General features: G+C 67.8%; 32 protein-coding genes and 2 pseudogenes. 17 read left to right on the forward strand and 17 right to left on the reverse strand.

Going from position 1 to position 42434, the window contains the following annotated elements:
- Positions 1-273: 273 nt before the first annotated feature.
- The 7 genes from ACZ470_RS38130 (at position 274) to ACZ470_RS38160 (ending at position 11328) form a co-directional block, all read left to right on the forward strand.
- Positions 274-645: a nuclear transport factor 2 family protein gene (locus tag ACZ470_RS38130; protein WP_468434592.1), complete on the forward strand. Its 372-nt coding sequence runs from the start codon at positions 274-276 to the stop codon at positions 643-645.
- Positions 646-1258: 613 nt separating this feature from the next.
- The gene (locus tag ACZ470_RS38135; RefSeq protein WP_468434562.1) at positions 1259-2038 is read left to right on the forward strand and encodes an alpha/beta fold hydrolase; all 780 of its coding nucleotides are present in this window, start codon (positions 1259-1261) and stop codon (positions 2036-2038) included.
- Positions 2035-3666 (forward strand): FAD-dependent monooxygenase, encoded by a 1632-nt coding sequence (locus ACZ470_RS38140; RefSeq protein ID WP_468434563.1) that lies wholly within the window; start codon positions 2035-2037, stop codon positions 3664-3666. Before ACZ470_RS38135 ends, ACZ470_RS38140 begins: the two co-directional genes overlap by 4 nt.
- A 22-nt stretch (positions 3667-3688) precedes the next feature.
- Positions 3689-5791 carry a hydantoinase/oxoprolinase family protein gene (locus tag ACZ470_RS38145; RefSeq protein WP_468434564.1) on the forward strand — a complete coding sequence of 701 codons (2103 nt, stop codon included), beginning with the start codon at positions 3689-3691 and terminating at the stop codon, positions 5789-5791.
- An 11-nt stretch (positions 5792-5802) separates the two neighbouring features.
- A complete protein-coding gene (locus ACZ470_RS38150; protein ID WP_468434565.1) occupies positions 5803-8127 on the forward strand; it encodes a hydantoinase B/oxoprolinase family protein in 2325 nt (774 codons plus the stop codon).
- Positions 8128-8149: 22 nt separating this feature from the next.
- The gene (locus ACZ470_RS38155; protein WP_468434566.1) at positions 8150-9592 is read left to right on the forward strand and encodes an aldehyde dehydrogenase; all 1443 of its coding nucleotides are present in this window, start codon (positions 8150-8152) and stop codon (positions 9590-9592) included.
- Positions 9593-9972: 380 nt separating this feature from the next.
- Entirely contained in the window at positions 9973-11328 is a 1356-nt protein-coding gene (locus tag ACZ470_RS38160) for a cytochrome P450 (RefSeq protein ID WP_468434567.1), read from the forward strand.
- A gap of 76 nt (positions 11329-11404) precedes the next feature.
- Here the strand turns inward: ACZ470_RS38160 and ACZ470_RS38165 are convergent, their stop codons facing one another.
- Together ACZ470_RS38165 and ACZ470_RS38170 are read right to left on the reverse strand one after the other, a co-directional pair.
- A complete protein-coding gene (locus ACZ470_RS38165) occupies positions 11405-12583 on the reverse strand; it encodes a GDSL-type esterase/lipase family protein (protein WP_468434568.1) in 1179 nt (392 codons plus the stop codon).
- A gap of 85 nt (positions 12584-12668) precedes the next feature.
- Positions 12669-13225 (reverse strand): annotated as a pseudogene (locus ACZ470_RS38170) (TetR/AcrR family transcriptional regulator).
- Positions 13226-13296: 71 nt separating this feature from the next.
- Here ACZ470_RS38170 and ACZ470_RS38175 point away from each other — a divergent pair.
- Positions 13297-13788: an FBP domain-containing protein gene (locus ACZ470_RS38175; protein ID WP_468434569.1), complete on the forward strand. Its 492-nt coding sequence runs from the start codon at positions 13297-13299 to the stop codon at positions 13786-13788.
- A gap of 114 nt (positions 13789-13902) precedes the next feature.
- On the opposite strand, the gene ACZ470_RS38180 is transcribed toward ACZ470_RS38175, so the two are convergent.
- The 5 genes and pseudogenes from ACZ470_RS38180 to ACZ470_RS38200 all read right to left on the reverse strand — a co-directional run bounded on the left by ACZ470_RS38180 (position 13903) and on the right by ACZ470_RS38200 (position 22337).
- Positions 13903-15024, reverse strand: a complete 1122-nt coding sequence (locus tag ACZ470_RS38180) for a hypothetical protein (RefSeq protein WP_468434570.1) — start codon at positions 15022-15024, stop codon at positions 13903-13905.
- Positions 14936-15154 (reverse strand): annotated as a pseudogene (locus tag ACZ470_RS38185) (GntR family transcriptional regulator); the annotation flags it as partial. The pseudogene ACZ470_RS38185 and the gene ACZ470_RS38180, both read right to left, overlap by 89 nt.
- A gap of 304 nt (positions 15155-15458) precedes the next feature.
- Positions 15459-19145: a S8 family serine peptidase gene (locus ACZ470_RS38190; protein ID WP_468434571.1), complete on the reverse strand. Its 3687-nt coding sequence runs from the start codon at positions 19143-19145 to the stop codon at positions 15459-15461.
- Between the two features lie 805 nt (positions 19146-19950).
- Positions 19951-20751, reverse strand: a complete 801-nt coding sequence (locus ACZ470_RS38195; protein WP_468434572.1) for a GNAT family N-acetyltransferase — start codon at positions 20749-20751, stop codon at positions 19951-19953.
- 368 nt (positions 20752-21119) lie between these two features.
- Positions 21120-22337, reverse strand: coding sequence for a sialidase family protein (locus tag ACZ470_RS38200; protein WP_468434573.1), 1218 nt, complete (start codon positions 22335-22337; stop codon positions 21120-21122).
- 631 nt (positions 22338-22968) lie between these two features.
- On the opposite strand from ACZ470_RS38200, the gene ACZ470_RS38205 reads away from it, so the two are divergent.
- The 9 genes from ACZ470_RS38205 (at position 22969) to ACZ470_RS38245 (ending at position 32505) form a co-directional block, all read left to right on the forward strand.
- Positions 22969-23451, forward strand: a complete 483-nt coding sequence (locus tag ACZ470_RS38205) for a MarR family winged helix-turn-helix transcriptional regulator (protein ID WP_468434574.1) — start codon at positions 22969-22971, stop codon at positions 23449-23451.
- Positions 23452-23551: 100 nt separating this feature from the next.
- Positions 23552-25090 carry an MDR family MFS transporter gene (locus tag ACZ470_RS38210; protein ID WP_468434575.1) on the forward strand — a complete coding sequence of 513 codons (1539 nt, stop codon included), beginning with the start codon at positions 23552-23554 and terminating at the stop codon, positions 25088-25090.
- A gap of 435 nt (positions 25091-25525) precedes the next feature.
- Complete coding sequence (locus ACZ470_RS38215; RefSeq protein WP_468434576.1) at positions 25526-26899, forward strand: FAD-binding oxidoreductase; 1374 nt, start codon at positions 25526-25528, stop codon at positions 26897-26899.
- A 133-nt stretch (positions 26900-27032) separates the two neighbouring features.
- Complete coding sequence (locus ACZ470_RS38220; RefSeq protein WP_468434577.1) at positions 27033-27593, forward strand: chorismate mutase; 561 nt, start codon at positions 27033-27035, stop codon at positions 27591-27593.
- 524 nt (positions 27594-28117) lie between these two features.
- Positions 28118-29431, forward strand: a complete 1314-nt coding sequence (secY, locus tag ACZ470_RS38225) for a preprotein translocase subunit SecY (RefSeq protein ID WP_468434593.1) — start codon at positions 28118-28120, stop codon at positions 29429-29431.
- A gap of 557 nt (positions 29432-29988) precedes the next feature.
- A complete protein-coding gene (locus tag ACZ470_RS38230; protein WP_468434578.1) occupies positions 29989-30960 on the forward strand; it encodes a hypothetical protein in 972 nt (323 codons plus the stop codon).
- 434 nt (positions 30961-31394) lie between these two features.
- Positions 31395-31595: a hypothetical protein gene (locus ACZ470_RS38235; RefSeq protein ID WP_468434579.1), complete on the forward strand. Its 201-nt coding sequence runs from the start codon at positions 31395-31397 to the stop codon at positions 31593-31595.
- Between the two features lie 207 nt (positions 31596-31802).
- Complete coding sequence (locus ACZ470_RS38240; protein ID WP_468434580.1) at positions 31803-31928, forward strand: hypothetical protein; 126 nt, start codon at positions 31803-31805, stop codon at positions 31926-31928.
- A 31-nt stretch (positions 31929-31959) separates the two neighbouring features.
- A complete protein-coding gene (locus ACZ470_RS38245; protein WP_468434581.1) occupies positions 31960-32505 on the forward strand; it encodes an MFS transporter in 546 nt (181 codons plus the stop codon).
- Here ACZ470_RS38245 and ACZ470_RS38250 read toward each other — a convergent pair.
- The 10 genes from ACZ470_RS38250 to ACZ470_RS38295 form a co-directional block, all read right to left on the reverse strand.
- Entirely contained in the window at positions 32496-33356 is an 861-nt protein-coding gene (locus tag ACZ470_RS38250) for a VOC family protein (RefSeq protein ID WP_468434582.1), read from the reverse strand. The genes ACZ470_RS38245 and ACZ470_RS38250 overlap by 10 nt on opposite strands.
- Before the next feature lie 306 nt (positions 33357-33662).
- Positions 33663-34676, reverse strand: coding sequence for a 4-hydroxy-2-oxovalerate aldolase (dmpG, locus tag ACZ470_RS38255; RefSeq protein WP_468434583.1), 1014 nt, complete (start codon positions 34674-34676; stop codon positions 33663-33665).
- A complete protein-coding gene (locus ACZ470_RS38260) occupies positions 34673-35620 on the reverse strand; it encodes an acetaldehyde dehydrogenase (acetylating) (protein WP_468434584.1) in 948 nt (315 codons plus the stop codon). Before ACZ470_RS38260 ends, dmpG begins: the two co-directional genes overlap by 4 nt.
- A complete protein-coding gene (locus ACZ470_RS38265) occupies positions 35613-36452 on the reverse strand; it encodes a 2-keto-4-pentenoate hydratase (RefSeq protein WP_468434585.1) in 840 nt (279 codons plus the stop codon). The genes ACZ470_RS38260 and ACZ470_RS38265 overlap by 8 nt, the downstream gene beginning before the upstream one ends.
- A gap of 189 nt (positions 36453-36641) precedes the next feature.
- Positions 36642-37403, reverse strand: a complete 762-nt coding sequence (locus tag ACZ470_RS38270) for a 3-hydroxybutyrate dehydrogenase (RefSeq protein WP_468434586.1) — start codon at positions 37401-37403, stop codon at positions 36642-36644.
- Positions 37403-38272, reverse strand: a complete 870-nt coding sequence (locus ACZ470_RS38275) for a VOC family protein (RefSeq protein ID WP_468434587.1) — start codon at positions 38270-38272, stop codon at positions 37403-37405. Before ACZ470_RS38275 ends, ACZ470_RS38270 begins: the two co-directional genes overlap by 1 nt.
- A gap of 7 nt (positions 38273-38279) precedes the next feature.
- The gene (locus tag ACZ470_RS38280; RefSeq protein ID WP_468434588.1) at positions 38280-39098 is read right to left on the reverse strand and encodes an alpha/beta fold hydrolase; all 819 of its coding nucleotides are present in this window, start codon (positions 39096-39098) and stop codon (positions 38280-38282) included.
- 288 nt (positions 39099-39386) lie between these two features.
- Entirely contained in the window at positions 39387-40013 is a 627-nt protein-coding gene (locus ACZ470_RS38285) for a TetR/AcrR family transcriptional regulator (RefSeq protein ID WP_468434589.1), read from the reverse strand.
- 300 nt (positions 40014-40313) lie between these two features.
- Entirely contained in the window at positions 40314-41660 is a 1347-nt protein-coding gene (locus tag ACZ470_RS38290) for an MFS transporter (protein ID WP_468434590.1), read from the reverse strand.
- A 370-nt stretch (positions 41661-42030) separates the two neighbouring features.
- Complete coding sequence (locus ACZ470_RS38295) at positions 42031-42237, reverse strand: hypothetical protein (RefSeq protein ID WP_468434591.1); 207 nt, start codon at positions 42235-42237, stop codon at positions 42031-42033.
- Between the last annotated feature and the right edge of the window lie 197 nt (positions 42238-42434).

Consider the following 42434-nt stretch of genomic DNA (forward strand, 5'->3'; position numbering starts at 1 on the left):
ATCCGCGTGGCGGCGTACCCGCCCGACCAGAACCGCTCCCGGGCAGTGTCCAGTACCTGCCGCTCGTCGAACTTCCTGGGTCGTGCCATGCCGCCGACCTAACCGTTCTTGACTGATTCGTCCATAACGGCTAGCGTTCTGGACGAACGGGTCAAGAATTTCGCAGTGCCACGCACCAGGAGGAAAAGTGACCGCTACCAAGGACATTCTGAAGCGGCGCGAGGAGATGGCCGTCCACTACTTCCGCATGGTTGACGCCGGCGACCCTGACTCATCGACCTCTTCACGGACGATGCCCGCATGTTCTACCCGAAGCTCGGCATCGCCCAGGGGAAAGCGCAGATCGGAGCGTTCGCTCAGGGCCTCGGCCGGCACATCGCGTCACTGGAGCACGAGATCGACAGCTTCACCGTGCTGCCGTCCGGGGACTACGTGATCGTCGAGGGCCGGGAAAGGGGAACCACGACGTCAGGCATGGACTTCCCCGACGGCGTTTCGTCCTGCGGGATGTTCTGCAATGTGTTCCAGTTCGAGGGCGAGCTCATCAAGCGAGTCCACATCTACGTCGACCCGGACTTCGCGGGCACGCACGCCGAAGGCGTGACGTGGGGCAAGTCGGTACAGGCTGACATCGCCGCCCTGTGAACGAGCGAGGCCCCCGAGTTGTTGATCGAGACGTCCGACGTCCCCATCACGCCGCTCGGGGGCCTCGTCGGCTTCCGGTCACGCCGCACCGAAACGACTCTGCCGCTGTCATGTCCTGCCTGTAGCCAACGCGTTTCCAAAGCCGTAGAGTGAACGCTACATACACGCCGCACACACGGCACGCACAAGTTCCCTCACACGCGGCACATACCAGCGCCTTTGGAACACCTCACCGGCACGCCTCACAGCGCCGGCTCAGCTTCCCAGGGCCGGACCGACCGTCGCAATGAAGCGAGGTTTCCTTTGAACGTTGCATCCGTGGCGAGAAGCACCGCCGAAACGCCTTCCAGGCGACAGGGCGACGACACAATGCCGTGCCCTGACAACATCCTGCGGCGCCCGGCGTCGACCGCCTCTCCGAGGTGATCTCCGGCGCCCGCGCCTCCCCCAGGTCCGCGTCCACGGGGCGGACCCGACGACCCCGGCACAGACCCACCTTATCGAGCCATCGGTGATGTCCTTGACCTGGTCGCGTGGATCGGCAGCAACAAATCCCTCTGTCGGCTGCCGGAAACAGCGATCCGCACATACGATCCACTAAAGGAGACTGCAAGTGCCGGCCTCATCCGACGACGTCGCCGATACGGACGCACGTCCGGTTCTCCTTCTGCTCCATGGAGGCGGGCCGGGCGTCGACGCCGAGAGCAACTGGGCGAGCGTACGCCCCCGCCTCTCGACCGGGTTCCGCTGCCTGGCCCCGGATCTTCTCGGGTTCGGCACGCAGATCGCCGGGTCCGACGGGATCAAGGGTCCGCGCGCCTGGGCGCTGGCCCGCGCACGGCAAGTCCTGGATCTCCTCGATCGCGAAGGCCTGGAGCGCGTGCGCCTCGTGGGCAACTCGGCTGCCGGCGGGGCCGCGGCGCTCGCCCTTCTGGCCATGGCGCCTGACCGGGTCGAGCGCGCCGTCGTCATGGGTGGGGCGGGAACCGGACCACTGCCCCCGTCCGTTCCCTTCTACGACGATCCGACCAAGCAGTCCATGCGGGCCACCCTCGGCCGCCTGGTCGCCGACGAAAGCGCCCACGTCGAACTCCTCGACGAACTCGCCGACGTCCGGCTGCGGCAAGCCCTGCGGCCCGGGGCGGAGTCGGCATTCCGGGCGATGTTCGCCGACGTGGACGGCCCCCCGCCCATCGATCTCGCAAGAATCGCCACTCCCGTTCTCGCCCTGCACGGCGAGTGCGACCGAGTGTCGCCGGTGGAGGTCTCCGAGCGCCTCGTCGACTCCCTGCCGGACGCCCGTCTGAACGTGGTGGCGGGGGCCGGACACTGGATTCACGTCGACCGGCCGGACGAATTCTGCAGCCTGGTAGGAGAGTTCCTGAGCTCATGACGAAGTCGATCAGCAGCAGTGAGGACCACGTCGAGGTCCTGATCGTCGGCGCCGGCCCGGCCGGCCTGACCCTCGCCATCGACCTGGCCCGCCGCAACGTGGCGTGTCACGTCCTGGAGGCGACGGAGGAACGGGGCATCAATCCCCGGTGCAACACCACGTCCGCCCGTTCGATGGAGATCTTCCGTCGGCTCGGTGTCGCGGACGACGTCCGGCGGGCCGGGCTGCCCGAGGACTACCCCACCTCCATCCACTACCGGACGACGCTGAGTGGCGAGGAGATCTTCCGCATCGACCTGCCCGCGGCCGGCGACGTGCTGGCCGGGGCGGGCAAGGACGAGTGGCCCACCCCGGAACCGCAGCACCGGATCTCACAGCTGTTCCTCGAGCCGATCCTGGAGGAACACGCGAGCAAGCTGCCCGGCCTGACCCTTGAGCGTGGCGCCCGGCTGGTCGAGTTCCAGCAGCACGACAACCACGTCGAGGCGGTCGTGGAGACCGCCGGAACACGCCGGACCGTGCGCTGCTCGTACCTGGTCGGCTGCGACGGCGCGCACAGCACCGTCCGGCGTCAGCTGGGCATCCGCTACGAGGGAGTCGAGGCGATCCAGAAATTCGTGTCGACCTTCCTCCGCTCGCCCGAGCTCGGGAAACTGGCGGCACGGGACAGGGCTTGGACGTACTGGACCTACGGCCGCCGGATCTCCTCGCTGATCGCCATCGACGGTGACGAGCTGTGGCTCCACCACGTCGCCTTCACCCCGGACCACGACACCGAGACCGAGGACCCCGAGACGCTGCTGCGTGAGGCGGTGGGCGAATCCGTCGCGCACGAGGTGCTCGGGGTGGTGCGCTGGACCGGGCGCAGGCTGGTCGCCCAGCGATATCGCAGCGGGCGGGTGTTCCTGGCCGGGGACGCCGCCCACATCTGGATCCCCGTCGGGGGCTTCGGCATGAACGCCGGCATCCAGGACGCGGCGACGCTGGGCTGGATGCTGGCGGCGGTCCACCATGGATGGGCGTCACCGGAGGTGCTGGACGCGTACGAGCTGGAGCGCAAGCCGGTGGGCGACCAGTTCGCCGGCGCGGTGGGGTCGGCGGCGAACAAGGCGTTCGCGGAATTCTCGCCCGACATCCACCTGCCCGGCCCGGACGGCGAGCGGGCCCGCGCGGAGTTCGCCGAGCGGCTCGCCGCCTCGGAGCCGCAGCGGTACTCACCCGACGGCTTCAGCTTCGGATACCACTACGCGGACTCGCCTCTCGTGGTCGGTGGTGAGGATCAGGCCGCGATCACCATGGGCGGCTACCTGCAGAAGGCGCAGCCCGGTTTCCGGTTGCCGCACGTGTGGCTCGACGACGACCGGTCCGTTCTCGACGTGCTCGACCCCGGCTTCACCCTCCTGCGGACGGACCCGAGCGTCGGCGTGACGTCATGGACGGCGGCGGCCCGCGAGCTCGGGATCCCTCTGAGCGTGGTCGACGTGCCTGGACGGTGGCCCGACCGCTACCCGACCGAGCTGCTGCTCGTGCGTCCGGACCAGCACGTCGCCTGGATGGGCGGGGCGGGCGCTCGAGCCGACGAGCTCCTGCAGACAGTCACCGGGCGGGTCGCCGCCCACCAGCGGTAGAGATCACCAGGAAAGGGCAACAATGTCATACGCATTGGGCATCGACGTGGGCGGCACCTTCACCGACGCGGTCGCCTCCGACGGCGCCGGCCGAATCGTCTCGGCCAAGACGCCGACGACCCCGCCGCACCGCGAGGTCGGCGTCATGCGCGCGATCGAGGACCTCGCGGGCGAGCTGGGTATCGGCGTCGGTGAACTGCTGTCGCAGACCGACTACATCGCCCACGGCACGACCGCGTCGATCAACGCCCTTGTCCAGGGCCAGGTGGCCGATGTGGGGCTCATCGCCACCAAGGGCCACCGGGACGCCATCTACATCATGAACGCCGAGGGCCGCACGCTCGGCAGATCGGCCCACGAGATCCAGGACACGCTCCGGCAGCGCAAACCCGCGCCGCTGATCCCCAAGTACCGGGCGCTCGAAGTCACCGAGCGGCTCGACCACACGGGCAAGGTGCTGGTCCCTCTCGACGAGGACGAGGTCCGCAGCGTCGCCCGGTCCCTCGTGGACCAGGGAGTCGAGGCGATCGCGGTCTGTCTGCTGTGGTCGTTCAAGAACGGCTCCCACGAGCAGCGCGTCCGTGAACTGATCCACGAGATCGCCCCGGAGATGTACGTCACGCTCTCGTCCGAGGTCAGTCCGCGTATCCGCGAGTTCTCCCGGACCTCGACGACCATCATGAACGCCCAGGTGGGACCGCGTCTGCGCACGTACCTGCTCCCCTTGCAGGAGCAGCTGGAGGAGGGCGGCCTCAAGGGGCCGCTGCTGGTCATGCAGAGCGAGGGCGGCACCATCACGGCCGACCGCGCGCCGGAGCACGCCATCACCACGGTCGGTTCCGTCCTGTCCGGCGGCGTCATCGGCGGTATGCGCCTGGCCGAACAACTGGGACATCGCAACGTCATCACCACCGACGTCGGTGGCACGACCTTCCTGGCCGGACTCATCGTCGACGGCGAGCCGGTCATGGCGCCCGGCTCCATCGTGAACCAGTTCCCGATCAACGCGGCGACCATCCGCGTGCACACGATCGGTTCCGGCGGCGGGGCGCTCGCCTCCGTGGACTCCGGAGGGAACCTGCGCCTGGGACCGCAGAGCGCCGAGGCCGTCCCCGGCCCCGCCTGCTACGGCAACGGAGGCACGCGTCCCACGAACACCGACGCGAATCTGGTCCTCGGCATCCTCAATCCCCATGGGCTGCTCGGCGGCAGGAAGCCGCTCCGGATGGACCTCGCGCGGCAGGCGCTCCGGGAACATGTGGCCGAGCCGCTCGGCCTCACCGTCGAAGAGGCCGCCATCGCCATTCACGAGGTGCAGAACGCCCAGGCGGGTGACCTGCTGCGGAGAGCCGTCGTGCAGGCCGGCTACGACCCTCGCGACTTCGTCGCCTACGCCTTCGGCGGTGCCGGCCCCGCGCACTGCGCCGGCTACTGCCAGGACCTGGGAGTGAGCGAGGTGGTCGTACCCCTCGGGCCCGTCGCCTCCGCCTTCTCGGCCTACGGACTCGCCGCCTCGGACGTCATCATGAGTGCCGAGCTCTCCGACCCGTCGTCCTTCCCGGTCGACCACAGGGTGCTCGAATCGCACTACGCCCGTCTGGAAGCCGATCTGCAGCGCGCGCTCGACCGGCAGAAGGTGAAGTTCCAGGACGTGACACTGCAGCGTGAGATCGACCTGCGCTACTCGATGCAGGTCACCGAGCTCTCGACGACCGTCCCGGACACGGAGTTCACCGAGCGCACCGGTGCCGAGATCCTGGAGCGCTTCGAGGAGCAGTACGAGCGCATCAACGGCAGTGGCGCCGGCTACCGCGAGGCCGGCGTACAGGCGATCACCTATCGCGTGCGGGCCAAGGCCGGCCTCGGCTTCCCCGTGAAGCTGCCCGTCGCCCCCGAGGCCGACACCCCCGACCCGGCGAAGGCACTGGTCGATGAGCGCCACGTCTGCCTCGACTCACAGATCGGCTACGTGCCCACCCCTGTCTACGACTATGCCCGGCTGCGGGCAGGCCACGAGCTCGTCGGTCCGGCGATCGTCGACGTCCCGACCACGGTGGTCGTGGTGCCCGCCGGGGTCACCGGCCGCGTCGACCGTCTCGGCAACCTCGTACTGCGCTACCAGTGAGGACAGCTTCCATGACATCCAAGATCCCCGGGGCGGACGAGTTCACCAGCCGCCCCCTGCCACGCGAGGAACTGCTCCGGCAGATCTCTCCCTCCCTTCCGCTGCACCAGATCGACGAAGGCACGGCCGACCGGGTCGATGCCCTGACCTACGAGGTGGTGCGGCACCGGCTGTGGGCCATAACCCAGGAGATGGGCGAGACGCTGCGGCGGATGTCGGGCTCGCACGTCGTCACCGAGTCCAACGACTTCAACTTCTCCATCTGTGACGAACTCGGCGAGCAGGTCCAGGTCGGCGCCTACAACGTGGGCCTCATCGGCTCGATGGACCTGGCCATCGTCTGGACGCTGCGCAACCGCAGTGACAACCCGGGCATCGAAGAGGGCGACATGTTCCTCTGCAACGACCCGTGGATCGGCGGTGGCCTGCACCAGAACGACGCCGCGATCCTGGCCCCGATCTTCCACGACGGCAAGCTGTTCGGCTGGACGACGGCCATCGCCCACCAGGTCGACCTCGGCGGTCAGCGGCCGGGCTCGTTCAGCCCGTCGGCCCAGGACGTGTTCGGCGAAGCCGTCCCCACTCCCCCACTCAAGGTCGTCCGGGGCGGGGTGCTGCAGCGCGACGTCGCCGACGCCTGGGTCCGCCGGTCACGCCTTCCCCACCTGGTGGGTCTCGATCTACGCGCCAAGATCGCCGCCAACAAGAACGCCGCCGACCAGATCCTGCGGCTCATCACCAAGTACGGCGCCGACACGGTCAAGGCCGTGATGCGCCGGATGATGGACGACGCGGAACGCCGGCTGCGGGCCAAGCTCGAAAGCCTGCCCGACGGCACATGGAGCGCGGTCGGTTACCAGGAGCAGTCGGGGACCGGCGACCGCGGCATGCACGCCATCAAGGTCACGATGACCAAGGAAGCCGACCGGCTCGTCTTCGACTTCCGGGGAACGGCGGAACAGACCGGCATCATCAACTGCCCCTACCCGGGCCTGCGGGCCGGCATCGTCTTCACGATGCTGCCCCTGCTGGCCGGGAACATCCCGTGGGCGGCGGGCGGGTTGATGCGCTGCTTCGAGATCATCACCGAAGAGAACACCATCACCAACGCGTCATTCCCGGCGGCCGTGGGCAAGGGGCCCTTCGGACCGGCCTGGGGATCGGGCAACCTCGTCGCCGAGGTCATCGCCAAGATGCTGGACGCCGAACCCGACCACCGCACCGATGTGCAGTCCATCTGCAACGGCACCACCGACCTGTGCGTGGTCTCCGGCGTCGACGTCCGCGGCGGCGGCAGCAAGGGCTTTGTGTCCCCCATCTTCGACGTCATGGCCGGCGGCTACGGAGCCCAGGTGCACCACGACGGCGTCGACACCGGCGGCCGCCTCATCATTCCCTCGGCTCGGGCCCCTGACGTGGAAATGACCGAGTACCTCTACCCCCTCGTCGCCCTGTGGCGGCGTGAGCAGACCGACTCCGGCGGTCCGGGTCGACAGCGGGGCGGGATGAGCGGCTCCGTCTGCTACGTGCAGCATCCTGACCAGAGCGGATCGATGTCGCTGGTCGTCTCGGGCACCGGCAAGGTCGCAAACCAGAACGTCGGACTGGCCGGTGGTTACCCCGGGAACTCCCAACTCGACCTGGTGGTGCGCGGCATCGGGGTTCCCCAGCTCGCCGGGGCGACCTCGATCCCCGGCGACCTCGACGAACTCGAGGGCGACATCGAGGTGCTGCCCTGCGAAGGTGAGTCGGCCCTCGGCGCGGGTGACGCGCTCTACCTGCACTGGCAGGCCGGCGGCGGTTACGGCGACCCGCTGCTGCGGCCGGCCGAAGCCGTGCGCGAGGACGTGCGGCAGGTGCGGGTGTCGCCGGACGCCGCACGGGACGTCTACGGCGTCGTGCTGCGCAAAGACGGCGAAGTGGATGTCACCGCGACGGACGAGATCCGCGAGAAGCTGCGGCACCGCCGTGCCGCCGGCGCCGGTCTGTCCGAAGCCCGGCTCGCGCCGATCGGCACGCACGACCTGAGCGGGGCCCGCCGGCTCGACGACAACCTCGCCGTCCACGAATCGCCCGACGGCGGGACGGTGGTGTGTGTCCACTGCAGCACCGAGATCGGGCCGCTGGCCGAGGGCGCGTTCGTCGAGGCGCTGGCTCGCCGCGAGGCGGCACCGGCCGAGGCGGGCCCGCACATCTGGCACGACCCGTCGGAGTACGTCGACGCCGAGATCGTCTTCCGGCAGCTGTGCTGCCCGGGGTGCCTGACGGCGGTCAACTCCCGGGTCGTCCCCGTCGACCACCCGCTTCCCGCTGACCACTACAAGGGCTGGGCCTGAAACGCCCACCAGAGGAGACAGCATGAACGCGCACCACGATTCGCTCTTCATCGGAGGCCGTTGGGTGACCCCCGCGTCCGACGAGCGGATCACGGTCTTCGGTGCGAGCACGGAGGACGTGCTCGGCTCGGTCCCGCACGGCAGTGAAAAGGACATGGACGCGGCCGTGGCCGCCGCCCGGGCCGCCTTCGACGATCCGGACGGATGGGCCGCCTGGGAGCCGGGACGGCGGGCGGACGCCCTCTATCGTCTCGCGGACGCTCTCGAACGGCGGGTCAAGGACATCACGCACATCGTCAGCGCCCAGAACGGCATGACGATCGGGCTCTCCGAACAGGTCGAGGGCGCTCTTCCGGGCATTCTGCTGCGGTACTACGCCGATCTGATCCGCGACAACCCGGGCGAGACCGTTCGCGACGGCATGCTCGGCGCGCCTGTACACGTCCGCCGGGAACCCCTGGGCGTGGTGGCGGCGATCGTGCCCTGGAACGCACCGCAGCTCCTGTCCGCGACGAAGTACGCGCCCGGCCTGGCCGCGGGGTGCACCTTCGTGCTGAAGCCGTCGCCGGAGACCGTACTCGACTCGGTCCTCTTCGCGGAGGCCGTCGAGGAGGCGGAGCTGCCGCCCGGCGTCGTCAACGTCGTTCCGGCGGGCCGTGAGGTCGGCGCGTACCTGGTCTCCCATCCCGGCGTCGACAAGGTGGCCTTCACCGGTTCCACCACCGCGGGCCGGCAGATCGCCGCGACCTGCGGCACCCTGCTGCGCCCGGTCACGCTGGAACTCGGGGGCAAGTCGGCCGCCGTCATCCTCGACGACGTGGACCTCGGCACGGCGATGTCCGAGCCGTTCGTCCAGGCGACGCTGCTGGCGAACGGGCAGGCTTGCTTCGCCAGCACCCGTATCCTCGCTCCGCGCAGCCGGTACGACGAGGTCGTGGACGCGGTGGCGTCCCTGGTCGGCGGCCTGACCGTCGGAGACCCCCTGGACCCCAGGACACAGGTCGGCCCAATGGCGAGCGCGCGTCAGCGCGAGCGTGTCGAGGGGTACATCGAGAAGGGCAGGGCGGAAGGCGCCCGGCTGGTCGTGGGCGGTTCCCGCCCCGCGGATCTCGAGAAGGGCTACTACGTCGCGCCGACCGTCTTCGCGGACGTCGACAACGCGCAGGTCATCGCCCGTGAGGAGATCTTCGGGCCGGTGCTGTCCGTCATCCCTTACACCGACGAGGACGATGCCGTGCGTATCGCCAACGACTCGGAGTACGGCCTCGGCGGCACCGTGTGGACGAACGACGACGAGCGCGCCATGCGGGTCGCCCGCCGGATGCACACCGGGACAGTCGGGCTGAACCACTACACGGTCGACCCCGCGGCGCCCTTCGGCGGGGTGAAGGCCAGTGGGCTCGGCCGTGAGTTCGGACCGGAGGCATTGCTCAACTACCAGCAGGTGAAGTCGATTTACCGGTGACCAGTGGCTGACGGCACCTCCGGGCCCTGCCGTCGGCCTCGGCCCTCGAAGCGCTCTCGGCCGCCGCACGCTGTTGCACGGCGGCCGAGAGCGCTTCGCCGCCACGTCCGTCGCGACTCTGTACCGGCGCTTCCTTGTCCGGGATTCAGTCACAACTCATACCGAACGTTCTGTCTTGTGAACTCATACCGAACGTTCTGTCTTGTGATGTAGTGTGCGGACGGACGGATGCACTGCTTGGTCGATTCCTGATCCGGATGCCCGGGGCTTGCCCGCCGGGCATGAGATCCGAACTCTCAGCGGTGACTGACCTGCTGTCACCTCAGGTTCTCCCCAGGGCCAGGAACCCGAACCGGGCTCGACCAGAGAGGTGATGAGGCATGACGACGACGGCGCCGATCGCGTCGGGCAGCCCGCTGCTCGGCTCGATGAGCGACCTGCTGAAGGACCCCCTCGGCACATACCTCCAGGCCCGCCGTGACCACGGCGACGTAGTACGTTTCCGGGCCGGCCCACCCGGGCTGCGCTCGGAACGCTGCGGGGTGTTCTCGGCCACCGGCGTCCAGCAATTACTGGCGACCCAGGCGGCCAACTTCCGCAAGGACAGCAGCGTCAACGAGGAAGTGCGACAGTCGATCGGCAACGGGCTGCTGACCAGCCAGGACGACGTCTATCTCCGTCAACGGCGTCTGGTGCAACCGCTGTTCACCCGGCGTCGAGTCAACGGCTACGGACGGCAGGTCGCCGAGGAGGCCGCCGCACTGGCCGACGTCTGGCGCGCGGCACCGGGCGGAGGTGTCGACCTGGTCAGTGAGATGCACCGCTTCGCGCTGCACGTGGTGGGCCGCATCCTGTTCGGCACGGAAGTGAAGGGTGCCTTCGAGATCATCGAGCGCACCCTGCCGCCGCTGCAGAAGTACTCCCTCAAGCGCGGCCTCTCCCCGTTCAAGGTGCCCAGGAACTGGCCCACTCCAGCCAATCGCCGCGCCGCGCGCCTCCAGGGGGAGCTGTTCGGCCTCTGCGACGGGATCATCGCGAGCCGGCGGGACGGGGAGGGGGACGACCTGGTCTCCCTGCTGGTGCGTGCCGAGAACGACGAGGACCGCGGCCTGGACGCCCGCGAACTACGGGAACAGGTACTGATCTTTCTCCTCGCCGGCCACGAGACCACCGCCACCGCCCTCGCCTTCGGGCTCCATCTCCTGGCCCGGAACCCGGAGGAGCAGGGGCGGGTGCGCGAGGAGGTGGACCGGGTGCTCGGAGGTCCTGGCGGGCGGGCGCCCGAAGCCGCGGACATGAAGAACCTTCCGTATCTGACCATGGCGCTGAAGGAGACCATGCGGCTGTACCCGTCGGCGCCCTTGATCGGCCGCCGCTCGGTCGCCGACACGGAGATCGAGGGCGTACGGATACCCGCCGGCGCCGACGTCTTCGCCAGCCCCTGGGTCACCCACCGGCACCCCGACTACTGGCCGGAGCCCGAGCGCTTCGACCCGGAGCGCTTCACGCCCGAGGCGGAGGCGGGACGCCCGCGCTACGCCTGGTTCCCCTTCGGCGGCGGTCCAAGGGCATGCATCGGTCAGCATCTGTCGATGCTGGAGTCGGTGCTCTCCCTGGCCGTGCTGCTACGGGAGTTCGAGTTCACAGACACGCAGGAGGGTGAAGTGCCACTGGGAGCGGGAATCACGCTGATGCCCAAGGGACCCGCGCGGGTCCGGGTCACGGCACGGTCCTGAAAGCAGTGCCCCAGGGAGTGGATGCCCGGCGGGTCGGGCGCAGTCGGACACCCTGCGGCGCCCGGCCCGCACCCGGTCAGGCGGTTGTGGCGGTGAAGGGGCCACCGCCGCCGAATACGAGCCGTGCGAAGTTCTCACCGATGCGGCGGTGCCCCGCAGGGTCCGGGTGGATCTCGTCGGGCAACGGGAACTCCGCGTAGTCCTTCTTCCCGTAGAGGTCGCGGCCGTCGAGATAGTGCAGGTTCGGGTCCTCGGCCGCCCGCTGGGCGACGATCCGGGAGAGTTCCTCGCGGATGACGGTGAGCGTCAGGCGTCCTGCGGCGCGTTCGGCGGGATCGCCGGTCGCCTTGAACTTCAAGGTGCCGTCGGCGAAGTCGGGCATGAGGGGACCGGGAGTGTCCTCCTGGACCGGGCACCAGACGGGCGAGACGACCAGGAGCGGTGTGGTCGGGTGGCCCTCGCGAAGGGTGTCGAGGAAGCCGTGGACGGCGGGGCCGAACGAACGCAGGCGCATCGTGTCGGTGTTGACGACGTTGACGCCGATCTTCAGGCTGATCAGGTCCGCCGGCGTGTCCCGCATCGCGCGGGCGGTGAACGGATCGAGTAGCGCGCTGCCACTGAACCCGAGATTGACCAGCTCGACCCCGCCCCGGGCCGCGGCCAGGGCCGGCCAGATGGCGGTTGGATGGGCGGCGTTGGAGCCGTGGCTGATGGAGCTGCCGTGGTGCAGCCACACCCTGCGTCCACGGTCCGGCGGGGGATCGACGGAGGCATTGGTGCGCAGTGCGATCAGCTCGGTGATCTCCGTGTGCGGAAGCCAGATCTCGACGTCCTTGTCCTGTGCCGGCAGGCCGGTGAAGCGAGCTGTGCCGATGGGCCCCTCGTGCAGCTCTTGGGCCTGAGTGGCCATGTCGGTGATCACGCGGACGTTGCCGCCGGGAACGGTGGCCTGGGCCGCGAGGTGGCCGTCGACCAGCAGGTCGTAGACGCCGTCCGCGGGGGCCGGGAAGCCCTGGTAGGCGCGGTGGGTGGGCAGAGTGTCCAGTTCGACGGTGGTGGCCCTGGTGCGGAAGACGAGCCTTACGCCGGACGGCTGGGCCTCCGCCAGGGTCAGCAGCTCGTCGGGGATCTGCCGGCGTGCCCGTGCGGGCAGCCGGTGCGGGAGCAGGCCGTGCGCGGTCGGCTCCAGGTCGAGGAAGCCGCGCAGGATGTCCGCAGTGATGGGGGTGGTGGTCCAGTCGTGCTCGGTGTTCATGGTCTTCAGCCTGTCGGTCGAAGGTGTACGGGTTGTCCGGGCGCGTCGGCGTGCGGCGCCGGGCACGCCGGGGGGTGTGAACCTGCTACTCGGGGGCGCCGTGGGCGCGCAGCAGGGCGTCGAGGGAGTCCAGCGTCCAGAGCCAGGACTCCTGCGGATCAAGGGCGGTGTGGCTGAATCCTCCGGCCAGCTCCAGGCTGATGTAGCCGTGGAAGACACTGCCGAGCATCCGGACCGCGTGCGTCTGGTCCGGTTCCGCCAAGTGGTAGGCACGCAGGAGGGCGCGCGTCATCTGGGCATGGCGGACGCCGTCTCGGGGTCGAGCCTGAGCCGGGTGGCCTCGTAGCGCCCCGGGCACTCCCGGGCGTAGTCGCGGTAGGCGTCCGCGAAGGCCACCAGGGCGTCCCTGCCTGCCCGGCCGGCCAGGGCGTCGGAGGCCCGGTCGGCGAGTTCATCGAGGGCGAACAGGGCGATCCGGGTCTTGAGGTCCTGCGAGCTCTTGACGTGCGAGTACAGACTCGCTGCCTTCACGCCGAACCGTCGGGCGAGCGCCGAGACGGTCACCTGGTCGAAGCCGACCTCGTCGGCGAGTTCCGCCCCTGCCCGTGTCAGGCGCTCCGAGTTCAGTCCCACACGCGCCATAGCTGTCCTTCCATTGCCCTACATCTATCATGATATTGCCTAAAACCTATAGGCAAATTAGCCTGATGTATATGAAGGCACTGACCGAACAAGAGATCCGCTGGGCGTTCGTGAACTGCAGCAAGGGTGAGGCGAAGCGCCTGTCCGTCCCCCGCGACCTGTCCGAGCGTCCGTGGGACGACTTGGACTTCCTCGGCTGGCGGGACCCTCAGGCTCCCGACCGGGCCTACCTCGTCACCGAACTCGACGGCCGGCCGACGGCCCTCACCCTGCGCAGCGCCGGCGCCGCGTCCTGGCAGACACGACGCAGCATGTGCTCGATGTGCATGACCACGCACACCGGGGGCGTGTCCCTCATGGTCGCCGCGAGGGCAGGCAAGGCCGGACAGCAGGGCAACACCGTAGGCGCGTACATATGCAGCGACCTCGCCTGCTCGCTGTACCTACGGGGCAAAAAAGAGGTGGGCATGGGCGCGCAGCTCCACGAGACGCTCACCCTGGAGCAGAAGATCCGACGGACCACCGCGAACCTCGCCGCGTTCATCGCCAGGGTCACCCCCTGAAGCGACCAGTCGCGCACCACGGACGCCACGCCACGCAGTGGCGCATACGGGTCGCCGCCCCTGTGCCCCCTGCGCCGGATGGCGGGGCGGGGCCCGACTGTGTGATGTCCGTTCCTACGCGACGGTGCGGTAGGCCCGGTGGATGGTCTGGCTCAGGGTGTTGCCGTCTGCGTCGGTGAGATCGACGCGCAGCGAGACCGGGCCCGGCTTCGAGGGGCTGTGCAGCTCGAGCTGCTGCTTGCCCGTCACCGCGGGGGCCTTCTGCCACGTCCTGCCGCCGTCGTAGGAGACCGAGAAGGCCAGCTTGCGCAGTGTGCCGGCCTCGGTCGCCGCACCCTGGAGCCCGAAGGGCACGGTGAGGGTCGTACCGGCCTTGGCCGTGCTGGACTTCGACAGCGTGGGTGTGAAGCGGACGACCGTCAGCGGGAGCCGCTTTGGGGTGTCACCCGGGACGTGCGCCGAGGCGAAGGTCCAGGTGGCGGTCACCCGCGTGCTGACCTTGGTCTGCTCCGGGGACCGGGAGACGTCCACGGCGAGCTCGTAGCTGCGCTTGCCCGCGGGGACCGTGTGCGAGACATCGGTCAGCGGGTCGTTCCCGGCGAAGATGTTCTGCCCGTCGGCGTGGAGCGAGCTCTTGGCCTTGGTGAAGTCGGAGGAGCCTTCGTTGCCGCCGCCGTCGGAGAACAGCGGCATGTGCGCCGTGATCGTATCGCCGAGGCGGGTCACACCGGGCCGGTCGACGCCGATCGCGAGGGGGCTCGAAGGGAGGGCCGGTCCGAAGACCCCGATGTTGAAGCGCTGGGTGTACTCCTTGCCCGCCTTGTATGCCCTGACCACGCTGACCTGCGTGTTCTCCCACGTCGGTTCGCCGTCGGCGTCGGGAGGGCCGGACTGGACTGCCTGGTAGAACCACTTGACCCCGTTGGGCAGGACGTAGTCCGTGCCGGTCAGTGGCAGGTCGCCCCGGGTCGTGAAGGGGTTGTAGTAGCCGCTGGGCAGCAGCGGCGCGGCGACGATGGTCGTGCTCCTGCCCCTGGCCTCGGCGGGCGTCCCGACCTCGACGTTGACCTTGGTGAGGTCTGTCTTCTCGACCTTCTTGGTGAAGCCGGACAGGTCGCCCGTACGGTTCCAGGCCAGCCGGTAGTTGACCTTCTTGTGCTGCCACCAGGCCCTCCCGCTCGAGTTCGCGGTAGGCCTTGAGAGTGGTGTTGATGTTGACCGCGGCGGTCTCGGCAACCGCCTTGGCTGTCGGCAACTGGGCCCCGGGCAGGAGTACGCCGAGCCGCAGCGCCCGCTTGGTCTGCTGAACGATCTGCTGGTAGGCGGCGACGCCGCTCCGCCTGTCGATGCGGAACTCCAACTCCATCACCACTATTCACTAGTACATTAGCGAATTGATGATGATGGGTCGCGCTTCTGTCAAAGCCGCAGGACGAGGCGGTCGACGCCCGGCCGTCGACAGACCCAGAACCAGGCGGGACTGGGCGCGGCGGCGGCCGAACTCGCCGCCATGGGCCTCGATTTCAAGACGTGTCGGCTCGACAGGAGCCGGCCTGGACCGCGCGTCGGTCCGCACGGTCGGCAGGACAGGGCGCGTTCGTGCGCGCCGCCCCGGCACGCACGAGCGGCCGGAGCCCCATGCTTCGACGGGCTCCGGCCGCTCGCGTTGGCTACTTGAGCCCGAAGGCCCGGGTGATGGTCTGGCTGACACCGCCGCCGTTGTGCTGCTCGGCGGTGACGCGGATGGACACGTAGTCGGCTCCGACGGGCGCGTGGAGCCGGGACTGCCAGGTGCCGTTGGTCTTCTTCAAGGCCTGCGGCTGCCAGGTTGCGCCGTCGTCGTAGGAGACCTCCAGCTTGAGCGAGGCGACGGCGTCCTCGGCTGCGTCACTGTCGAGGACGACTGGCCGCACCGAGAGGACCGACGAGCGTTTCGCCCGCCCGGCGAGGTCCAGGTCTGTTCCGTAGTCGAGTTGGACCAGCGGGATGGCCTCGTTCTCGGCCTCGCCGGACATGAAGCTCCACTCGGTGTGCGTGGTGGTGGAGTACGGGGTGAGCTCGGTGTTGCCCTTGGTGGTGGCGACGAGTCGGTAGGAGAGCCGCTGCGGGGAGAGGTCGCCCACGTTGAGGTCGGGCCGGGGCCCGTTCTGCACCAGCAGTTTGTCGCCCTGGTAGAGCGCGAAGCTCCGGGACATCAACCCGGTGTCGCCGCTGTGGGCGGATCCTCCGTCGCCGAACCCTGCGACTTTCCCGCCCATGCCGTTGCCTACGCGGTGCGGGACCTCGAAGCTGAGCATGCGTGGCCGTGTGATGGGGCCGAACCAGTGTTCGCTCTGCACACTGCGTGGCTGGTATCCCGTGATGTCGGTGAAGGTCTGCCAGCCGTCGATGTTCCCGTACTGCTGCCATTTGACGCCGTTTCCGGCGGACACCCAGTCGGTGCGGTGTCCCGGGGCGACCGGCTCCCTCGGGAACGGGGCGACACGTATCGATCCGTATACGGCGTAGGGGAAGGCAGCGGGCCAGTGCTCATACGAGGGGCTGTCCTCACGGCTTTCGATCATCTGCTTGCCGGCCGGTGGGGCGAAGGTGTTGTCGATGCGGGCGAGGCTGCCCGGGTCCGTCGCGGCGGACGGGTCGTCGGGGACTCCTCCCTGGTGGTAGTCGGCGAGGTCGTACAGGTACTCCGGCGTGGGATGGGCTTCGACCGTCAGCCTGGTCCGCTTCTTTCCGGCGGCTTTGAGCGTCCTGATCAGTTCCTCGCCGTCGTCCAGGGTGACCGAGGCGACCGGTACGGGGCCGGTCGCCTTCCCGTCGGGGTCGCCGTACCAGTCGCTGCTGCGGCCGTATCCGTCGCCGACCACCAGGAGCGCCGCCGCCGACGCGGCGGCGGCCGCTGCCGTCTGGTCCGTCGGGGACACGCTGTCGTTGCTGCGGATGATCACGGCCTTGCCCCGGACGGACAGGCCGGCGTAGTCACCAGGTGCGCCGTCACCGGCGTAGACGGCGTCCAAGCGGGTGCTGCCGTCGCGGAACGGAGCGGATCCGGGCTGCACCAGCAGCGTGTCGTCGAGGTCGTGCCGGCCGTAGGTGACCCTCAACGGCGTCTGCTTGGCACGGATCCGGGTGGTGAAGACGAAGCTGCCCTTGGTCGCCTCGGCCTCGCTCGGAAGGGCCCAGATACTGTCGTAGGCGGTCGAGGGCATGAAGATCTGGTGCAGTGCCCGCTGATCGGTGGGCGTGGGCTGCTCGGAGGTGAAGGAGCGGAAGACGTCGATCCTGCTGTGGGTGACAGACGTGGGTTGTGGCGTAGCCACCTTGACCTGGCGCAGGCGTGAGCCGTCCAGTTCGATGCTCTTGTCCGAGGTGAGGTCGAGCTCGGGCATGGTGAGTACCGCGTAGCCGAGCGAGTGCGGGCCGTTGCTGCCCTCCACTTCCAGGGCGGAGACTACGGTGTAGGAGCCCGGCGCCCAGCGGCTGGTGAGGGTGCCGTCCTGGGCCCACATGACGGTGGTCTTCCCGTCGGCTCCGGTGATCTCGACGTCGCCGCTGACGGGCTCGCCCGACTGGTCCTTCAGATGGACCGTCAGTGTGTGCTTCTCGGGCTCGACGGACACCCCGATGGCGGTGTGCACCGTACCGGCCTCGAAGCTGGCGGTGACCTGGGCGGCGTACTGACCCGGCGCCAGACCCCGCGGGTCCACCTCGATGTCGACCACCGAGGTGCTGCGCGCCGGCACGGTGACACGGTCGACCGCGAGGGTGAAGACCCCCGCGGGCGAGTCGCCGTGGTCCTGCGTGAGGTCCAACGTCACCGGCCGGTCGGTGGTGTTGGTGTAGGTGATCTGCCGCTCGAGGGTCTTCGGATCACCGTCCTTCGACCAGAGGACGAGCCCCGCGTCCACGGAGCCGCTCGCGATGACCTGGTCCTGCACGTAGGCGGTGCCCACGTCCAGCCTGCCGGTGCCGGCCTGGTAGGGGCTGTGGGCGGGGGTGAGGACGCTGGTGCTCATCAGGGCGTCCTTGATCCGCGGTCCCGTCCAGGTGGGGTGCTTCTGGGCCAGGAGCACCGCCGCTCCGGCGACGTGCGGCGCCGCCATGGAAGTACCGCTGTCCTGGCGGTAGTAGCCCTCTCCCCACTCCAGCTGCTGCGAACGCGCGGCCAGTACGTTCACACCGGGGGCGGTGAGGTCGGGCTTGAGTCCGTCGTCGGCCATCCGCGGCCCGGCGCTGGAGAACTCCGCGAGATGGTCGGAGGCGTCCACCGCACCGACGGTGAGAGCGGCGTCCGCCGTTCCCGGGGAACTGACGCTGTACGGGCTGTTGCCGTCGTTGCCCGCGGCGACCACGAAGAGGGCGCCGGTCTCGGCACTCAACTGGTTGACCGCCTGGCTCACGGGGTCGTCCTGGGTGTGCCACACCGGTGAGCCCAGGCTCATGTTGATCACCTTGGCGTGTTCGGTCCGCGCCGCCCACTCCATGCCGGCGATGATCCCCGAGATCGGACCGGATCCGTTGTCACCGAGGACCTTGCCCACCACCAGGTCGGCGGCGGGGGCCACTCCCGCTTCCTTTCCGTCGGAGGCGGCTCCCGTACCGGCCACGGTGGAGGCGGTGTGCGTCCCGTGTCCGTTGCGGTCCGTGACGTCCTCGCCCTCGACGAAACTACGTGACGCGACGATACGGTCGGCCAGGTCCGGATGCGTGGTGTCCACCCCGGAGTCCAGCACCGCGACCCGGACACCGACGCCGGTGCCCCCCGCTTCCCGCGCCTTGGGGACGCCGATCTGCGCCGTCGTGTCCGCGAGGTCCGCCTGCGCCTTGCCGTCGAGCCACACCTTGTCGATGCCCGCGGCGAAGGACGGCCCCGTCCCGGCGTCCGGGCTGGTGCCGGTCCTGTGCACCGGCAGAGCCTCGCCGTCCGGGCCGGTCAGGGCGGACCAGAAGGCGGAGGCCTTCGAGCGCCGGGCTTCGACGGCTTCACCGTTGACGGACGGAAGGCCGAGGGTCCTCTGCGCACCCGGCAACGGGACAGCGGACCGTGCCCCTTCTCCCCGAGTGTCGCGCTCGGCGGCGGACGTGTCCGGGGAGTGGGTGATGATCAACGGGAGCGCGCTCGCTTGGGCGTCGTCGTAGCCCTGCGCTATCAACTGGCTGATGTTGAAGAGCTGTTTGTCGAGCTGGCCGGTTGCGACATAGGGCATGGCGGAGTCGGGGTAGACGAAGGTGTCGCCGCGCTCCACGGCGACTCGTACCGATCCCCGTGCTCCCGGCACGCGCGCGACATCGTCCACCGACACCGCACCGCCCGGCTCCTGAGTCGCCGTCACCTTGTCGCCGGTGATCAACGTCACCATGACCGGGTCGTGGTGTACGGCGTTTCGCTCGCCCGACGCAACGTGTGCGAGGGGTGAAGGAACAGCGCCGTGGGCTGTCGCGGGAGCGACCAAGGCGGCAACTAGAGCGGCAGCCATGGACGCTGCGGCTCTTCGCGCATAAGGAAACAACACATTTCCTCCAGATTCATCTGATCACCTGAATTCGATCACCTCAGGAGCGGAAATGTAAGTACTTGAATGATCTACCATCTGCCTGTAAAACAGACACCGACTGCCGAGCCTGCCGACGGCGTGGGTGTCCGGGCGGTCAGGGCAACTCGTCGTGACATGCCCCAACCGGTCATGAACTCACCGCTGTTGACACAACCCGCCAACCCGACCGCAACCCCCGCCGCAGTCAGCGCTTCCAGGTCAAATAAATCCACACCGACGCGAGGAATTTGAAGGAACGAAAGACGCGAAGCTGCTTCGACCGCATCCGCCTGGAAGGCGAGTACACCCGTGTAGTCCCCACGACAATGTCAACATTGTTCAGTGACGCCAGCACGCCGGCGTTGTCCCGTACGGTCGGCACGATGAGTTCGACCCCAACGGGTCGAAGATTTCGTGCAAGCGACTCTCCGGCACGGGCGGAAGCGCCACCACTCGCCAAGGGGGGCGGGGGGCGGAACTGAGCATGCCGAATCTCTTCCTGGGTTTCCGTCCCCACAATTGGTCGTCACCTGCGAGCCTTGCTCGGGATCCGACTGTCCGGGTCTCGGGAATGGGAACGGCTCGTGACCTCGCGGTCTGCGACACGGCCCGTGGGGCGTAGTCAGCCGGGTCAGCCTTCCAGGCTGAAGAAGCGAATCGGAGAGTTCGGTTCGAAGCCGATACGCGGGTAGACAGGTGCTCCGGCAGCCGTCGCGTGCAGGGTGGCCCGGGTCAGTCCGGTGGCCCGGAAGCCCTCGTACAGTGCCTTGCGTGTGACGGCTTCGCCATAGCCCCTGCGCTGCCATTCCGGTTCGGTGGCGACCAGTACGACGAAGAGGCGTCCCTCCGCCGCAATGGTGCCGGCACACGCGACGGGGAGGTCGCCGCGCATGGCCAGGTACGCGTGCACCTCGTTCTTCCACAACTCGGAGCCGACGAGCCCTTCGCGGCCCTCTTCAAGAGGGAAGCCGTAGCCGCGTGAGTTGATGTCCGCGTACGCCTGGAGCTGTTCATCGTTGGTCACACGTACAAACGTCAGATCCGGGTGAACAGGATCGGGGACAGGAAGGAGGTCGCCTGCCATACCGGTGCCGGGGAAGGCGTACTGCAGACCTGCCTGCTTGGCTGCTTCCTCCAGCGTGGAGCGGGCCCCGTCGTCGAGCAGATCCTCGAAGAGCCACAGAAAGCCCGGGTGCTTCTTCGTCCGCATGATGTCCGCCGTCTCGGCCAGACGTCGCCGAAGAAGCTTCGCGTCGGCGCCGACATCGGTCAATACCACGGCATTCCAGAACGCGAACCGACTGTCTGCCCACCGCACAGCGATGCCGGGAAGGTCGCGCACGTCCGCACCTGCGTCCCGGTCGAGCACCATCGCCCGCCACACCACGGCGAGCTGCTCCATCGACTCGATGGACTCCGCAAGACCCGTCACCGCGTCTCCTCGCATTGTCGCGATTCTCATTCGTAAACGATCAGGTGTTGCTGCGGTAATGCCAGGTGAATGGTTCGGGAGGATGTCTTCCCTGCCTGGAACGCTCACCACAGAGTCGAAGCTAGCCGCGCCGGACAGACACTGTCAAACAGAACGTTCTATCTAGCCTCCGTTGCATGCCCGGGGCCGGGGGGTCTGACGTGCTCCTCGCGAACGCGGCGACCACGCGACACCGGGGCACCCGCCGCTGCGGGCGCCCCAAGCGCCGTCATCTGCAAGGGAACGGCACGGGAGCCGTCACCGTCTGCGCCCGCCCGGCCGCGCCCTTCCGCGGTCGGGCGAGTGCTGGGGCGTGCGTCGTCCGACGGCTAGGGCAGCCTGCCCGTCGCGTAGTACGCCCGGCACACCGAGCCCTCGAAGTCGGTGGCAATCTGGAGGACCGTCTTGCCGTCCGCCGAAGGCAGCAGCGGTGAACTGTAGTTCTGGCAGTAGTTCACCTCAGGGTTCGGCACGGTCACCGGTGCGTCGATCGCGATCCACGCTCCGCTGCCGTTGCGTGAGTTGGTGAGGATCGTCCGTCCGCTGCCCGCGGCGAGCGTGCCGTCCCGGTTGAGCAGCCGCTGCCCGATCAGCAGGATCCGCCCGTTGCCCCCGCCGCCCGGCGTGGGCGCCCAGGCGATGGTGGGCGTGGCGCGGAAGTATCTGCCGTCTGCCGTCTCGGGGCGGATACCGAGGTCGGTGGGGTTGCCCCAGTTCCAGCCGTCGGCGGAGGTGCGGTAGTGCACGACGCACTGGTACTGGCCGCCGGGGTTGCAGATCTCGTAGCTCATGAAGTAGGTGCCGTTCGGGAGCCGTCGCACGACCGGCATGCCGGGTCGGTCGGGCGCCCAACTGCCGGCCACGGTGTTGTGGTGTCCTTGCCAGTGCACCCCGTCGTAGCTGCGTGCCGCGACGAGTTTCTGGCTGTGCGCGGGATCGGTCTCATCGGAGTAGTGGCAGACCAGGGCGCCGTCGGCGGCTATCGAGAACTCCGGTTCCCACAGCCCGCCCGTACCGCTCGCGACGGCACAGGACGACAGGTAGGACCAGCTGCGGCCCACGTCGTCGCTCCGCCAGATCCGCAGCGCCATACGACGGTCCGGCTCGTCCTGACCGGCGGAGGAGGCCCACAGCAGGGTGCCGGCCCGCAGCGCGCCCACCTGGCGAGGCAGCTCGAACAGCGTGGAGCAGCACAGTCCCTGGCCGCCCGCGGAGTCGGGGTCGGCGATCCTGCCGACCTCACGGAAGGTCGCTCCGGAGTCGGTGCTCTCGTGGATCGCCCCGATGCCGTTGTTGCCGTCGAAGGTGACGGCGCTGGCGAGGACGCGCCCATTGGCCGCCCCGTTGTGCGCGAGCCGAATGACCCGCGGATACAGGCCCGTTCCGTCCCGCAGCGGTGTCCCGGTGGCTGAGGGGGCGACAGGACGGGAGGCCGCTGCGCCGAGGGACAAGGACGAAGGCGCGGATGCCACCGCGTCGGTGGTCAAGGGGGAGGTGGCGGCGGGTGTGGCCGCAAGCAGGCCCAGTACGCCGGCCAGCGCGAGCACGAAATGGCGATGCCGTCGGAGGGCATGCCGAAGTCTCAGGATCACCATGGTGTTCCCTTTCGGGTGGGGAGACGCGCGTCAGGCTAGAGCGAAATGTACATCGATGTAAACGGGTGGGACGCAAGCCTCTTGCCGAGAGTTGCGACCCGTTCCCGGCGCGGACTCGAGGGTGTCCCCGTGACGGGCACTCGACTCGAAGGGGTCTCGGCCCGCATGACATCGACACAGTCGTCGGGCACACGACGCGTACCGGTCCCCTGCCCGACGTCGCTCCGTCGATGCGACGGGTACCGAACGTTCTATCTGACCCTCTGCTAGCCTGACGGAATGAGCCCGACTCCGGATCGCGGTCGCACCTCCGCCGTACGAGCCCGACCGCTCGCCACGACGGCCTGGATCGCGCCCGGCAGAAGGAGTCGCTTCGTCGTCATGGACGGCATCACCGTGCAGGCGAAGGACGCCCTGCCCTCCCCGCGCCGACAACGTACAGCGCCACGACCGCACCGCTCCCAGTCTCGCTGACCGCGAGTCACCCCTTCGCCCCGCCTCATCCGCACCAACCACCAGTCAGATCACCTAAGGCGACAGTCCGTTCATATAGTTGCCTCAAGCAATAACCTTGGAGCCGTACGTGGTCACGAATGCCCTGCATGAGGAGCTATTGCACCAGCTCAGCGCCGTCGGGGCCATGCGACGGGAACTGGCCCGGGCCGTCCCGGCCGACTGTTCCGAGGGAGCCGCCACGGTGCTCACCCTGCTGAGCCGTCAGGGCACCATCAGCATCCGCAAGCTCACCGAACTGCTCGGCATCGACATCTCGGTCACCAGCCGCTATGTCGCAAACCTCGCCATGCTGGGCTGGGTCGACCGCCGTCCGGACCCGGCCGACCGGCGCTCGCGCATCGTGCGCCTGACCGACAAGGGTCGCCTCCAGTTCGCCGAACTCTCCGAACGCCGCTCGCGGGAACTCGCCGCACGGCTGCGCGACTGGAGCGACGAGGACATCCGCCGGCTGACGATGCTGCTGTCCCGGCTCCGCACCGACTTCGACGATCTGTGGACAGGGCAGGACACGCGTGCGCAATCGCCCACCACCAATGCCTCGGCCGCATGACACCTTTGACATCAGGAATGGGAACCACTTCATGACAACCACACCCGGCGCAGGTGCGCAGTCGCCCGCCCCTCCCAGAGAAGGGACCAGCAATGGCACGATGACCCACGCGCAGATCATGCGCGCGCTGTCGGGACTGCTGCTCGGCTTCTTCTGCGCCATCCTGTCCTCGACCGTGGTCACCAACGCGCTGCCGCGGATCATCAGCGATCTCGGCGGTGGCCAGAGCGCCTACACCTGGGTCGTCACCTCATCGCTCCTCGCCGTGACCGCCTCGACCCCTCTGTGGGGCAAGCTCTCCGACCAGTTCAGCAAGAAGATCCTGGTGCAGTCGGCGCTGGTGATTTTCGTCATCGGCTCCCTGATCGCGGGCCTCGCGCAGAACCCCGCCACACTGATAGCCGCCCGCGTCGTCCAAGGCCTCGGCGGAGGCGGCCTGTCCGCCTTGGGACAGGTCGTGCTGGCTGCGATGATCTCGCCCCGTGAGCGCGGCCGGTACTCCGGCTACCTGGGCGCGACCTTCGCCGTCGCTACCGTCGGCGGCCCGCTGCTCGGCGGCGTGATCACCGACACCAGCTGGCTCGGCTGGCGCTGGTGCCTGTTCGTCGGTGTGCCCTTCGCCGTCGTTGCCCTGATCGTGTTGCAGCGCACACTGAACCTTCCGCTGACCAAGCGTCACGTCAAGGTCGACTGGGCCGGCGCCTTCTTCGTCACCGCCGCCGTCTCCACCCTGCTGATCTGGGTCACCTTCGCCGACGACAAGTACGACTGGCTGTCCTGGCAGACATGCACACTGGTCGGCGTGTCGCTCGTGCTGACGTTGATCTTCCTGTTCGTCGAGACGAGGGCCGGCGAACCGATCATCCCGCTGCGGCTGTTCCGCAACCCCACCATCACTCTCGCCTCCATCGCCTCCCTGTTCGTCGGCATCGCCCTGTTCGCGGGCACCGTCTTCTTCAGCCAGTACTTCCAGGTGGCACGTGGTGAAACCCCCACCATGTCGGGCGTCATGACGATTCCGCTCATCGGCGGCCTGTTCGTCTCCTCCACCGTCTCCGGCCGGCTCATCACCCGCACCGGCAGGTGGAAGGGCTGGCTGCTGACGGGCGGCATTCTGCTCACGGTGGGTCTGGCCCTGCTCGGCACGCTCAGATACGACACCCCGTACCTGTACATAGCCGGCTGCATGGCGCTGATCGGGCTCGGAGTCGGCATGACCCTGCAGAACCTCGTGCTGTGCACCCAGAACCAGGTGTCCGTCCACGACCTCGGGGCCGCGTCCTCCACCGTGACCTTCTTCCGCTCACTCGGCGGCGCGGTGGGCGTTTCGGTGCTCGGCTCGATCCTCACCACCCGGATCGGCCACCACGCCCTGGCGACGATCGGTCAGCTCGACGCCCAGGACCAGGTCACAGCCGCGAAGGCATCCAGTGGCGGGCAACTGCCCGACCCCGCGCTGCTGCCCGCCCCCGTCCGCACCTGGCTGGAGGGCGCGTACGGCCACGGCATCGGCGACATCTTCCTGTACATCGCGCCGGTCGCCCTGGTCGCCTTCCTTGTCACCCTGTTCATCAAGGAGGTCCCGTTGCGCGCGACCAACGGCATGGCCCAACTCACGGAGACGGAACGCACGTCCTGACGTCATCGTGGCGGGGCGACATCGTGGGCCACGTACGCGGCCCGGTCATGAAACCGACGCGGTCCCCGGTACGACAACCCTATGGAGATCGTTCGATCTTGACAGCCGCAAACGAATCTGACCATAATCGATGAGGCAGAACGTTCGTTCCCTCAGGCGAGTGGCCATTCGGAGGGATGCGCGCCGGTACCGGCGACGAGACCACCGTCGCGGCGTTGGTCAAGGTGCAGCCGGGCCCACGAACGCCACGGTGCTCGCCTGCCCCAGTGCGAACGCCCATGAGCCCGCCCACAACGCCGGTACCGCGGCCTCCGTCGCGTGACCACCCCGCTGCGGGCCACCTCGATCGGACCGTCCCCTGTGCCGGTCGGTGCGGCCGACCGGTGAGCGTCCAGCCGCCCATGCTCCTTCTTCGGCACCAGAGAAAGAGGTCTCATGTCCCCCACCGACCCCCGGCGCGTCGCCCGGCTCGCCGACACTCTGCGGCGGACCGTGCCGGCGGAACGGGTGGCCGCCACCGGGCCGGACTACGACGCCGGTCGGAGCATCTGGAACGGTGCCGTGACCACCCGTCCGGGCGTCATCGTCCGCTGTGCCGACCCGTCGGAGGCCCAGGCCGCGGTACTGGCCGCGCGGGAGAGCGAAGTACCTCTGACGGTGCGTGGCGGCGGCCATGACTGGGCCGGCAGGTCACTGAGCGACGGCGGCCTGACCATCGACCTTTCCGCCGTGCGCCAGGTGACGGTGGACCCCGTGGCCGAGGTCGCCGAGGTGTCCGGCGGGGCCACGGCAGCCGACGTCGTGGCCGCTGCCCAGCCCTTCGGTCTGACCGCGGCGACGGGCACGGCGGGTTCCGTGGGCATGGTGGGCCTGACACTCGGCGGGGGCTACGGACCGCTCAGCGGCCGCTTCGGACTCGCCCTGGACAACCTGCTGTCCGCTGACGTCGTGCTCGCCGACGGCTCGGTCGCCACCACCGACCCCGAACGGGAACCGGACCTGTTCTGGGCCCTGCGCGGCGGCGGTGGGAACTTCGGTCTCGTCACCTCGATGCGCGTCCGCCTGCACCGTGTGCCCACACTGCTGTCCGGCATAGTGCTGTTCCCGTGGGACCAGGCCGACACCGTGCTGGCCGGGCTGTCGGACGTTCTGCTCGAGAGCCCCGACGAACTGACCGTGCAGTCCGGAGTCCTGGCAGGCCCCGACGGCAAACCCGTGGTGTTCCTCTCACCGACCTGGAGCGGCGACGACACCGAGGCAGGAGAGCGGGCACTGGCGCGGCTCGACTCCCTCGGGACACCGCTCGTCTCGCAGATCGCCCCCACCACCACATCTGACATGCTCGCGGGCATCGACGCCCAGTTCCCCTTCGGTCGGCACGTCGGAATCCGCACTCGTTCAGTACCGTCACTCACCTCAGGCGTACGTGACATGCTGAGCCTCGCGGGCAACACGCTGACCTCGCCGTACTCGGCGGTGTCGGTGCACAGCCTGCACGGAGCCGCAACGCGCGTCCCCGTCGCGGACACGGCGTTCGGCAACCGCGACCCGCACCTCATGATCGAGATCATCGCCCTGTGGGACCCCAGCGACACCCGCGCGGCGGAGCACCGTTCCTGGGCCGACAAGCTGACCGGCGCTCTCGGTTCCGACGCCCTTCCGGGCGGCTACCCCAACCTGCTGGGACGGGACGAGACCGCACAGATCACCCACGCCTACGGCCCGAACACCGCGCGGCTGCTCGAAGTGAAGCGCCGCTTCGACCCGGACAACGTCTTCCAGGCCATCCCCCTGCCGGTCCCCGCGTAAGAGGTCGGCCGACCCTCCCACCCTCCACACATCGAAACGAGGCAGATCCTTGAACCTGCGAAACCGGACGACTCGCTGCGCCGCGACCCTCGGACTGCTGGTGGCTACCTCGGCACTGACTGTTCCTCAGGCCATGGCCGCGGATGCGCATGTGACCACCGGGCCCGCCAGCGGCACGACGTCCAAGCCGCTGGGCAAGCTCGGCCCTCTCACGGACCTCATCATCGAACGCATCCAGGTGAGTGATGATGTAGCGGCGTCCAAGTTCGGCACCGACTCGCCCATCGAGGACCCGGTGCGCGAAGCACAGGTGCTGGAATCGGTCCGCAAGCAGGCCGAGGCCGCCGGGGTCGACGCGGACACGGCGGTGGCGTTCTTCCGGGACCAGATCACCGCGAGCAAGATCGTGCAGCGCGGACTGTTCACCCGCTGGACCGCTCACCCCGAAGAGGCTCCCACGACACGTCCCGACCTCGGTCCGATCCGCAGCAAGCTCGACCAGTTGACCACGGCCCTGCTCGCAGAGCTCAAGGACACGGAGCAGGTGCGCGACAAGCCCGTCGCCTGCGGGGTACAGCTCGCGCTCGCCAGTGTGTCCGGAGCGGCGGTGGAACACCTGGACGGGCTCCACCGGCAGGCGCTCAGCACGGCGACCGACTCCGTGTGCCACCCCGGTGGACCGGCCGGTCAGTAACGGCTCAGCTTGCCCGGCACAGCATCTCACGGACCGACCAGGAGGCGGTGACCCGACGGGCCGCACGGCTGGTCCGTGACAGTGCGCGAGGCTGCCACCGGCGAGACTCGAACGGTGGCAGCCTCGCGGCGTGCCATGAAGTCCGTATCGTCGCGCATGCCCAACACGCCGCCTGTTCCTCGCCCTGAGCCACACCGGCGGCCGAGCGCTTCGCACAGAACCCACTTTCAGCGCTTCCCACTTGCTCGGACGACAGCACCCCGAACCGAGGTAGACCGTTCGGTCTTGACATCGCCGAGGGGGAAGGCCGACGATAGGGCGAGACAGAACGTTTGGTCACATGGGGTCCGGTCGGCTCGTGCCACTCCCCCGTGACCAGGTCCAGGCATGCAACGAGGAGAGCCGTCACCGCCTCCGTATGACTGGTTTCATCACTGACGCGGCAGCCGTCGCCGATGTGCCGTTGTCCATTGGAAATCTCTGACCCCCACGACGGCACTGCACGGAGGGTCGTGGGAGGCACCGTGTTCGTGGCGTTGGCCCGCGCGTTCAAGACACCTGACCTGCGCAAGAAGCTGCTCTTCACGCTCGGCATCATCGTGGTGTACCGCGTCGGCACCCATGTCCCGGTCCCCGGTGTCGACTACGGGGCGGTCCAGCAGTGCATTGACCAGACCTCCACCAACCAGGGGCTGTTCGGGCTCGTCAACCTGTTCAGTGGCGGCGCGCTGCTGCAGATCACCGTCTTCGCGCTCGGCGTTCTCCCCTACATCACCGCCAGCATCATCCTGCAGCTGCTGACCGTCGTGATCCCGCGCCTGGAAGCCCTCAAGAAGGAGGGCCAGGCCGGTACGGCGAAGATCACGCAGTACACCCGATATCTGACGGTCGCGCTGGCCGTCCTCCAGGGCACCGGCCTGGTGGCCACCGCCCGCAGTGGCGCGCTGTTCCCGAACTGCTCCGTGGGGGGCCAGATCGTTCCGGACCGCTCGGTCTTCACCACCATCACGATGGTCGTCGCCATGACCGCCGGTACGGCCGTCGTCATGTGGCTCGGTGAGCTCATCACCGACCGCGGCATCGGCAACGGCATGTCGATCCTGATGTTCATCTCGATCGCCAGCACAACTCCGTCCGCCCTGTGGGCGATCAAGGAGCAGGGCTCCCTGGCCGACGGCTGGATCGAGTTCGGCGGTGTCATTCTCATCGCCCTCGCCCTGGTCGGCCTCGTGGTGTTCGTCGAGCAGGCCCAGCGCCGGATCCCGGTGCAGTACGCCAAGCGCATGATCGGCCGCCGCTCCTACGGCGGCACGTCCACCTACATTCCGCTCAAGCTGAACCAGGCGGGCGTCATCCCGGTCATCTTCGCCTCGTCACTGCTCTACATCCCGTCGCTGGTGGCGCAGTTCTCCAGCGGCAACTCGAGGTGGAAGACCTGGGTCACCGGGACCCTCTCCCAGAGCGACCACCCGATCTACATCGCCACCTACTCCGTGCTCATCGTGTTCTTCGCGTTCTTCTACGTCGCGATCACCTTCAACCCGGACGAGGTGGCGGACAACATGAAGCAGTACGGAGGCTTCATCCCGGGGATCAGGGCCGGGCGACCGACCGCCGAGTATCTGCGCTACGTACTGAATCGGATCACCTGGCCCGGGGCTCTGTACCTGGGATTCATCGCCCTCATCCCCACCATCGCGCTGGCCACGACCGGGGCGAGTCAGGATTTCCCGTTCGGTGGGACCAGCATCCTGATCATCGTCGGTGTGGGTCTGGAGACGGTGAGGCAGATCGAAAGCCGGCTCCAGCAGCACCACTACGAAGGTCTCCTGCGCTGAGCAGCCCGCCTCGAGCGCGAGTCCGCTCCGAGGGGCACGACGTCGTCGCCCTGGCCCGCTCCGTCGCGAGCGCGCAGAAGGTCGTCGCCACCGGAGCCGAGCCGTCGCCCTCCACGCGGCCGCGGCAGCGGCGAAGGTGTCTCCATGGTTTGTCAATGGTGTTGATCGGGTGGGGTGCGGTCGGCGATGAGGGTCGTGCCGTTGCCGGTGTCCTCGTCATCAATGCCGTCCAGGCCGTCGGGACGCTCCGCCGGCCATAACGAGACATGTTCGAGGTGAGGAGAATAAAGACGGAGCAGATCGTGAAAAGAGTCACACCTCGGTGCTCGGAGAACTCAAGATCGATTGCGTCATGGTTGGCTTCAGGTATGTTGCATGAAACCAAGGAACGAAATCCTGTCGGGACCGTATGCATCCTTGGCGGAAGCCTCTCCGGCCTGCTTGCGGCCCGTGTTCTCTCGAATCACGCCGAGCAGGTCGTAATACTTGAGCGTGACGCTCCTCCAACAGGAGCGGATCCCCACCCCTCCGTTCCTCACGGGCAGCACGGACACTTCTTGCAGCCCCAGGCGATTCAGCCGATCGAGGACTGGTTCCCGGGATTCACCGAGGACATGCTCGGACTCGGCGCTCTGCTGGCACCGCCGGGACATCACCAGCTCTTCACCGAGGGGTCGCCGGTCGATTTCCCAGCGGTGACTATGCTCATGACCACCAGACCTCTCCTCGAGAACGAGATTCGGCGCCGTTTCGCATCCACACCGAACATCCGGATCCTGCAGGCTCAAGCCACGGGGATAACCTGTCTGGACGGAGCCGTTCACGCCGTCACCTATCGCCCACGCGTACTCGACGGATGGGCTGAGCAGCAGTCCATCGCCGTCGACGTTGCGGTGGATGCGATGGGAAAGGGGAGTCGCATGGCGGCGTGGCTGGAGAAGGAAGGCTTCCGCGCTCTCGATACACAGCGAGTTCCCATAGGGATCGACTATACGACGGCGCTGTTCAGGCGAACCCGGCTGCCGAAAGTCACCTGCGCCCTCGACCAATTCCCCGCTGGGCGCCCGCTCCTGGCAGAAGGATCCGGAAAGGGCGGGTCGTTGGCCGCTGTGGCCGCCTATGCCGTGGAAGGTGATCAGTGGCAGGTGGTCGTGATCGGACAATACAGCGGAGTGAAATTCTCGAGTCAGGATGTGCGAGACATCTGCGCAGGACTCCCGGCCATCTTCAAGGAGGCGACGGAAGGCGACGCGATGGACGAACCGGCGAGTTTCCATTATGCGCAGAGTGCACGGAGGGTGAAACCGAGTTCTGGTCGGTTCCCCACTGGCCTTCTGGATATCGGGGACTGCGTCGCGAGTTTCAATCCGATTCACGGTCAAGGTGTGTGGTCGGCCGTACAACAAGCCTCCCTTCTGGCGGATCACCTGGCTCGGCACACGGATCCACTGGGTCGGCTCGACGAGTTCATCGACGTTCGGGAAAAGGCCATCGCTGAGATCTGGGCGTCAGATGGAGCGAACGGTTGACAGACCCTCATGCGGCCATGAGTTCGCCCGGCCGAGGAAGACGCATTCCTCGCACCCCAGGGGGCTGTCGAAAGATAACTCCATGGTTTGTCAGTGGTGTTGATCGGGTGGGGTGCGGCCATCGCCGCGAGTTGTTCTGTGGAGGTCACGGTGAGGCCGCAGGCGGGAACCGTGTGGCCGAGTGCGGCGAGGACGAGTGCGGCGTTCGCGGACGCCGCAAGGCGCCCCGGTTTCTCCCGTTTTGGCGAATCTGTCCTGAGAAACCGAGGAGTTGTTTTTCGAGAGCCCCCCAGGCACTGTGCGGGCCATCCAGGAACACCCAGGGTGGCGGTGGTGCGTAGCATCCTGCCCATCGTCTCGGGTCGCGACCGCGCCCTGTTCGGCGCGCCGCCGCGCAGGGGTCGAGAGAACACGTCGGCGTTCTCGGCGGAGCCTTGTCGCGGTTCGGCAAGAGCTTCATCGGGGAGCCCGACACGGTGGTGGAGGACCTGTCGAAGGACGAAGCGGTACGCACCGCGGACACCCTGCTGGTCACCATCCCCAACCTCCTCGGAGTCGACGAGATCCTCCGGATCCTGGAGAACATCGCCGAACAAATCGCCCCGGCGGCCCTCGGCTGGAACCGGAGCCGCTGACGCGACGCCGGGACGGTCGCGCACACTCACGGCCGGCCGGGCGGGGCACGACCTCCTGTCCGACCGGCCGCACGGCGCGCCTGTCCGCCACATCACAGCAGGTACAACCTGATTCGTACCTACACTTCTTGCCTGCCCATCAGCATCGCGGGAACAGCGATCGCCCTGGCCGTCATCCTGGTGCCGGTCGCGGGGGCCCTGCGCTACGTGACCCTACTGACCTATCTACCCGTCGCGCTGAGCGCGGCCCTCGGCATGAGTGCCGGCCGGGCCGGCGTGTTCCTCCTGCCCCTCACGCTGCCGGTGCTCGTCGCTCCGGTCCTCGCCACGTAACTGGTCCACCTCGTACGCCGAATCACCCCCCATGGTGATCATCAACGTGTCGCTCGTCGTGCTCGTCGTCGGTGATCTCGGCATGTTGCTCCTCGGCCCCGACGCCCCGAAGTGGACCCTCGTGCTCCCCATGGTCCTCCTCGGCTTCGGCTGGGGGCTCCCGATCGTCCTCATCGACGGGGAGGCCCTCGCCGCTGTGTCCGCTCGTAGTGCGGGGGCCGCGGCCGGTGCGCTGAACTTCGTCCGTCTGGGCAGTGAGGCGGTCGCAGTAGGGGGCTACGCCGCGGTGACAGCCGGACTCCTGTCCGCCCGCATCTACGATCCTGGCCTCGCCCGGAACGTCTCGGCAGGTGGCAGCGGAGCCGCCGGGGCCTACGCAGAGGTCTTCCACATCGGGGCGATCGCGTTGACGTTCCTGACCCTGCCGCTGGCCGTGGTCATCAACGCGCTCCACCGAGCGCGCAAGAGCCAGGCCTCGCGCACCCCGTCGGCCTACGCCGAGGCCGCCGGCGCATGGCTGCGCGGTCCTCACACCCGCCATGCCCTTGGGACAAGAGGGTCCTCTCGCTACTCCTGAGCGAACGGATTGGCCTGGGCATGCTGGTGTCCCCACACGTTCGGGACGCCGAAGTCGTGCGGCACCCAGTCGTCACCGACTTCGATGCCGCCGCATGCGATCTCGATGTGGAAGCCGCTCGGATTCTCCACGTAGAAGGAGATGGCCTTGTCGTTCATGTGCCGTCCGAGGTCGATGGAGATCGGCGTGCCGTTCTCCTTCGCCCGGTCATAGGCCCGCCCGACGTCGTCGATCGAGGCGTACTCGAACTCGAGGTGGTGAAGCCCCGCCGTCTCGGCGCTCCCGAGCGCGATGCTGTGGTGCGCCGAGTTGCAGCGGAAGAAGAACAGGCCGGGGTTGCGGTAGTCGGTCAGCTTGAACTCGAGTACGGATTCGTAGAGTTCTCGGAGTTCAGCAAGCTTCGGGCTCGCCAGCACGAAATGGCCGAGGCCGGTGGCACCGGGAGCCCCGTCCGGTCGCGCGACACCGGTACGTGCCTTGGCTTCACCCACCGCCAGCTCGACCCGGTATCCGACCGGGTCGGTGAACCAGCGAAGGTGGGTCGCGCCGCGCAGCGCCATCTCTTCCGCGGTGCCGTCCACGACGGTGAACCCCACACCGGTGAGCTTCCGGGTGAGTCTGTCCAGCTCGCTCGGTGTATCGACGATCCAGCCAAGTTCTCGCGGGCTGTCCTCCGTGGAGGGGTAAAGGGCAACGCGGTACTTGAACACGTCGAGTTCGGCCAGCGCCACTTCGTCGGTGCCGAACTTCGCCGTGGTGACACCGATTCCCAGGGTGCGACCGAGCAGATACGTCCAGGCGTCGACATCGGTGACGTTGAGTCCTACATAACCAAGTTTACGGATACCCACGTTCTGTCCCTCCGCTACAGCGCTTGCTGCACCTGCAGAAATTCGCGAATGATGTGATGGGAGGCGGTGCCCCCTTTGGCGGTGCTGGAGCGGGGACGAGGAGGCCGGCAGCGAGTCGCATGCCGGAGATCCGGGGAGACGGGCGTGCGTGTCCGACGGCCCGTCGGGCGCGAACCGTGTGGCTCGCGGACAGGCACACGGTTGCCGACTTCTCCCCGCAACTTGCCGGTACCGACCGCGTGCTCAGCCTCCCCGGTGTCCCGCACGTCCGTTCACAGGCACCCTGCGGAAGCCGTCACCCGTCGTTCAGCCGCGGCCTGCAGCGGCGAGGTCGAGTGCGACGTCGGTGATCATGTCCTCCTGGCCGCCGACCATGCCACGCCGCCCCACTTCCACCAGGATGGCCCGCGTGTCGAGGCCGAAGCGTGCCGCGGCTGCCTCGGCGTGCCGCAGAAAGCTGGAGTACACGCCGGCGTACCCGAGGCTGAGGGTTTCGCGATCCACGCGGACTTCCCGGTCCTGCAACGGCCTGACCAAATCGTCTGCCGCGTCCATCAGCGGGAACAGCTCGCAGCCGTGCTCCCAGCCCATGAGGTCGGCGACGGCGATGAATGCCTCCAGCGGGCAGTTGCCCGCCCCGGCGCCCTGGCCCGCGAGGGAAGCGTCGACACGTACGGCACCGTTCTCGACGGCCACGACCGTGTTGGCGACCCCCAGGGCGAGGTTGTGGTGGGCGTGGATGCCCAGCTCCGTGGAGGGGTCGAGAACGTCGCGGTAGGCCCGGAAGCGCTCCCGCACGCCGTCCATGGTCAGGCGTCCCCCGGAATCGGTGACGTAGACGCACTGGGCGCCGTAGGACTCCATCAGCTTGGCCTGGCGGGCGAGTTCGGCGGGCTCGGCCATGTGGGACATCATGAGGAAGCCCGCCACGTCCATGCCGAGTTTCCGTGCGGCGCTGATGTGCTGGGCGGAGATGTCCGCCTCGGTGCAGTGCGTGGCGACGCGCACGGACCGAATCCCCAGGGCGTGGGCCTGGCGCAGATCATGCACCGTGCCGATGCCCGGCAGCAGCAGCGTCGTCGGGACGGCCCTCTTCGTGACGTCGGCGACAGCCTCGATCCATTCCCAGTCGGTGTGCGCCCCCACGCCGTAGTTGATGGACGAGCCGGACAGGCCGTCGCCGTGGGCGATCTCGATGGCGGCGACACCGGCGGCGTCCAGAGCTCCGGCGATGGCTCGGGCCTGTTCCACGGTGTAGCGGTGTCGGACGGCGTGCATGCCGTCCCGCAGGGTCACGTCCTGCACGTACAGACCGGTCATCGGGTGGGCCCTTCGGTGCGATGGTCGGCGATGCGCTCGGCTGTGCGCAGCGCGGCAGACGTCATGATGTCGAGGTTTCCGGCGTAGGCGGGCAGGTAGTGCGCTGCTCCCTCCACCTCCAGGAACACGGACACCTTGGTCGGGCTGCCCGCCACGTCCGTCGGCAGCAGGGAGCGCACGGGATCGTCGCTTGTGACAGCCTCGAACTGCACCTTCTGCTTGAGCCGGTAGCCGGGTACGTAGGCCTGGACGCGACCGGCCATCGCCTCCACCGACTCAGTGATCGCCTCGGTGTCGGCGTCCGAGACCAGGCAGTGCACGGTGTCGCGCATGATCAGAGGCGGCTCGGCCGGGTTGAGGACGATGATCGCCTTGCCCCGCGCCGCTCCGCCGACCTTCTCGATGGCGGAGGACGTGGTCTCGGTGAACTCGTCGATGTTGGCCCTGGTGCCGGGGCCGGCGGAGCGTGACGAGATGGAGGCGATGATCTCCCCGTAGTGCACGGGCGTGACAGCACCCACCGCGGCAACGATCGGAATGGTGGCCTGTCCTCCGCACGTGACCATGTTGACGTTCTGGGCGCCGAGGTGCTCGTCGAGGTTGACGGGCGGCACCACGTACGGCCCCACCGCAGCGGGCGTCAGGTCGATCACGGTCCGGCCCAGGTCGCGCAGGACCTCGTCGTGATGCCGGTGGGCTCCGGCGGACGTCGCGTCGAAGACGAACTCCACGTCGGTGAACTCGTCCATCTTCACGAGGCCGTCGATGCCCTCGTGCGTGGTGGCGACCTTCAGCCGCCGTGCTCGGGCCAGTCCGTCGGAGTCCGGGTCGATGCCGACCATCGCCGCCATCTCCAGGCGCTCCGACAGTCGCAGGATCTTGATCATGAGGTCGGTGCCGATGTTGCCCGACCCGATGACGGCTACCTTGGTGCGGTCACTCACTGTTTCCACCCTCGTTGGCAGGTTCCGGGGCGAACCGGACGGACACGTCGCCCAGCTGCGAGATCGAAGCGGCGAAAACGTCTCCCGGGACGGCAGCGACCATCGGCCCCAGCGCACCCGTCAGGACGACGTCCCCTGCCCTCAGCGGATCACCCAATTCGGCCAGGGTGCGGGCCAGCCAGAGCGCGGCGTTCAGCGGACTGCCGAGGCAGGCGGCACCAGTGCCCTTGGAGGCCGCGTCGCCGTTCCGGGACATGCTCATGGAGACGGTGGCCAGATCCACGTCGTCAAGGGGAACGCGCTGCTCTCCGAGCACGTAAAGGCCGGAGGAGGCGTTGTCCGCGACCGTGTCGACGAAGGTGATGTCCCAGTCGGCGATGCGGCTGTCCACGATCTCCAGCGCCACTACCGCGTACTCCGTAGCCGCGATCACGTCGTCGATCGTGCAGCCGACGTCCGAAAGTTCGGCGTTGAGGACGAGGGCGACCTCCGCCTCCACCTTGGGCTGCAGCAGCCGGCGGAAGGGAACGAGACCGCCCTGGAGGACCACCATGTCGGAGAGCAGTGCGCCGAAGTCGGGCTGATCAACGCCGAGTTGGCGTTGTACGGCCTCGGAGGTGAGCCCGATCTTGCGCCCGACCAGCCGGCGCCCCGCGGCGATCCTCCGTTCGGTGTTCAGCCGCTGCACGGCGTAAGCGGTGCTGACATCCCCTGCGGAGATCAGACTCCGGACCGGGGGACACGGCTTCCCGCTCGCGGCCGCGTCCGCCAGCAGATCGGCGACCTCCTGGACGGTGGTGGAGAATTCGGAAACAGGTGGGACACCGGACATACGCGGACCTCCGCGATGAAAGATTCTGGATCAGGTGTTGGAGTACTGGACTTCCTGTGCCAAAAGGCGCTCCGTGTCATGGAACAGCGGGCATCCAGCGGGTTCTCGGCACCGCGGCGGCCTCCGGCGCGCGGAGGACGGAACCTGCCATCACAGTGCCGGCAGGCGGAACCGCGGGCCCGGGTGCGCTCAGGAGGCGCTCCAACCTCCGTCGACGGTCAGTTGAGTGCCGGTGATGGATGTGGCTTCCGGTGAGCACAGGAAGGCAACCGTCCCGGCGACCTCATCCGGGTCGATGAGGCGCTTCATCGCCGACCGCGCCAGCAGTACTTCCGTCATCACCTCGTCGACACTCAGCCCATGCATCTCCGCCTGGTCCGCCAACTGGTTCTCCACCAGCGGGGTGCGCACATATCCGGGGCACACACAGTTGCTGGTGACACCCTTGGCCGCCCCTTCCAGTGCGATGACCTTGGAGAGACCCTGGAGCCCGTGCTTGGCGCTGACGTACGCGGCCTTGTACTGGCTGGCGCGAAGACCGTGCACGCTGGAGATGTGCACGATCCGTCCCCAGCCCCCCTCGTACATGTACGGAAGAACCGCTCGGCTGAGCAGGAAGGGGGCTTCCAGCATCAGCCGCAGCATGAAGGCGAACTTCTCGGGGCTGAACCGTTCGACAGGCGCCACGTCCTGTATCCCGGCGTTGTTGACCAGGATGTCCGCCTCGAGTTGCAGATCGGCGAGGTCCACCGTCCGGCTCAGGTCCAGCACCAGCGGCTCGCCACCGATCCGCTCGGCCGTCCGCTCCGCGCCGTCCGCGTCGATGTCACACACCACGACGTGGGCTCGCAGCGCAGCCAGTCGCGCGGCCACAGCCGCACCGATGCCACTCGCCGCGCCAGTGACCACCGCACGCCGCCCGGAGAGATCGGGACCCGTCGGAGCACTCATCACGACACCGGCGAGGCGAAGGGGTTGGCGTTCGCGTGCCGGTGGCCCCAAACATCCGAGGTCCCGAAGTCGTGTGGCACCCAGTCCTCACCCACCTCGATGCCGCCGCACCCTATCTCCAGGTGGAACCCGCTGGGATTCCTGACGTAGAACGAGATCGCCTTGTCATTCATATGCCGACCGAGGCTGATCGTGATGGGCACACCATGGGCTTCTGCGCGATCATGGGCTCGTCCCACGTCGTCGATCGAGTCGTGTTCGATCTCGAGGTGATGAATGGACGTCGTCTCTGCCCGCGCGAGCGCGATGCTGTGGTGTGTCCTGTTGCAGCGCAGAAAGTACAGACCGGGATTTCGATAGTCGGTCAGTTTGAACTCGAGGACCGACTCGTACAGTTCCCGGAGTTCGTCGAGCTTGGGACTGGCAAGGACCAGGTGGCCGAGGCCGATGACGCCTGGACTCGCGTCGACCGGGCGGGCCGGGCCGGGCCGGACTTTGGCCGCCCCGACCGCCAACTCAACCCGGTACCCGACCGGATCGGTGAACCAGCGCAGGTGGGTGGCACCGCGAAGCGCCGTCTCGTCCGCAGTGCCCTCGTGGACGCTGAAGCCGGCCGCGGTCAGCCGCCCCGTGATTCTGTCGAGTTCACTCGCCGAATCGACGATCCAGCCGACCTCACGCGGGCGGTCTTCCCCAGACGAGTAGAGAGCCAGGCGGTACTTGTACACGTCGAGTTCGGCCAGGGCGACGCTCTCCGTGCCGATCTTGTCGAAGGTGACGCCGACCCCCAGCGTGCTGCCGAAGAGGTCGATCCACGCGTCGAGATCGCTGACGTTGAGACCGACGTATCCCAGCTTGGATATGCCCATGCCGGAATCACTCCCCTCGTGCCGCCGCCGCGGCCCCGCCGCGCAGAAACTCACGGACGATGTGGTTGAACTCAGGCGCCCGCTCGTACTGCACCCAGTGACGACAGTGAGGCAGAACACGAAGTTCGGCATGGGGGATGCCCTGGAGGATCCTGGCCGCCCAGGTCAGTGGGACGGTCTGGTCCTCCCGCCCCCATACGAGCAGAGTGGGCGCGGAGATGAGACCCAGGTCAGGGGTGAGGTCACCGAAGTTGGGGGGAATCGGCAGCTCGGGGTGGGCACGGAGACTCGACTCGTACCGTTCGTCGATCAGCGCGTCTGTGGCGAGAGCCTGGTCGTACACCATGAGGCGAACGAATTGCGCCATGTCGTCACGCGAGGGCTTCTCGGCCGCCATGTAGTTGAAGAGGTGCTCCAGCCCGACCGGCCACGGAGGGGCGTCCGTCGGCAGAACCCCGCCTGGCGCCATGAGAACGACGCGGTCCACACGGTCGGGGTGGGTCATGGCGATCCGCATCGCGACGCCACCACCGTACGAGTTGCCGACGAGATGTGCCCGCTCGATCCCGAGAGCGGTCATCGCGCGGCACACCCGTTCAGCCGCGTGGAAGATCAACGGCTCATCCGTCGCAGGCCTCGGGGAGTGACCCCAGCCCGGGAGGTCTATCACGATGTTCCGGTAGTCCTCAAAAGCCGGCAGGTTTCCGCCGAAGTTGCTCATGCCCGTGGCGCCGGGCCCTGAGCCGTGCAACCAAATGACCGGGCTACCGGTACCGGACTCGACGTAGGCGAGATCCGCGTCCCCAACATCCACTGTGCTGGTCACTCTCACACCCCCAGACTGTGTGTATGTAACGCTCACTATACGGAAACGAGGGTTGATATCAAGGGTTCGCGACGCTGAGTCCCGCCACTGGACACGCAGTGACGGCTGAGCACCTGCACGGGGAACACGGCGCCGGACACCGTGTGGCGACACGGCACGAGCCACATGCGGCGCATCACTCACTGGCGCCGGCCGTGGAGCCCGGGGGGCGTTCGGTACACCTAGCCCGGCTCGATGGAGGACCCTGTGTCGATCACTCCACGGTGGAACCCTATGTGGTCACTTCTTCTACTTGCCGGACTGGGCCGCCAGACCACGGATCAAGGTGATGAAGGGTGCTGCATGCGCGCTGTAACTCATACCGTCGAAGGTATTGGTCAGTGACAGCCCGTCCGTCATGGCCCTCCCGAGCACGGCCAGTTCGTCGATGAACTTTTCGTCGACCGGGCCGCCGTTCGCGGCGAACACGGGGGTGAGGGCCTCCACCCATGACGCGTGAGCGTACTCGCGGATACGACGCACGGTAGTCTTCACGATCTCGGCGTCCTTGTGCGGACCGACACTGATGGCCAGCAGGAGGCGGAGGTAGTCGGGCCGCTGGTCGAGGGAGGCGCACGCCTCCGTGAACCACGCCTCGAACCGCTCCAGCGGCTGACGGTCATCGAACGAGGACGGGTTCGGGAGCAGAGCGTGCAGCTCGTTGAAGGTGCGGTCGAGCAGCGCCGCGAGAACGCCGAGCTTGTTGCCGAAGTGGTAGTAGATGGAGCTGGCCGGCAACCCGGACTGTGCCGACAGGTCTGAAATGGCCATGCCGTCGTACCCACGGTCCGCCACGAGGGTACGCGCCGCATCGAGGATGGCATCACGGCTGCTCAAGTTGGCAGTGGCCGATACGGAGTCGTTTCCCTTCACCATAGGCTCATGATAGGTCCCGCATGATGCGCGCACGGACCGGTGTGTGGTTGTCCCGGGCCTGCGCGTGACCATCCCGCGTTGCCGGACGAGTACGGGTACGGCTCTTCCGCCGCACGGTCCGGCAACCGGCCCGTGCGGCGCCGTCCTCCGGACGCGCTGAGCGCGGCGCCAACCGGGTCGGCCCAGGCACCGCGTTCAACGTCACCGTCCTTGTTGGTCACCACCGACGGGATTCGTCACCACCGACGGGATTCGATGCCGCTTCCACGTCATGTCCCCTACCGGGGTGACCATGCACCCCTATGCGGCACCCTTGGCGATGTGCGGCACAGTCAACGCTTCCTCGGCGTTCCGGCGAAGACCCTCGCGACGGAGGAGGACGGTGGAGAGCCCGCCGATCAAGGCCGGTATCGCGAACACGCGGAACATGGATTCGGGCGCCCATCCCGCCTCGAGCAGGAAACCCGCGAGCAGGGGTGCCAGCACGGCGCCGAGTCGGCTGACCGCCACGGCCAGGCCGAGCGCTGTCGCACGCGCTTCCGCGGGATAGACCGTCGGAATGATGACGTTGATCCCCGAAACCGAACCGTTGAGCAGGAGCCCGACGAGCACCGCGACGAGGAGCGCGCCGGCGAGCGAGCCGAGCGAAACGGAGAAGAGAACGAGTGCGAGTGCGGCGACACCGAAGTAGACGGCAGTCAGCCGGCGGGGCTCGATACGAGAAGCCAGTACCCCCAGCAGCACGGCTCCCAGGACACCGCCCAGACTGAAGAGCACGCCACCGCTGATGCCTTGCTGATTGGACATGCCCGCTTCGAGCAGGAGACTGGGGGTCCACGAACTCGCGAAGTAGAACGTCGTCATCGCCGAGGTGAACGCGAGCCAAATCAGCACGGTCCGAAGGACGTTGCGCCCACGGAACAGCGATTCGACCGCCACCTTGCCCGACGACGCCTGCTTCTGGGGGAGTTCACCGACCTCGCCGTGCCCCATCGAGACGAGGATCCGATTCAGCCTGGCCAGAGCGTCACGGGGACGGCAGGCGACGAGGTAGTCCATCGACTCGGGAAGGAAACGGAGTCCCAGCGCGAAGAGGACCGCTGTGGCGATGCTTCCGACGATGAAAACCGATCGCCAGCCGTACGGGCTCAGCAGAAGGCTCGTACTGATACCAGCGATCACCGAACCCAGACCGTAGCCGGTCGTGATCAAGGCGATGGCCAGCCCTCTCCGTCTGTTGTTGGCGTACTCGGAGGCGAGCACCGGCAAGCTGGCCGCCATCACTCCCACTGCCGCTCCGGTTATCAGCCGACTGGCGATGAGCTGAGCGAAGTTCTGCGACAGCGCTGCGAACAGCATGCCCAGCGACGCCATCGCGAGGCCGCTGAGCGTCAAGCGGCGCCGTCCGACACGATCGGCAAGCGGAGCGAGAAACAGCGCCCCGAATGCCATACCCGCCAGGCCGCTACTGAGCAGCAGTCCCACTTGCGACGGGGAAAGGCCCCATTCACGAGTGATCGTCGGGCCTACGAAGGAAGTCGCCAGGAGGTCGAACCCATCGACCAGATTCATGGTGAGGCACAGCACCACTGCCCTGATTTGGGCACGGCTCATCGGCCCGTCTTTAACCTGCTCAAGAATGCTCATGAAGACCTCGCTTCATCGCGATGCTTGATCCAGACCTCGTCAGAGAGTTCCGCGAGGGATGACGATGGAGGGCGTCACCACGAAGAGCGTGTTAAACACCCCGACGCCTGTATGTAACGCTCACTCTACAGACGTCGGGTAGTGGTGGCTAGATTTGCGCGGCCTTCGATGTGGAGCTGTCCAACCTCCCAGCCGGCGACAGTCACGGACATTTAAATGGCTCGACCATACATATAAAGCTGCGTAATGTGCACACAATTCGGCGGGGCGGGACTGCCGGGAGCGGATGTCGGCCGCAGTTCCGGCGCGCCGAGCGCGAGCAGGCGGTGGCATGACATGGACGCCCCACCGGCATGAACTCCGCAGCGGTTCAGCCCCGCGGCGAAACCGGCACAACGCTCGCCACCGACCGGTCGAGGTCCACCCCCAGCACCACGGTCTGCTCTCCGGCAGACTCCCCCGACTTCGCACCGCCGGAAGCCGACGAGTGGGACGCGATGAGCGGCAGGGCGCTCGCGGAGCCCGTCACGGCGGTCAGGGCGAAGCCAAGGAAGATGAGGTAGCGACGGAGAGCCATGAGGCACCACCCAAGCGAGGGGAGAACGTTCGGTCTACCTACAGTAAACGGGGCACACCTCACCGTCTGTCAAGACCGAACGTTCTATCCTTTGGTAATCTTGTGGTTATGAGTCGGAGTACTGAAGGCGGCAACATCTCTGAGGCGCGAGCGCGGCTCCTCAACACGGCGACCCGGATCTTCTACACCGAGGGAAT

The sequence above is a fragment of the Streptomyces sp. NPDC031111 genome (genome assembly GCF_055570675.1).

What these genes read in the sequence shown, in the direction of transcription:
- ACZ470_RS38140 (WP_468434563.1), top strand. Translation starts at nt 2,035, where the DNA reads ATGACGAAGTCGATCAGCAGCAGTGAGGACCACGTCGAGGTCCTGATC.
- ACZ470_RS38145 (WP_468434564.1), top strand. Translation starts at nt 3,689, where the DNA reads ATGTCATACGCATTGGGCATCGACGTGGGCGGCACCTTCACCGACGCG.
- ACZ470_RS38150 (WP_468434565.1), top strand. Translation starts at nt 5,803, where the DNA reads ATGACATCCAAGATCCCCGGGGCGGACGAGTTCACCAGCCGCCCCCTG.
- ACZ470_RS38155 (WP_468434566.1), top strand. Translation starts at nt 8,150, where the DNA reads ATGAACGCGCACCACGATTCGCTCTTCATCGGAGGCCGTTGGGTGACC.
- ACZ470_RS38160 (WP_468434567.1), top strand. Translation starts at nt 9,973, where the DNA reads ATGACGACGACGGCGCCGATCGCGTCGGGCAGCCCGCTGCTCGGCTCG.
- ACZ470_RS38165 (WP_468434568.1), bottom strand. Translation starts at nt 12,583, where the DNA reads ATGAACACCGAGCACGACTGGACCACCACCCCCATCACTGCGGACATC.
- ACZ470_RS38175 (WP_468434569.1), top strand. Translation starts at nt 13,297, where the DNA reads ATGAAGGCACTGACCGAACAAGAGATCCGCTGGGCGTTCGTGAACTGC.
- ACZ470_RS38190 (WP_468434571.1), bottom strand. Translation starts at nt 19,145, where the DNA reads ATGGTGACGTTGATCACCGGCGACAAGGTGACGGCGACTCAGGAGCCG.
- ACZ470_RS38210 (WP_468434575.1), top strand. Translation starts at nt 23,552, where the DNA reads ATGACCCACGCGCAGATCATGCGCGCGCTGTCGGGACTGCTGCTCGGC.
- ACZ470_RS38215 (WP_468434576.1), top strand. Translation starts at nt 25,526, where the DNA reads ATGTCCCCCACCGACCCCCGGCGCGTCGCCCGGCTCGCCGACACTCTG.
- ACZ470_RS38220 (WP_468434577.1), top strand. Translation starts at nt 27,033, where the DNA reads ATGGCCGCGGATGCGCATGTGACCACCGGGCCCGCCAGCGGCACGACG.
- ACZ470_RS38245 (WP_468434581.1), top strand. Translation starts at nt 31,960, where the DNA reads ATGGTGATCATCAACGTGTCGCTCGTCGTGCTCGTCGTCGGTGATCTC.
- dmpG (WP_468434583.1), bottom strand. Translation starts at nt 34,676, where the DNA reads ATGACCGGTCTGTACGTGCAGGACGTGACCCTGCGGGACGGCATGCAC.
- ACZ470_RS38265 (WP_468434585.1), bottom strand. Translation starts at nt 36,452, where the DNA reads ATGTCCGGTGTCCCACCTGTTTCCGAATTCTCCACCACCGTCCAGGAG.
- ACZ470_RS38270 (WP_468434586.1), bottom strand. Translation starts at nt 37,403, where the DNA reads ATGAGTGCTCCGACGGGTCCCGATCTCTCCGGGCGGCGTGCGGTGGTC.
- ACZ470_RS38275 (WP_468434587.1), bottom strand. Translation starts at nt 38,272, where the DNA reads ATGGGCATATCCAAGCTGGGATACGTCGGTCTCAACGTCAGCGATCTC.
- ACZ470_RS38285 (WP_468434589.1), bottom strand. Translation starts at nt 40,013, where the DNA reads ATGGTGAAGGGAAACGACTCCGTATCGGCCACTGCCAACTTGAGCAGC.
- ACZ470_RS38290 (WP_468434590.1), bottom strand. Translation starts at nt 41,660, where the DNA reads ATGAGCATTCTTGAGCAGGTTAAAGACGGGCCGATGAGCCGTGCCCAA.
- ACZ470_RS38295 (WP_468434591.1), bottom strand. Translation starts at nt 42,237, where the DNA reads ATGGCTCTCCGTCGCTACCTCATCTTCCTTGGCTTCGCCCTGACCGCC.